Source organism: Thauera sp., from assembly GCF_034003485.1.
Taxonomy (GTDB): Bacteria; Pseudomonadota; Gammaproteobacteria; order Burkholderiales; family Rhodocyclaceae; genus Thauera.
Genome location: NZ_JAVEYL010000018.1, coordinates 1 through 56,743, shown reverse-complemented (window position 1 = coordinate 56,743; position 56,743 = coordinate 1). Strand labels below are relative to the sequence as shown.

The following is a 56,743-nucleotide window of genomic DNA, read 5'->3' as shown; positions in this document are numbered from 1 at the left end:
TCATGCACGTTGCCGGTGTAGACATGCTTGAGGCCGGCATCGAGCGCGATGCGGCGGGCGCGCGCGAGGGTGGCGGGCGGCGTGGGCGGGATGTCGGCCATTTTGAAGTCGGGGTGGAAGGCGCTGAAGTGGAGCGGAACGTCCGCTCCCAACTCCTTGCACACCCAGTTCGACAGCGCGGTGATTTCCGCATCCGAGTCGTTCTGGCCGGGGATGAGCAGCGTGGTGAGCTCCACCCACACATCGGTTTCGTGCTTGAGCCACACCAGGGTGTCGAGCACCGGCTGGAGGTGGGCGCCGCACAGCTTGACGTAGAAGTCGTCGGTAAAACCCTTGAGGTCGACGTTGGCCGCGTCCATGCGCGAGAAGAAGTCTTCGCGCGCGCACTCGCTGATGTAGCCGGCGGTGACGGCAACGGTCTTGAGCCCCTGCGCGTGGCAGGCATCGGCCACGTCCATCGCGTACTCGGCGAAGATCACCGGGTCGTTGTAGGTGAAGGCGACGCTGTGGCAGCCCCCGTGCAGCGCGGTGGCGACGATCTCCTGCGCCGAGGCCTGGTCCATCAGCGTGTCCATGTCGCGCGACTTGGAGATGTCCCAGTTCTGGCAGAACTTGCACGCCAGGTTGCAGCCCGCGGTGCCGAAGGAGAACACCTTGCTCCCCGGGTAGAAGTGGTTGAGCGGCTTCTTCTCGATCGGGTCGATGCAGAAGCCGGAGCTGCGGCCGTAGGTGGTGAGCAGCATCTCGTCGCCGGCACGCATGCGCACGAAGCAGGCGCCGCGCTGGCCCTCGTGCAGCTTGCACAGGCGCGGACACAGGTCGCACTGGAAGCGGCCGTCGTCCAGGCGGTGCCAGTAGCGAGCGGGAAAATGACTACCAACGTCGGGGCTGCCAACGTCGGGGCCACCAGGGTCTGGGCCGCCGATATCGCTGGCGGACTCGGGCGCGGTGTTCATGAGGCCTCCTGTGCGGTCTCCTTCCATTTCTGCACGTGGTAGCGCGCGGCCATCAGTCCGGCCACCTCGCGGTGGGTCGGCAGGCCGGCCTTGTGCTTGAGCGCCGCAAGGAATTGATGCGGCTCGGGCAGTTGCTCCCACACCTGCGGCAGGAACGTGGCGCTGCGACAACCGGAGAAGATGATCAGGCCGTCTTCACCCGGGCGCAGCTGGGCGAGGAGAGCCTCTTCGTCAGCGAACTCGAGGAACTCTGGTTCGGACAGCAGCGAAACCTCGACCGTGATCGCATCGAGCTCGTCGGCCTCGAGCGGTGCAAAGCGCGGGTCGTCCATTGCCGCCGCGATGGCATTCGCGAGCACGTCTTCGCCGAGTTTGCGCGAGCGCCGCAGGCTGCCGATGCAGCCGCGCAGGTCGCCGTCCTTGGTCAGGGTGACGAAGGTCGCGCCTTTCTCGTGCAGGCGCGGATCGGCGGGCACGACCGGCGCGGGGGCGCAGCCGAGGCGGTGCGCAATGGCCTGGCGGGCGAGAGCGAGCAGGGTGGGGCCGAGATCAGTGTCGGGCATGGCTTGGGGTTTCCGCTTCACAGAAGGCGATGCTGGTGTAGCCGACGACCTGCGAGCGGTCGCCCGCCGTGTCTCCGGAGTTGCGCAGGTCGAGCAGGTGCGCGCGCAGGTGGTGCTTGCGCGCGGCGATCAGCAGGCCGTTGATCGGCGTGGCGCCGCAGGCCTGCTCGTGGTCTAGGCCGGCTTGCAGTTCGAGCACCTGCTCCACCGCCGCACGATCGGACCACTGCGCCTCGCGGTAGCTGAGGTAGTGCGACAGGTCCGAGCTGATCAGGATCAAGGTCTCGGGGCCGCCCCAGAGCTGCTCGATGACGCTGGCGACGTCCTGGGCCGGCGCGTCGCCGACGAGCAGGGGCACGATCTCGAAGCGCTCGAGGATCATCTGCAGGAAGGGGAGCTGGACCTCGAGGCAGTGCTCGAGGGCATGCGGACGGTCGTCCACGATGACGTCGCCGCGCGCCTGCAGGGCCATCCAGTCGGCGCGCGAGACCGGTACGTCGCCCAGCGGCGTGGCGAACACCTGCGCTGCGGGCAAGGCGAGACCGCGAATCGCGACGCGGTGAGTCGGGCCGAGCATGACGACGCGCCGAATCGTCTGGCGCAGCGGCGCAAGCAGCGCATAGGCGCTGGCGGCCACCGGGCCGGAATACATGTAGCCGGCGTGCGGCACGATGATCGCCTTGGGCGTCGGTGCGGCCTCGAGTGCGACCGCGGTGCTCAACATCTCAGCGAGCTGCGTGCGCAGGACGCGCTCGTCGCCTGGATAGAACTGACCGGCCACGGCCGGCGGACGGATCGAAGCAAGAGCCATTTACGTGTCCCGGGAAGTGGGTCGTCTGACGCGGGAAGACACCCCATTATAGGCTCCCGATCCGACCATGCAGGCGTGAGCCGGCGCGCCGGTTCGGGTGCGTGGGATCGGGCGCGTGGGCGGGCTTGCTCGCGAAAACGGTGCGCGCGGATAGAATGCCGCCCATGCAGAACTTACAGCCCCGCCATTTTGCGATCGTGCCCGCTGCCGGCAGCGGCTCGCGCATGGGCGCCGCGCGCCCCAAGCAGTATCTGCCGCTGCTCGGGCGGCCGCTGATCCACCATGCTCTGGCGGTGCTGTGCGCCGCACCCGAGATCGACCAGGTCTTCGTCGTGCTGTCGGTGGACGATGCGCAGTGGTCGCGTCACGACTGGTCGATGCTCGGCCCCAAGCTGCGTCCGCTGTTCTGCGGTGGCGCGACGCGGGCGGACAGCGTGCTCGGCGGCCTGCGCGCGATCGCCGGCGAGGCTGTGCAGAGCGACTGGGTGCTGGTGCACGATGCCGCGCGCCCGTGCCTTGCGCCCTGGCATGTCGAGAAGCTGGTGCGCGAACTTGCCCATGAGGAGGTCGGCGGCCTGCTCGCGGTGCCGGTGGCCGACACGCTAAAGCGCGCGGACGAACGCCATCACGTGCTCGAGACCGTGCCGCGCGACAGCCTGTGGCAGGCGCAGACCCCGCAGATGTTCCGTTACGTGATGCTGCGGCGCGCGCTCGAGCACGCCAAGGACGTCACCGACGAAGCCAGCGCAATCGAGGCGGCCGGCCTGCGTCCGCGCCTGGTGCAGGGCGACGCGACCAACCTCAAGGTCACCTATCCGCTCGATCTGCATCTGGCGGAGTGGATTCTTCAACATCGGCAGGGACAAAACAGATGAACTTCCCGTTCCGTATCGGCCAGGGCTTCGACGTGCATGCGCTGGTTCCGGGGCGTGCGCTGATCGTGGGCGGCGTGTGCATTCCCTTCGAGCAGGGACTCCTCGGTCATTCCGACGCCGATGTCCTGCTTCATGCCCTCACTGATGCATTGCTTGGTGCGGCAGGGCTGGGCGACATCGGGCGCCTGTTTCCGGATACCGATCCGGCCCATGCCGGCGCCGACAGCCGTGTGCTTCTGCGCGAGGCCTTCGCCCGCGTGCGCGCGGCGGGCTGGCAGGTGGTGAACATCGACGCCACGGTGATCTGCAAGGCGCCGCGCGTGTTGCCCCATGCGCCGGCGATGGTGCGGAACATTGCCGCCGATCTGGCGATGGATCCGGGCGCGATCAACATCAAGGGCAAGACCACCGAGAAGCTCGGCTTTACCGGGCGTGGCGAGGGCATCGCCGCGCAGGTGGTGGCATTGCTTGCCCGCGAGGCATGAGCGAGCACTCGCCGGCGGCGGTGATGCCGGCGCGGGTGCGCGTCTTCTTCGCCCTGTGGCCAGGTGCTGCCACGGCGGCTGCGCTACATGCACGGGCGCGCGCCCTGCATGCGCAGTGCGGCGGACGGGTGATGCGGCGCGACACGATTCATCTGACGCTGGCCTTTCTCGGCGACGTGGCGATGCCGAGGCTGGCTGCGCTCGAGACCGTGGCGCAGTCGGTGCGGGGCGAACGCTTCATCCTCGAGCTCGACCGGGTGGGGAGCTGGCGCGGCAATCGGATCCTGTGGGCCGGGAGCGCGAACGTTCCCGCCGCGCTTCCAGCCCTGGCGGAGAAACTTGGCGCGAGCTTGCATGCAGCAGGCTTCGAGCTGGAGGCGCGTGCATTCAATCCGCACGTGACGCTCGTCCGCAATGCCGTGCGTTCGCCCCCGCGCGGCGAGATGCCGGGCTTGCGCTGGCCGGTGGCGAGCTTCGTGCTGGTGGCGTCGGAGCGCGATGAGGGCGGAGCGCACTACCGTGTGCTCGGGCGCTGGCCGCTGGATGATGGCGGGGATTGAGGGGGGTTGGGGCGGTGGGTGCGCCTGCCCCTTTGATGGGCCATCCTGAAAAGGGTACGGGGCGCACAGCGCCCCGTTTTTTTGGGGCTGCCTTCCGGCGCCCCGGTCTCGCGAGTGGAGACAATATGGTCAGTCTGGTGTTGCCTTCAGCAGGTAGGGTGAATCCTGTACGCCAAGCTCAAACACGTCCTCCTTTGCGTCTGGCTCATTAGCCGTCGGCGAGTGACAGAACAGTCTCGAAGCATCTGCGGAAGGTCCTCCTTCATCAGAGAAAGATCGTCGAACCCAGCCTTTCGCCGAGTTCGTCTTCGGATGTCTTGGTGTAGTCCTTTTCGAAACGATCGGTGATCAATTGTGCCGTCGGGCCGTCGATGACTGCATTGAGCAGGCCCATGAAGGCGGGCGGTGCGACCAGGATGGCGCGCTTGAACGCATTGGTAGTGCGACCCTGGTAGAGCGCCTGGGCGATTTCCTGTGCAAAGACTTTGGCTTCGTGCTGCTTGGGCAGGGTCTGCGGCTGCATCGACCCGCCACCCGATCCGGCCGCCCCCATGGCGCCCGAACGGTCGGAGACGAGCTCGCCGTTTTTCTGTCTGCTTTCGGGGTGGATCAGTTCCTTCACCAGCGTCAGCCCCTTGTTGGGGCCGAGGTTTGCGTAAAGCTTGGCGAGGCTGGCGTTGGCAACCAGAATCCAGGTAATGGCCATATGGCACCCTCCGTTGCGAGTTGAATCGTGGGGCCCGCCGGGGCAGACCCGATGCGTTCGAGCGACAGAAGCACTTGCAGCTTAGGCTACGCCGGTATGGTCTGCCAATCACGTTTGTTTCCATTGTGTGAAATCAAGTTGCGCAAAATGGAAGCGCTGCGCGCAAAGCCAGCCGGGGCAAGGGGTGTCACCGTGGCCGCCCGCGGGACAGTTTTTTCAGAACACCCCCATCGCCAGCCCGGCCGCGAGGGCCTCCCCAAGTTCTTCGGCGCGGATGAGATCCTCCGGGGTGATTTCCTTACGCACGATGAGCGCCTCGGACACGACCTTCCAGCCATAGCCGTTGGCGATGCGCCCGATCTCGCGCACCGCGCCGGTGCCGTCGTTGCCCGCGCTCACGAATACCGCGTAGGGCAGGCCGGTGAGCTTGCCCTCGCAAGGGTAGTAGGTACGGTCGAAGAAGTCCTTGAGCGCACCCGACATGTAGCCGAAGTTCTCGGGTGTACCCAGCAGCAGGCCGTGGCAGGCGAGCAGATCCTCGGTGCCGGCGTCGAAGGCGCGCTTCATCACCGTATCGACCTCGCAGACGCGGCGCGCACCGGTAAGCACCGCGTCTGCGAGCCGTCCGGTGTTGCCGCTCTGGGTGTGGAAGACGATCAGCAGGCGCTTGCGCTCGCTCATGAGGGCGCTCCAGCAGGTGGGTTCAGGGGCGGCCAGCAGTGGGGGCGATTGGTAACCGGGTGGCCGGATCCAGGCCGTAGAACAAACATAGCTGCGCATAGACCGCCGGGAAGCGCCGCTTGAGCACGTGGGGCGTTTCGAAGAAGGCCTCGGAGACCACGGCGAAGAACTCCCCCGGATGCTCGGCGCCGTAGGGATCGATCTCGGTGTCCGCGCCGCGATCGACTTCGGCGCAAAAGTCTTCGTAGGCCTGCGCGAAGGCCTCGGCCCAGGCTTGGCGGGACATCCCCGGGCGCAGGCGCGGCAAGCCGTCGACGCCGCCGTTCTCCATGTCGAGCTTGTGCGCGAACTCGTGGATCACCACATTCACCCCCGGCGGGCCGTCCTCGTGGCCGAACCAGGCGATCAGAACCGGCCCGCCTTCCCAGGCCTCGCCGAGCACCTCGTCGTCGTATTCGTGCAGCACCCCGGCCTCATCCACCGTGCGTCGCGGAACGACGAAATCGCCCGGGTACACGACGACCCCGACCCAGCCGTCGTAGGCCTGCAATCCGATGTGGAGAACCGGCAGGCAGGCCTGCAAGGCGATGGCCAGCAGCATGTCGTCGTCAAGCTGCAGGCCCTGCGCACCGTGGAACTCCTTGCGACGCAGGAACTCCAGCGCCATCTCGCGCAGCCGCACGCGCTCGGCGGCCGGCAGGTAGTCGAGGAAGGGCAGGCCGCGCTCGACCCGCTGCCACTGTGCCGCAGGCACGTCGGCGTGGGGTGGGGCAATGCCCAGGAGTCGGCGCACGAGACCAAGCATGAGGTGGGGGTTGTTGAGTCGAGGAAAGGTGCCGGCGGGCTGCAGCGTACCCGGGGGCTGACGCAACGGATGATCGCACAGGACGCGGTGAGCAGACGACGCCGAGCGCCAACGTCTCCATGGCGGGCGTGACGCAAGGCTACGTCGTCGCGTTGCGTGATGTGGGATAATCGCGACCATGGTTTCCGTCACTCATGCCATCTCCCAGGGCGACACCGCGCCCCCCATCGACATGCTCGCGGCCGGGCTCGAGCCGCAGGAGCGTGCGCGCATCGAGCAGGCGCTCGACTGGATCGCCGACCTCTACGAAGGCAAGGTCCTCGGCACCGGCGAGCCGATGTGGACGCATGCGCTCGGTGCCGCGCTGATCGCCGCCTCCTTGCGTCTCGATGCCGAAACCCGGCTTGCTGCGCTGCTGTTCGCCGCCTGGGAAGAACTCGACGACCCCGGCGAAGAGATCGGCGCCCGCTTCGGCTCGGCGGTCGCGGGGTTGGTGCGCGGCCTGCACAAGCTCAACGGCCTGCGTGTGCTCACCCGCCTCGCCACGACGACCTCTGCACCCGAGATTCGGGCGCAGACCGAAGTGCTGCGCAAGATGCTGCTGGCGATGGTCGAGGACATCCGTGTCGTGCTGGTGCGGCTCGCCTCGCGCACCCAGACCTTGCGCTATTACACCGACCTCCCGGGCGATGCGCGGGTCGACGTTGCGCGCGAGAGCCTGGACATCTACGCGCCGCTCGCCAACCGGCTCGGCGTGTGGCAGATCAAGTGGGAACTCGAGGACCTGTCGTTCCGCTTCATCGAGCCGGAGACGTACAAGCGCATCGCGAAGATGCTGGATGAGCGCCGGGTGGAGCGCGAGCAGTTCATCCACGATTCCATCGAGCGCCTGAAGAACGAGCTCGCCGCAATGGGTATCCAGGCCGAGATCACGGGGCGGGCCAAGCACATCTACAGCATCTACAACAAGATGCGCAAGAAGCGGCTCGACTTCTCGCAGGTGTACGACATCCGCGCGCTGCGCGTGCTCGTGCCCGAGATCAAGGACTGCTACACGGTGCTCGGCATGGTGCACCAGATGTGGCAGCCGATCGCGCAGGAGTTCGACGATTACATCACCAAGCCCAAGGGCAACAACTACCAGTCGCTGCATACCGCCGTGCTGGCGGGCGATGGTCGGGCGCTCGAGGTGCAGATCCGCACCTTCGACATGCACAAGCACGCCGAGCTCGGCGTGGCGGCGCACTGGCGCTACAAGGAAGGCGCTCAGCAGGGTGGCGACTACGACGAGAAGATCGCCCTGCTGCGCAACCTGCTGTCGTGGCGCGACGAAGTCACCGACTCGGCGCACTGGATGGAGCAGTTCAAGCGCGCCTCGCTCGACGACACGCTCTATGTGCTGACGCCGCAGGGCAAGGTCGTGGATCTGCCGCGCGGCGCCACACCGGTGGATTTTGCATATCGCCTGCACACCGACGTCGGCCACCATTGCCGCGGCGCGAAGGTTGACGGCCATCTGGTGCCGCTCAACACGCAGCTCGAAAGCGGGCAGACCGTCGAGATCGTCGCTGCCAAGGAGGGTGGCCCGTCGCGCGACTGGCTGGACGCGCGCCAGGGCTATGTGGCCACCTCGCGCGCGCGCACGAAGATCAAGCAATATTTCGCGCAGCTCGACGAAGAGGAGCTGCTCAACCGTGGACGCAGTTTCGTCACCAAGGAAATGCAGCGCGATGGCCACGGGCAGGCCAACATCGACGGCCTGGCCGAGCGCCTGGGCTTCAAGAACGCTGAAGCGCTCTACCTTGCTGCCGGCCGTGGCGAGGTCGGCCCGCGTGCCATGCAGACCGCCTTGCGCGAAGGCAGTGCGCCCGAGCCGGCGGCCGAGGCAGAGCCGGAGTTCGTGGTCAGTCGCAGCCGTTCGGGCGACAATCAGGACAAGATCCTGATCGTCGGGGTGGGCAAGCTCATGACCTCGCTGTCGCGCTGTTGCAAGCCGGCACCGCCCGATGCGATCGAGGGCTTCGTCACCCGGGGGCGCGGGATCTCGATCCACCGTGTCGATTGCGCCGACTTCCAGGACCTTGTGCGCAAGTTCCCCGAGCGCGTGATCCCTGCGGAGTGGGGCGAGAAGGCGCACGACAAGCGCAGCGCGCTCTACCAGGTGGACATCAGCGTGCAGGCAGCCGACCGTCAGGGGCTGCTGCGGGACATCTCCGAGGTGCTGTCGCGGGAGAAGCTCAACGTGATCGCGGTGAACACCCTGACCAAGAAGGGTACCGCCTACATGCGCTTCACGATGGAGGTCAATGGTATCAAGCAGGTGCAGCGCGCGATCACGCTGATCCGCGAGGTCTCGGGGGTCATCGACGCCCAGCGCAAGTAGGACGGCTCCCAGGCCATCACAGGTCCTCGTGGGAGCGGGCTTGCCCGCGAATGGGCGCCACCACAGTCTCATTCGCGGGCGAGCCCGCTCCCACGGGCGGGTCCCTCAACTGCTCGCCGCGAGCTCCTTGAGCAGTATCAGTTGCGCCGCGCGCCGGATGCTGCGCGCGTGCTTGCGCCGGTATTTGCCGTCGGGCTGCATGTCCCAGGCCTGGCAGTTGTCGCCGAGGTAGGGACGCAGGCCTTCCTTCATCACCCGGCGCTTGAGGCGCGGGTCGAGCACCGGAAAGGCGATCTCGATGCGGCGGAAGAAGTTGCGGTCCATCCAGTCCGCGCTCGACAGGTACATCTGGTCTTCGCCGTCGGCGTGAAAGTGGAAGATGCGCGTATGTTCCAGGAAGCGGCCGACCACCGAGCGCACGCGGATGTTTTCGGACAGGCCGGGCACGCCCGGACGCAGCGCGCACGGGCCGCGCACGATGAGGTCGATCTCGACCCCCGCCTGCGAGGCTTCGTAAAGCGCCTCGATGGTTTCCGGTTCGAGCAGCGCGTTCATCTTCGCGATTACGCGTGCGCGCCGACCCTCGCGTGCGATCTCCGCCTCGCGGCGAATTGCCGCCACCACGTTCGGCTGCAGGGTGAACGGTGCCTGCCACAGGTGGCGCAACTCGGTCGCCGTGCCCAGCCCGGTGAGCTGCTTGAACACCGCGGCGACGTCCTCGCCGATCTCCTTGTTGCAGGTCAGCAATCCGAAGTCGGTGTAGAAGCGCGTGGTTCGCGGGTGGTAGTTGCCGGTGCCCATATGCAGATAGCGGCGCAGGCCGTCGTCCTCGCGGCGCACGATCATCAACAGCTTGGCGTGGGTCTTGTAGCCGAACACGCCATACACCACATGCGCGCCGACCTCCTCGAGCCGGTTGGCGAGCGTGATGTTGGCTTCTTCGTCGAAGCGCGCCATCAGCTCGAGCACCACGGTGACCTCCTTGCCCTTCTGCGCGGCGCGGGCGAGGTGTTCCATCAGCACCGAGTCGGTGCCGGTGCGATACACCGTCATCTTGATCGCCAGCACCTGCGGGTCGTCCGCTGCGGCGCGCAACATCTCGATCACCGGGCCGAAGCTCTGGAACGGGTGATGGAGCAGGATGTCGCCGGCGCGGATCGCGGTGAATATCTGGCGCCGCTTGTCGAGCGCCTTGGGCAGGCCCGGGACGAAGGGCGGGTACTTGAGGTGGGGGCGTTCCACCCAGTCCGGCACCTGCATCAGCCGCACCAGGTTGACGATGCCCGGCGTGCGGTACAGGTCGTCGGGCGTAAGGTGGAAGTGCTGCAGCAGGAAGCTCGCCATCTCGTCGGAGCAGTTGTCCGCCACTTCCAGGCGCACCGCATCGCCGAAGTGGCGCTGCTGCAGTTCCCCCTTGAGCGAGGCGCGCAGGTCCTTGACCTCCTCCTCATCGACGAACAGGTCGGAGTTGCGGGTGACACGGAACTGGTAGCAACCGAGCACGTTCATGCCGGTGAACAGCTCGCCGACGTGGGCGTGCAGGACCGAGGACAGGAAAACGAAGGCGTACTCCTGTTCGCACAGCTCGCGCGGCAGCCGGATGACGCGCGGCAACGCGCGCGGCGCCTGCACGATTGCGGCGCCGGAATCGCGGCCGAAGGCGTCGCGCCCCTCGAGCTCGACGGCAAAGTTCAGGCTCTTGTTGAGCACGCGCGGGAAAGGGTGAGCAGGGTCGAGGCCGATCGGCGTCAACACCGGCATGACCTCACGCATGAAGTAATTGTGGATCCAGGCGCGCTGGGCCTCTGTCCACAGGCTGCGGCGCGGAAAGACCACGCCCTCCTGCTCCAGCGCGGGCAGGATGTCGTCGTTGAGCAGTGCGTACTGCTCCGAGATGATTTCATGCACTTCGTCGCTGACGCGCTCGAGCAGATCGGCGGGCGCGATGCCGTCCTCGCCCGACTTGCGGCTGCCGATGCGGATCTGCTCCTTGATGCCGGAAACACGGATCTCGAAGAACTCGTCGAGGTTGCTCGACACGATGCACAGGAAGCGCAGGCGTTCGAGCAGTGGAACGGTGGGGTCTGCGGCCTGGGCCAGCACGCGGCGCTGGAACTGCAGCAGGGTCAGTTCGCGGTTGAGGAAATGTTCGGGCGGGTAGGGCAGAAGTGGGCGAGTGGTATACATGGGCAGTCCTGGGCGCGATGCGGCATGCGTGATTATGTGACACTTCCGTTGCGAGTTCATGACAACGGAGGTATTGATCGGCATGGCTCTGGCCCGCGCCGGCGTGCGCTGTCGCCTGCGACGGCCGGCTGGGTGCCGATGATAGAATCCGGGGCTTCGGCGCTCCACGCGTCAGTTTCCGAAGCCATGATGCGAGATCTGATTGCAGCGATTGATTTGGGTTCGAACAGTTTCCGACTGCAAGTCGGGCGCATCGTCAATGACCAGATCTATCCTCTGGATGGATTGAAGGAGGCTGTGCGGCTCGCCGCGGGCCTGTCGCCCGACAAGAAGCTCGACCTGGCCTCGCAACAGCGCGGGGTCGCGGCCTTGCAGCGCTTTCAGGAACGCCTGCGCGACTTCCCCGCCGGGCGTGTGCGGGCGGTGGCGACCAACACCCTGCGCGTGGCCAAGAACGCGCAGGAATTCCTGATCCGCGCCGAAGCCGCGCTCGGCATCCCGATCGAGGTCATCGCCGGACGCGAGGAGGCGCGCCTGATCTACGTCGGGGTCGCACACACGCTGCCCGATCCGCACAAGCAGCAACTCGTGGTCGATATCGGCGGCGGCTCCACCGAGTTCATCGTCGGCAAGAGCTTCGAGCCCCTGTTGCTGGAATCGCGCTACATGGGCTGCGTCGGCTTCAGCATGCGCTTCTTCCCCGACGGCCGGATCGACAAGCGCGGCATGAAGGACGCCGAACTCGCCGCCCGTCGCGAGTTGCAGACGATTTCCGCGAGCTATCGCGAGGCGGGGTGGGAAGAGGCGGTCGGCTCGAGCGGTACAGCCAAGGCGCTGCTCGAAATCCTCGAGCAGAACGGCTTTTCGCGGGGCGGGATCACCCGTGACGGTCTGGAGCAATTCAAGGCGGCGCTCCTGCGCGCCGGCAGCGTGGACGCCGTCGATCTGGCCGGGCTGAAGGGCGATCGCCTGCCGGTGATCCTGGGCGGCTTCGCGATCATGAATGCGGTGTTCAAGGAGTTCAACCTCGAGCACATGGTGTTCTCGGAGGGCGCGCTGCGGCTCGGCGTGCTCTACGACCTGCTCGGCCGCTACCACCATCACGACCTGCGCGACGCGACGGTCAGTGCCTTCATGCGGCGCTACAACGTCGACCTGCGCCAGGCGCAGCAGGTGGCCGACACCGCCTGTGCGCTGCTCGCCCAACTCGAGCCCGAGATGGCCGACCCCGAACACATCGACCATCGCTTCCTGCGCTGGGCGGCGATGCTGCACGAGATCGGCATCTCGGTGGCGCATTCGAGCTATCACAAGCACAGCGCCTACATCGTGGGCAATGCCGACATGCCGGGCTTTTCGCGCATGGATCAGGCACGACTCGCGCGGCTGGTGCTGGCGCACCGTGGCAAGCTCGAGCGCGTGGCTTCGATCGACCCCGGAAGTGTCGATTGGCTGCTCATCGCCTGCATGCGTCTGGCGGTCGTGATCCATCGCGCGCGCGATGCGCGCGGCCTGCCGCCGGTGACCATGCAGCGCGAGGGCCGCGGCTTCACCGTGACCGCGGCGCCGGGCTGGTTGCAGAAGTTGCCACTCACCGCTGCCGCGCTCGAGGAGGAGCGGCGCCAATGGCTGGGGCTGGGGCGGGCGCTCTACATCCGCGCACTGAGCTTGCGCGTGCCGACGACCTGATTCCCGATGAAACGGGGCAGCCAGGTCGGCGCGACGCTGCAGATGCTCGTGGTCGGGCACGAGGGTGTCCGCCTGCAGGGGGAGTGGACCCTGCGCGGCCTGCGTCGCAACCTGCCCGCGCTCCGTCACCAGCTTGCCGCGGCGCCGAGCGGCGCAGCATGGAGCCTGCAGGCGGTTACCCGTCTGGACAGCTTCGGGGCGACGCTGCTGTGGCGCGCCTGGGGGCGGCAGTGGCCTGATCGGCTCGAGCTGAACCCTGCGCAACGCGAGATCATCGCGCGCGTGGCGCGCAGCAGCGAGCATCCGCTGCCGGACGCGTCAGCCTTCACGCTTGCCGATGCGGTGATGGTGCTCGGTCGCGCCGCAGTTGCCTTCGCGCAGCACTTGCAGGCCTTCATCGCTCTGCTCGGCCAGTTGTTGCTGGACCTGCTGCACCTGATGCGCCATCCACGCCAGTGGCCCCTGCTCGAGATCTCGGCCAACGTCTTCAAGGTCGGTGTGAAAGCCATGCCGGTGTCGGCACTGGTGGGCTTCCTGATCGGGGTGGTGTTGTCCTATCTGTCCGCGCTGCAACTGAAGACCTTTGGAGCCGACGTCTTCATCGTCAACATCCTCGGCCTGGGCATCATCCGCGAACTCGGCCCCGTGCTGGTGTCGGTGCTTGTGGCGGGGCGCTCCGGCTCGGCGATGACCGCACAGCTCGGGGTCATGCGCGTGACCGAGGAAATCGATGCGCTGGCGGCGATGGGGGTGTCCCGATCTCTGCGTCTGGTGTTGCCCAAGGTGGTGGCGCTAACCTTGGCCATGCCGCTGCTCGTGTTGTGGACCTCTGCGATTGCGCTGCTCGGGGGGTGGGTGTCGGCCTGGGTCGAGCTCGACCTGAGCTTCGCGTTCTTCGTGCAGGCGCTTCCCGACGCCGTGCCGATCGCCAACCTTTACATCGGCCTGGCCAAGGGGGCGGTGTTCGGGCTGCTGATCGCGCTGATCGCATGCCATTTCGGGCTGCGGATCAAACCGAACACCGAGAGCCTGTCGACCAACACCACCGCGTCGGTGGTGTCTTCGATCACGGTCGTGATCCTCGTCGATGCGGTGTTCGCGATCGCGACCCGCTCCATCGGCATTCCGGGTTGAGGTGACGCGATGCAGGAGCCCGTCGTGTCCCTCGCAGGTATCTCCACCCGGTTCGGGCGCAACGTGGTGCACGAAGGGCTTGAGCTCGATATCGCTGCGGGCGAGATCGTCGCTCTGGTCGGAGGCTCGGGCAGCGGCAAGACCACGTTGCTGCGCCACATCATCGGCCTCACCCGGCCTGTCGCGGGGACGGTAAAACTGTTCGGCGAGGCGCTCGACGCTGGCAGCGTCCGCGAACGCATCGCCCGCCAGCGTCGCCTCGGCGTGCTGTTCCAGCAGGGAGCGCTGTTTTCTGCCTTCAACGTTGGTGAGAACATCGCGTTTCCGCTCAGGGAACTCGGCGTGGCGACGGATGAGGAGATCCGCGATCTGGTGGCGCTCAAACTGGCGATGGTGGAGATGGCACCCGAGCATGCGTTGCTGATGCCCGCCGAGCTTTCCGGCGGCATGGTCAAGCGCGCTGCGCTGGCGCGGGCCCTGGCACTGGAGCCGGAGTTGCTGCTGCTCGACGAGCCGACCGCCGGGCTGGATCCGGATCGCAGCGCGGCCTTCGTGCGCCTGATCCGGTCCCTGCACCACGAGCTGGGGTTGACGGTCGTGCTCGTCACCCACGATCTCGACACCCTGGCGGCGATGGCGAGCAAGGTTGCGGTGCTCGCCGATCGGCGCATCATCAGTTACGCATCGCTGGAGGACTCGCTGGAGGTCGATCATCCCTTCATTGCGCGCTTCTTCCACGGCGAACACGGACGCCGGGCGCTCGCCCGATCACAAGGAGTACGCTGACATGGAAGACCGCGCACACGCTTTCGCCGCCGGGCTGTTCGCCCTGGCGCTGGGCGCCGGCATCGTGTTTGCGCTGTGGTGGTTCTCGCAGGACCGGCAGCCGATGCGCGAAGTGGTACTCGTCGCTCGCGGCGACATCAACGGACTGGGTGAACAGTCGCGGGTGCGCTATCGGGGTCTCTCGGTCGGTACGGTGAAATCGATCCGTATCGACATGGCCAACCTGCGCAACATCCTCGTTCGTGTCCAGGTGCTGGCAGACCTGCCGCTCACCCGCGGCACGACGGCCACGCTGGGCACGCTCGGTGTCACCGGGCTCGCCTACGTCCAGCTCGACGATCGCGGAGCCGATCCCACGCCGCTCGTGGGGGAGCAAGGCGAACCGCCACGCATTGCACTCGGCCCCGGGCTGCTCGATGAGATCACCGATCGCACACTGGTCGCGCTCGAGCGCTTTGGCACTGTGGCCGAGCGGCTTGCCGCATTGTTCGACGAAGACGGCGCTGCGCGTTTCCGCAACCTGGTCACCCACCTCGAGGCGGCCGCAGCGGGCATGGATCGGAGCTTTGCCGAGGTGCCCGAAACGCTTGCGGCGGTGCGCAAGGTGTTGAGCCCGGAGAACGTTTCGCGGCTCTCGGGCCTGCTCGCCAATCTCGAGCGAACCTCGGTGGAGGCCGGACCAGCGGTCGCGGATCTGCGCCGGCTCATGCAGCGGGTGGATCAGATGGCAGTCCGTTTCGACCAGGCGGCTACGTCGACCAGTGACAGCCTGGTTGACGGCACCCTGCCGCAACTGAATGCCCTCCTGGGGGACCTCACCGCCACGTCCCGCCGCCTCGGGCGCCTGATCGACGAAGTCGAGTCGACGCCGCAGATGTTGCTGACGGGACGTGGGGCGCGCGAGCCGGGCCCGGGCGAACGCGGCTTCGCGCCTCGGCAGTGAGGCCGTAATGTCGATGGAAGACGCCACATGAAACCACCTTCGAGTCTTCTCTACCGGTCGGCTCGCCGCAGCCTGCCGATGACCCTTGCCGCGCTGGTGCTCGTGGGGTGCGGCGGCTTGCAGATCCAGCCGCCGCCGATGGCGGCCTACGACCTCGGCCTGGGCGAGCGCAGTACCCTGGCGCCTGCCCTTGCCCCCGCGCAGATCGTCGTCGTGACGCCGCCCTGGCTGGCATCGAGCGCGATGCACTACCGGCTCGCATGGAGCGACCCGGCGCGCAGGCGTGCGTTTGCCGAGAGCCGATGGGTGTCCGAGCCAGCGGCGATGCTCGGCCTGGTCCTGGATCGCGCGCTGCGTCCGGAGGCGGCGAGCGGGCGCTGCCGCCTGCGCATCGAACTGGACGAGTTCGTCCAGGTGTTCGGCGCCGCCGACCGGAGCGAAATCCAGATCGTGCTTCGCGCCGGACTGTTGCCGCCGCGTTCCGACCTTGCCCTCGCGACCCGCGAATTTCGCGTCGTTGAGCCGGCACCGAGCGCAGATGCCAGTGGTGGCGCACAGGCGTTCCGCGCCGGCGCACAAGGCCTCGGCGCAGCCCTTTCGGGCTGGATATCGGAGCTTGACCGCGAGCTTGGCGGCGGGTTGAATGCAAACGGACGCTGCGGCGCCTGAACAACAACAATCAACAATACGGACAATCCGTCCCAATGGACGGCAATCGGGAAGAGGAGGGAAGTCGAACATGAGCGAAAGCGGACAGTCGCCCTACGCAGTGGGGCTGGAGAAGAACGCGGCGAACTATGTGGCGCTGACGCCGCTCACGTTCATCGAGCGCAGCGCCTACATCTATCCCGACCGCGTTGCCGTCATCCACGGTGCGCGTCGGTACACGTGGCACGAAAGTTACACGCGGGCGCGCCGGCTCGCGTCTGCGCTCAAGCAGCTTGGCGTACGCAAGGGTGAAACCGTCGCCACGATCCTCAACAACACGCCCGAGATGTTCGAGGCGCACTTCGGTGTGCCGGCATGCGGTGCGGTACTCAACACGATCAATACACGGCTGGATGCGGAGGCGGTCGCCTTCATCCTCAACCACGGCGAGGCCAAGGTGCTGCTCACCGATCGCGAGTACGCGCGCATGGTGAAAAAGGCGATCGAGCTCGCCGGCCGCACAGACATGATCGTGATCGACGTCGACGATCCCGAGTACACCGGTCCCGGTGAGTTTGTCGGCACACAGGACTACGAGGCGCTGCTTGCCACCGGCAGCCCGGACTTCGTCTTCGAGCAGCCGGCAGACGAATGGGAGGCGATCTCGCTCAACTACACTTCGGGTACCACGGGCAACCCCAAGGGCGTGGTGTATCACCACCGTGGTGCCTACCTGAACGCGATGTCCAACATCGTGTCCTGGGGGATGCCGCCGCATTCGGTGTACCTGTGGACGCTGCCGATGTTCCACTGCAATGGCTGGTGCTTCGCATGGACCATGGCAGCCAACGCCGGCATCAACGTCTGCCTGCGGCGCGTCGATCCGCGCCTGGTTTTCGATGCGATCCGCGACCACGGTGTCACCCACTACTGCGGTGCGCCAATCGTCCATTCGATGCTGTCAAACGCGCCGGAGGAGTGGCGCAAGGGCATCAACCACAAGGTGTTCGGTCTCGTCGCCGCCGCGCCGCCGCCGGCAGCGGTAATCGAGGGCATGGCGAAGATCGGCGTCGACCTCACCCATGTGTACGGCCTGACCGAGACCTATGGCCCCGCGGCCGTGTGCGCCAAGCATGACGAGTGGCGCGACCTGCCGCTTGCCGAGCAGGTCGCGCTCAATGGCCGCCAGGGGGTGCGTTACCACGCCCAGGAAGGGATCACGGTGATGGATCCCAACACCATGGAGCCGGTACCGTGGGACGGGGAGACCATGGGCGAGATCATGTTCCGCGGTAACCTGGTGATGAAGGGCTACCTGAAGAACCCGGGGGCCACCGCCGAATCCTTCCGCGGCGGCTGGTACCACACCGGCGACCTCGCGGTCATGCAGCCGGACGGCTACGTCAAGATCAAGGATCGCTCCAAGGACATCATCATCTCCGGCGGCGAGAACATCTCGTCGATCGAGGTCGAGGACGCGCTCTACAAGCATCCGGCGGTGATGGCGGCCGCGGTCGTCGCGCTGCCGGACGAGAAGTGGGGCGAGGTGCCGTGCGCCTTCGTTGAACTGCGCGATGGCACGGAGACGACGAGCGAGGCGATCGTGGCGCATTGTCGCGAGCATCTTGCGGGCTTCAAGGTACCGAAAAGGATCATCTTCGGCGAACTGCCCAAGACCTCGACTGGCAAGATCCAGAAGTTCGTGTTGCGCGAGAAGGCGAAGTCAACCGCTTCCTTTGACTGAGTGTGCCGACGCGCTGGAGGTGTCTCCAGCGCGTCGTGAAGGGCTGGCGTTGATCGCGTATTGACGTTAACGTTAACTGCACAGGCCGGGCCAATCCCGAAAGCCCGCCAGACACCGCGAGGAGACCGCCGCATGAGTACCACCACCACCACCGCCGTTACCCCTGAATCCATCCTGCTTCGTCGCGACGATGACGGCGTGACCACGCTGACGCTGAATCGTCCGCAGCAGTTCAACTCGCTCTCTTTCGAGATGCTCGAGGCGCTGATCGCCGCAGTCGATGAGATCGCTCGCGACGAAAGCGTGCGTGTGATCGTGCTCGCGGGTGAGGGCAAGGCGTTCTGCGCCGGCCACGATCTCAAGGAGATGCGCGGCAATCACACGCTCGAATTTCAGCAGCGCCTGTTCCGCCTGTGCGGAAAGTTCATGATGAAGCTGACCGAACTCCCGCAGCCGGTGATCGCACGCGTGCACAGCATCGCGACCGCGGCAGGCTGCCAGCTCGTGTCGATGTGCGATCTTGCAGTTGCGGCGGACACGGCGCGCTTCGCCGTCTCGGGCATCAACGTCGGCCTGTTCTGCGCCACGCCGGGTGTCGGCCTGTCGCGCAACATGGGGCGCAAGGAAGCCTTCGAGATGCTGGTGACGGGCGAGTTCATCGATGCCGCTGAAGCCCAGCGCCGCGGGCTCGTCAATCGCGTCGTGCCACTCGAGCAACTCGATGCCGAGGTGGCGCGCCTGGCCGCGTCCATCGTGGCCAAGTCGCCGCTGGCGATCCGCATGGGCAAGCAGATGTTCTACAAGCAGCTCGAGATGGGTCTGGATGGCGCCTACCAGCTCGCCTCCGAGACCATGGCCTGCAATGCGATGTGCGAAGACGCCGCCGAAGGCATCGACGCCTTCATCGCCAAGCGCAAGCCGGAGTTCAAGGGGCGCTGACGATGTCGGCCCCCTGCCGCGGCGGGTTGGGATGCTGATCGACTCGCATGTTCATCTCGACGCGGCCGAGTTTGCCGCGGACCGCGACGAGGTGATCGACAATGCGCGCGCCGAAGGGGTGAAGGGCTTCGTCGTTCCGGCCGTCGAGCGGCAGGGGTTCGACGCGGTTCTTGGCCTCGCGGCCGCACGACAGGATGTCTGTCCAGCCCTCGGTGTTCACCCGATGTACGTCATGGGAGCCCACGACGACGATCTCGATGTCCTCGAGGCGCACCTCGCACGCGGTGCCGCACGTGCGGTCGGGGAAATCGGCCTCGATCATTTCGTCACAGACGTCGATCCGGCCCGGCAACTCGAACTTTTCGTCGCGCAACTCAAGCTGGCGCGGCGTTACGACCTGCCGGTGATCCTGCACCTGCGCCGTGCGGTCGATCCGATCCTGAAGCAGTTGCGCCGCATCGGGGTTCGCGGCGGCATCGCGCACGCTTTCAACGGCAGCCGGCAGCAGGCCCAGGTGTTCATCGACCTGGGCTTTCGCCTCGGCTTCGGCGGTGCGATGAGCTTCGAGGGCTCGACCCGGATTCGCGAGCTGGCACGCACGCTGCCCTTGTCTTCGGTCGTTCTCGAAACCGACGCCCCCGACATCCCGCCTGCCTGGGCGCAAGGCCGGCGCAACGTCCCGGCCAACCTCGCGCGCTATGCTGCGCTGCTGGCCCGGTTACGCGGAATCAGCGTCGATGAAGTCGTGGATACGACCGGGCGCAACGTGTGCGAGGTGCTCGGCGGCTGGCGGCCCGGCTGACCCTCAGGCCGCGTTTGCGCCTGGCGTCATCGACAGCGATCGCGCGATCAGGTCGGCGATGTCGCGCTTGAGACGAGCGACATCGGTGTCGAATTTCTCGTAGATCATCAGGGAGACGCCGAAGACGTAGGCGTAAAGCAGCATGCAGCGGCTCGACGCTTCCTCCATCGGCACACCGCAGGCCAGGAAGAGTTCGCGCGCGCAGCGCAAGCGCACGTCATCCACTTCAGCAACGATCGCGCCTGCTTCCGCGTCGCGGCGGGCCCAGTCGCGTACTGCCAGCTCGATCAGCATCCCGCGTCGGTTGCGGCTCGCGCTGTACACGTCGATGACGTGGTAGATCTGTTCGAGCTCGCGGCCGGGCTGGGCGCGGGTCTGCTTGATGATGTCTCGTATCCGCCCGTCCCGCCAGTGGATCAAGACCGCCATCAGGAGATCGCGACGGTCGGCGAAATGCCAATAGAAGCTGCCCTTGGTCACCTTCAGGCGCTTGGCGAGCACTTCGACACGTAATCCGGCAATGCCTTCCTCAGCCAGCACCTCTGTGGCGCCGGCGATCCAGGCATCGCGGTCGAGTTGGGTGCGAGGTTTTTTTGCAGGATTTTCCATACGGCGTAGTATTGACGATTCTGCTTCCATACGCTACCGTATGCCGCATACCTCTCCGTATGGAATTGCTGCTGTGCAGCAGTGCCTTCAGGGGAGGGCAGTGACATAATCATCGTGTCCGGCGCAACGGACCGTTCAGTCAATCAGCACTAACAAGGAGCGCGGCAGAGTGAAAGTTCTCGTACCCGTCAAACGCGTTGTGGATTACAACGTCAAGGTTCGCGTCAAGGCCGACGGCAGCGGCGTGGATCTGGCCAACGTCAAGATGAGCATGAACCCCTTCGACGAGATCGCGGTGGAAGAAGCCGTGCGTCTGAAGGAGGCCGGCGTAGTGACCGAAGTGGTGGCGGTGAGCTGCGGCTTGGGAGCCTGCCAGGAGACCCTGCGGGCGGCGATGGCGATCGGTGCCGACCGCGGCATTCTCGTCGAGACCGATGTCGAACTGCAGCCGCTGGCCGTGGCCAAGCTGCTCAAGGCCGTGTGCGACAAGGAACAGCCGAATCTGGTGATCTGCGGCAAGCAGGCGATCGACGACGACGCCAACCAGACGGGTCAGATGCTGGCTGCGCTGGCGGGCTGGCCGCAGGCGACCTTCGCCTCCAAGGTGACCCTCGCTGACGGCAAGGCCGCGGTGACGCGCGAAATCGACGGCGGCCTCGAGACCGTGTCGATCAAGCTGCCGGCGGTGGTCACCACCGACCTGCGCCTGAACGAGCCGCGCTACGCCACGCTGCCCAACATCATGAAGGCGAAGAAGAAGCCGCTCGACACGGTCAAGCCGGCCGACCTCGGCGTCGATGTCACGCCTCGGCTCACCACGCTGAAAGTGTCCGAGCCGCCCAAGCGCAGCGCCGGCGAGCGCGTGGCCGATGTGGCCCAACTGGTCGACAAACTCAAGAACGTTGCGAAGGTGATCTGAACATGGCCATTCTCGTTATCGCAGAACACGACAACCAATCGCTCAAGGCCTCGACGCTCAACACGGTGGCCGCTGCCACCAGGCTCGGTGGCGACGTCCATGTGCTGGTAGCCGGTGCCGGCTGCGCCGCCGTGGCCGAAGCCGCCGCCAAGGTGGCCGGTGTTGCCAAGGTGCGGGTGTGCGACGCCGCGCACTACGAAGCTCAGACCGCAGAGAACGTTGCCGACCTGGTGAAGGGTCTGGCCGCTGATTACAGCCACGTGCTCGCCCCGGCGACCCCGGCGGGCAAGAACATGCTGCCGCGCGTAGCCGCGCTGCTGGACGTGGCGCAGATCAGCGAAATCGTCGCCATCGAGGCGCCGGACACCTTCGTGCGCCCGATCTACGCCGGCAACGCGCTGGCCACGGTCAAGAGCGCCGATGCGATCAAGGTCATCACCGTGCGCACCACGGCGTTCGACGCGGCCGCCGCCGAAGGTAACGCCGCGCCGATCGAGGCCGTCGCTGCGGGCACCGACCTCGGTGTGACCGCGCTGGTCGGCCGTGAGATCGTCAAGAGTGCACGCCCCGAGCTCGGCGCCGCCAAGGTCATCGTCTCCGGCGGTCGTGGTCTGGGCAGCGGCGACAGCTTCAAGCAACTGCTGGAGCCCCTGGCCGACAAGCTGGGCGCCGCGCTCGGCGCCAGCCGCGCCGCGGTCGATGCCGGTTATGTACCCAACGACTATCAGGTGGGTCAGACCGGCAAGATCGTCGCCCCGCAGCTCTACATCGCGGTCGGCATTTCGGGCGCGATCCAGCATCTGGCGGGCATGAAGGACTCCAAGGTGATCGTCGCGATCAACAAGGATCCGGAGGCGCCGATCTTCCAGGTGGCCGACTACGGCCTCGTGGGCGATCTGTTCCAGGTCATTCCGGAACTGACCGGCGCGCTCTGAAAGAGCCCGCCAAGGCCCTGGTTTACGACCAATCCCACGCGCATGGACCTTCCCGCGACGCTGTTTCCTGGAGCAGGGCAGGGCGTCATGCTGGCCCTCGCGGTGCTCGGTCTTTACCTGACCCTTCGTCATGCGCCGTGGGGGCGATTGCGGCAACCCGCGCAGTTGAACTTGTTGCTCGGGTTTGCGGTGGGACTGATGTTGATCTGGAGCATGAAGGCCGGGGTCAAGCCCGGCCTCAGTCTGCACATGCTCGGCGCAATGGCGGCAACTCTCGCGCTAGGCCCCTGGTTCGCCGTGCTGGCCCTGGGGCTTGCCTTGAGCGGCATCATGGTCAATGGGGTGGTCGAGTGGACCGATTGGCCGGTCAATTTCGTGCTGATGGTCATGGTGCCGATCGCCTTCGCCCATGTGTTCCAACGCGCGGTAGAGCGCTGGCTGCCGGCGCATTTCTTCATCTTCGTGTTCGTGATCGGATTCGCGGGTGCAGCGTTGACGGTAGTGGTGCAGGGCTTGGTGGCGTCCGCTGCCATGGTGTCTGCTGGCGCGTATTCCGCCGGTTTTCTGCTGAACGAATACCTCCCATTTTTCCTGCTGCTCGGCTTTTCCGAGGCCTGGATCAGTGGCGCAGTGATCACCCTGATGGTGGTGTATCGGCCCGAATGGGTTGCCGCATTCGACGATCGCCGCTATCTGCTCGATAAGTAAGTTCGTTTCACCTATTTCTGGAGCGCAAAGACAAATGAGTAACTACAACGCCCCCATCCGCGACATGCAGTTCGTGATGCGCGAACTCGCCGGTCTGGATGAAGTCACGCAGTTGCCCGGAAACGAGGAGGTTTCGGCCGATCTTGTAGACGCCATCCTCGAGGAAGCCGACAAATTCGCCAGCGGCGTACTCGCACCCCTGAATTGGGTCGGCGACCAGGAAGGTGCCAAGTGGAGCGCCGGTGAAGTCGCCACCGCACCGGGCTGGAAGGACGCTTACAAGCAGTTTGCCGAATCGGGCTGGACCGCACTGCCGTGTGACCCGGAATACGGTGGCCAGGGACTGCCCAAGCTGCTCGCGACGGCCGTGATGGAGATGTGGAAATCGGCCAACATGGCTTTCTCGCTGTGCCCGATGCTGACCAGCGGCGCTATCGAAGCGCTGATGCTGCGCGGCACGGACGAGCAGAAGAACATGTACTTGCCCAAGATGGTGTCGGGCGAGTGGACTGGCACGATGAACCTGACCGAGCCGCAAGCGGGTTCGGACCTCGCGGCCGTGCGCACCAAGGCTGAACCGCAGGGTGATGGCACTTACAAGATCTTCGGCCAGAAGATCTTCATCACCTACGGCGAACACGACATGACCGACAACATCATCCACCTCGTGCTCGCCCGCCTGCCGGACGCGCCCGAGGGCGTGAAGGGCATCTCGCTGTTCGTCGTGCCGAAGTTCCTGGTCGGTGCGGACGGCAGCCTGGGCGCGCGCAACGACGTACATTGCGTCTCGATCGAGCACAAGCTCGGCATCCACGCGAGCCCGACCGCCGTACTTGCCTTCGGCGACAATGGCGGCGCAATCGGCACGCTGGTGGGCGAACCCAACCGTGGCCTCGAGTACATGTTCATCATGATGAACGAAGCTCGCTTTGCGGTCGGCATGGAAGGCCTGGCGCTGTCCGAGCGCGCTTACCAACACGCGCTGCAGTACGCCAAGGATCGCGTCCAGGGCACCGATGCCGGCGTGCGTGGTGGTCCGAAGGTCAACATCCTTCACCATGCCGACGTGCGTCGCTTGCTGATGAACATGAAGAGCAAGACCGAGGCGATGCGCTCGCTCGCCTACGTGGTCGGCGCTGCCTTCGACAAGGCACACAACCATGCGGACGAGGCTGTCCGCGCCCAGAGTCAGGCCTTCGTCGACCTGATGATCCCGGTCGTCAAGGGCTGGTTCACCGAAAACTCGATCGATGTGACCTCGGACGGCGTGCAGGTCCATGGCGGCATGGGCTTCATCGAGGAGACCGGCGCGGCACAGCACTTCCGCGACGCGCGCATCACCACGATCTACGAAGGTACGACCGCAATCCAGGCCAATGACCTGATCGGGCGCAAGATCGCACGTGAGAACGGCGCGACCGTCGGCGCCGTGGTGAAGATGATGCGCGCGGTCGAGGCCGAGGTGGCTGCAGTGGAGGGCGAGTCCTTCGCTGCAATTGCCCGCTCGCTCAAGACTGGTATTTCTGCAGTTGAAGAAGCGGTCGCTTACATCCTTGCCACGTACGCGAAGGACGTGAAGGGCGCGTCCGTGGGCTCGGTGCCCTTCCTCAAGCTCCTCGGTATTGTTGCCGGCGGCTGGCAGATGGCACGTTCGGCGCTGGTCGCCAAGCGCCTGCTCGATGCAGGCGAGGGTGACGCGAGCTTCAACCAGACCAAGATCGTCACCGCACGCTTCTATGCCGATCACGTGTTGTCGCAGGCCTCGGGGCTTGCCTACACGGTTGTCAATGGTGCTGCAGGCGCCCTTGAGCTGAGCGAAGAGCAATTCTGATCGGCCACTGCCGGTTCCGCTTTCCGCTGGTGATGGCAGAATCGGCAGGCTGAAAGCCACAAGACAACGCCCGCTTCGGCATCCGAAGCGGGCGTTGTCCGTGGTGCCTCGATCGGCCCGGCTCGCTGTAGCGCCTGCCGGGACCTCACCGGGGGATTACTCCACCTTGGCCTTCTCACGCAGTTCGAGCACGTGACGCTCGACCTTCTGCTGTTGCAGGCGTTGCTGCAGCTGCGGCTTGACCTCGTCGAAGGGCGGAGCCTGGACGTCCCGAATGTCGTCGAGTTGAATCACGTGGTAACCGAAGTCGCTCTTGACCGGCGTGGCGGTGTACTTGCCTTTCTGCAACTTCACCATCGCGTCCGAGAACGGCTTCACGTACATGCCCGGGTTGCTCCAGCCGAGTTCGCCACCGCGCTCCTTCGATCCCGGGTCGCGCGACTCCTTGGCCACCTCTTCGAACGGCGTGCCGTTCTGCAGGCGGGCGATGATCGCCTTGGCTTCAGTCTCGGTCTCGACCAGCACGTGGCGCGGCTTGTATTCCTTGTCGCCCATGCGGCCCTTGATCCCTTCGTATTCCTTCTTCAGGTCGGCGTCGCTGATCGGGTTCGCACGCACGTACTCCTGCAGGTAGGCACGGATCAGAATGGCCTGGCGCGCCATGTCCATCTGCGCCTGCACGTCCGCTTTCTTGTCGAGGCCCTTCTTGCCTGCTTCCTGGCTCAGGACCTCGCGCCGAATCAACTCTTCGCGCACGGCGTTCTTCAGTTGGTCGTTTTCAGTCGCGCCCTGCGCGCGTTGCTCGGCAAGCATCGCCTCGGCCATGGCCGAAGGAATCGCGACGCCGTTGACCTGGGCGATGGACTCTGCAGCGAAAGCGGGGAGGGCGAGAAAGCCGGCCAGAAGTGCCACGGCGAGGTGGCTCGGGAAATGTTTCATGGAGATTCCTTCAGTTTGCTTGTTTGGTGGCCTCGTCGGCCGAAAGCGCGCGGATGGCGAGGGCATGGATGTCGTTCTTCATCATGCCGCCAAGCGCGTCGTAGATCATACGCTGTCGTAGCACTCTGCTGCAGCCCTCGAAACTCGGGGAGACGATAAATACCCGATAGTGTCCGCCACCTTCGCGCGCACCGGCATGGCCGGCGTGCAGCGCACTGTCATCGTGGATCTCGAGGGCATGAATTTCGAACTGTGCGGCCAGAATTTCCCGGATCCGCGTAAGCGTCTCGGCGCTCACGGCAGGGTTTTCCGGAAGGGTCGGACCGTAGTCCGGACAAAGACGCCGTGACGCACGTAGGGGTCGTCCTGCGCCCAGGCTTCGGCGCTGGCGAGCGAGTCGAATTCGGCAACGATCAGGCTGCCGGTGAATCCCGCGGGCCCCGGGTCCGGTGAGTCGATCGCAGGCATCGGTCCGGCCAGCAGCAGGCGGCCTTCATCGCGCAGGGCTTCGAGTCGGGCGACGTGCTCGGGGCGCACCGCGAGCCGCGTCTGCAGCGTGCCGGGGGCGTCTTCGCCGATCAGTGCGTAGTACATCAGTTGGTTTCCTCTTCCATGTGACGGGACAGATAAAAGCCCTGCGCGAGCACGAAGGCCAGCATCAAGCCCATGCCGCCGAACATCTTGAAATTCACCCAGGTTTCTTCGCTGAAGTTATAGGCAACGTAAAGGTTGAGCAGGCCCATCGCGATGAAAAACCCGGCCCAGGCCAGGTTCAGGCGGTTCCAGATCGGGTCGGGCAGCTTGATCTGCGCCTCGAGCATCTTGCGGATCAGGTTGCGTCGCAGCAGCCACGCAGAGCCGAGCAGCACGACACCGAACATCCAGTACAGCGCCGTCGGCTTCCACTTGATGAAGGTCGGGTTATGGAAGAAAAGGGTCGCGCCGCCGAAGACCACGATGATCGCGAGGCTGACCCAAAGCATGGTGTCCACCTTCCGGTGCTTCACCCACACCAGTGCAATCTGGAGCATGGTCCCGATGATGGCGACGAAGGTTGCGATCAGGATCGGTGCCTGCGATTCGGCAGTTCCGTCGCCGAGCCAGCCCGCAGCGAGCGCATGGGCGGCTTCCGGGTTGGCGCCACCGACCTTGTAGGCGGCAAAAAAGAGGATGACAGGCAGGAGGTCGAAGAGAAATTTCATGATCTACGCGGGGTACCTGAGGCGGGACGCCGCATTCTATCGCTTCCGCCCGCGGCGCTGCCGACTGGAAGGCAAAGCGCCGCACGAAGTCCACCGCCCTCCCGCGCGAGTAGCTCGAGCCGGCCATGGTGCATGCGCATCACCCGATCCACGATCGCCAGCCCGAGCCCGGCGCCCTTGGTGTTCGTGCGTGCATTTTCGAGTCGAGTGAACGGACGGCGCATGCGCTCGACTTCGGCCTCGGGAATGCCGGGACCGCGGTCGGCAACCTCGATGCGGGCGAATTCGGCGCCGGCATCGACCGTGATGTCGAGCGCCTTGTCTGAGCCCGCATAACGCAGCGCGTTGTCGATCAGGTTGGTGACTGCGCGCCGGATCGATAGCGCGCGCGCCGGCACGATGAGCGCATCGGGCAGGTCGAGGCGGATCTGCACGCCGCGCAGGCGGTAAGGTTCGGTGACCTCGCGAACCAGCGCCGCAAGGTCGGTCGGTCCCACCGCCTCCTGAGAGTCGCCGCGCCCGAAGTCCAGGAACTGCCCGATGATGCGATCCATCTCCTCGATGTCCGTGACCATCGCCGTGACCTCGCTATCGGGCGCGCCCGACATCTCGATGCCCAGTCGGAGCCGCGCAAGTGGCGTGCGCAAGTCATGCGATACACCAGCAAGGATCAAGGCCCGGTCTTCGTCCATGCGTGCAAGGTTGCCAGTCATCTGGTTGAAGGCGCGGGCGACAACGGCGATCTCCTGGGGTCCGCTTTCGGCCTGGGGCGGCGGTGTTTCGCCACTGCCGACCATGCGCGCCGCACGGGCGAGCTGGCGCAGCGGGGCGTTGATTCGCGCCACGATCAGGTATGCGCCGAGCAGCGCCGCAATCAGCGCGCCGCTTCCCCAGGCCAGCCAGTCGAAACTGTCCGCGTTCTCGATGCGATCGGGCGGCAGCATGACCCAGTATTCGTCGTGCGCGTCGTCCGGGTCGAGGCGAAAACTCACCCAGAATCCGTCCAGCGACTTCCAGCGCGAGGCGAAACGGGTGTGGTCGCCCAGCTGTCGGCGGACGTCGGTCATCAGCAAGCGCAGCGGTCGGGTATCGGCCAGCGGCACGAGCTCGTCGGTGGCCTCGGCCGGATAGATCCGGATGCCCTCGAGCGCGGCCAGATCGATCAGGAGGTCGATTCTGCGATCGAAGTCGGCGTTGATCAGTGCGGTCCGGGTGAGGTTGACCACCGACACCACCATCTGCGCCACATCGCGCGAGCGGGCTGGCTCCTGGAAATACCTGAAGATCTGCGACCACGCCCCCAGCGCGAGAATCAGCAGCACGGCGACGAGCAGAAAGGTTTGCCACAGCAGTGTGCTCGGCAGCCAGGTTCGGCGCGCTGACGCCCGGGGCGCAGGCCCGGGAGAGGCCTTGAGGGCTTGCGTCATCCTGCGTTCTTCAGCTGCCCTCTGCGTCGCCGCCACTGGCAGCACTATCGCTGGCCTCGGTCGCACCCTTCTGGTCATCCGGCACGAATACGTAGCCGAACCCCCATACGGTCTGGATGTAGCGCGGCTTGGCGGGGTCGTCCTCGACAAGCTTGCGCAGCCGCGAGACCTGCACGTCGATCGCACGGTCGAACACCCCGTACTCGCGACCACGTGCAAGCTCCATCAGCTTGTCGCGCGAAAGCGGTTGGCGAGGATGAGTGAGCAGGACCTTGAGCAGGGAGAATTCGCCCGTGGTGAGCTGGATCTCCTCGCCGTCTCTAACCAGGGAGCGCGTGCCGAGATTGACCCTGACGCGGCCGAAGACGACGATTTCGTCATCTGCAGTGGGTGCCCCGGGCAGGGTCTGCGGCTGACGACGCATCACCGCCTGAATCCGCGCAACGAGTTCGCGCGGATTGAACGGCTTGGCGAGGTAGTCGTCAGCCCCCATTTCGAGACCAACGATGCGATCGACGTCGTCGCCCTTGGCGGTGAGCATGATGATGGGAATCTGGTTTTCCGTTGCTCGCATGCGGCGGCAGATTGCCAGCCCATCCTCGCCAGGCAGCATGAGGTCGAGCACGATGAGGTCGTAGTGCTCGCGATGCAGCGCGCGATCCATCATTGGCGCGTCGCCTACGGCCTTTACCGCGAAGCCCTGCTCCTGCAGGTAACGCGACAACAGCTCGCGCAAGCGGGCGTCATCGTCCACGACGAGAATGCGATAGCGTGTTTTCTGGTTCATGGTCGAGATGCTAGCCTGAGTCGTGCGCCCGTGCCAGCGTCTCGATGGGCTACTCCGGGGCGGGCGGGGTAACCCTTCGTAAGTACGGGATGAACGTGCAATGTCACCTTACAAATCAGCCTGCACCGTGCGATTTGCAACTATCGGCATGAGGCCGATTGCCGTATGTTCGGGGTGCCTGCTCGCCCTGTTGGGCCGATGTGCATGCTTTTCTTTTTGCTTACTCGGTGATTGTTGTTGATGACGCACCTTTTCCATCCCGCAGCCGGACTCTTCACGCCCCTGACGCAACGCCTCGGCACCATGCGCGGCAGGGCGTGTTCTGCGACGGGCGCCGCGCTGCTCTGCCTCGGCGTCGTGGCGACATCCCCCGCGCATGCACAGTCCGTTCAGGACCTTTTTGCCAGCGAGGCGCAGGAGCGCGGCGGACGGGCAGCCGAGGTTACCCAGCGCAAGGATTGGCGCAACACGCTCGATCGTCAGGAGCGCGAGGGCGAGCGGAGTCAGCAACGGCGCAAGATGAGCGAGGAGGAACGCAGCAACCTGCGTCAGCACCTGCGCGACGCGTCCCGCGGTGCGTACCGCGACGACTCCCCTCCGCGCAAGGGGCGACGCTGACAGCCCGTTTGCCGGACACAGCGAGCTTGCGTCAGCGCCTTGGCGGGGGCCACAGCCGGTTTGGCCTGCAGCCGGTAGAATACTGGCCCCATGAACATCCTCTCCATCGAAACCGCCACCGAGCACGGCAGCGTCGCCCTGCTGCACGGCGGTGAATTGCTTGTCCGTCGCATCCAGGGCGCTGCCAATCACTCCGAGGCCGTGCTGCGCGATCTGCGTGAACTGCTGATCGAGGCCGGGATCGGGGTCACCCAACTTGATGCCATCGCCTTCGGTGCCGGGCCCGGTGCATTCACCGGTTTACGACTGGCCTGCGGCGTGGCGCAGGGTATTGCGCTCGGTGCCGACCTGGGCGTTGCGGTAGTCGGCAGCCTGCAGGCAGTTGCTCTACAGGCTGGCGTGAGGCGTGTTTTCGTGGCGACCGATGCGCGCATGGGCGAGGTCTACCACGCGGCCTTCGAACAGGACGCGGAGGATGTGCCGATGGCCGTCGGCCAGGCGGGGTGCCGCCATCCACTCGAGCTGGAACTGCCCGCGGGCGACTGGTTTGCAGCGGGCTCGGCGTTCAAGGTGTGGCCTCAGGAACTGGAGGCACGATTCCTCGGGCGTCTGACCGGCTGCCGACCGGACATGGTGCCCCGTGCCGAGGAAGTGGCGCGCCTGGGTGCGGTGGCGGTCGCGCGCGCAGCGCTGACGCCGCCCGAACTTGCGGCACCGTTCTATGTGCGCGACAAGGTCGCGCTGACCACGGCTGAACGGCTGGCGCGCGGGGGGCGTGCCTGATGCGGGAGCTGTCGTTCGCTGTGATGACTACAGGCGACCTCGACTGGGTCGCCGCGTGCGAAGCCGAGTTGCATACCCATCCATGGTCACGGGCGAGTTTCGCCGATGCGCTCGCCTCGGGGTACGAGGCCTGGATCATGCAAGATGCGGGCGAGAGGATCGGCTACTCGATCGTGCTCAACGTGCTGGACGAATCGCATCTGCTGGATCTTGGTGTGGTGTCTGCCGCGCAGGGAACCGGGCTTGGACGACATTTCCTGGACTGGCTGTGTGCGCGCGCGAAACAGCGCGGCTCAGAAAGTTTCTTCCTCGAAGTGCGTCCCTCCAACGTCGCTGCGCTGCGGCTCTACGAGCGCTTCGGTTTTGCCGAGATCGGCCGGCGTCGCGGGTACTATCCGGCCGCCGAAGGTCGTGAAGACGCGATCGTGATGAGGCTTGCGCTCTGATGGCGGCACGCATATCGACGTGGCGCGCTGCCGCGCTCCGCGAGATGGGCCTGGGGCCGATCTGGCTCAAGCGCGGCAGCCACGAGCAGGAGCCGTTCGTTCCCGAAGCGACCGCGCCGACACAGCCTGCGGCGGAGCCACCGCCCGCGAAGGCAAGAAACCAGGCACGAAGCCTTATCCCGTCGGCGCCGGGGCCTGCACCGGCTGCGATGGCGGTTTCCCCTGCTGCGGCTTCAGTCGTAGCGCATTCGGTTGCCGTCCCTGAGCGCAAGCACGCCCGCCAGCCGAGTCCGCCGCAACAATTCCTCCAGCCCGACGATGGCGAACGGCTGGCGCGCATCGAAACGCTCGACTGGGCGGCCCTGGAGGATGACATCCGCGCCTGCCGTGCGTGCTCACTGTGCGAGCGCCGCAAGCAGGCCGTGCCCGGCGTGGGCGATCGTCAGGCGCGCTGGATGTTCGTAGGGGAGGGGCCGGGCGCCGAGGAAGATCAGCGCGGCGAGCCTTTCGTCGGCCAGGCCGGGCGCCTGCTCGACAACATGCTCGCTGCCCTCGGGCTCGATCGCACGCAGGACGTCTACATCGCCAATGCGGTCAAATGCCGCCCACCGCACAATCGCACGCCCGAGCGTGTCGAGCTGGCGGCCTGCCTGCCTTATCTCGACCGCCAGATCGCACTCGTGAAGCCGCGCCTGCTGGTCGCCCTCGGTCGTCCCGCGGCGCAGGCCTTGCTCGACCGCGAACTCGCCATTTCGGCTGCGCGCGGAAAACGCTTCGAACGCCAGGGCATACCGGTCGTGGTCACCTATCACCCTGCTTATCTGCTGCGCAATCCGCAGGACAAGGCCAAGGCCTGGGAAGATCTCTGTTTTGCACGGCGGATGATGGCCGGCGAGGCCTAGCAGGAACGCGACCGACGCTTGCCGCGGCGGGCCCGGAGCAGGCGGACACGACGCGCGGTTCGAGGTCAGTGCATCCGGTCTTCGAGCAGCGCGACGTTGTCGAATTCGCGCTGGTTCTGTTCGTGGCGGCACTTCACCAGCCACATGGTGCCGGCGACGAAGAGGCCGAACATGACGATCACGATATTGATCGACAGCCCGAACATGATCAGCAGCGCATAGGTGCCGGTCATCATCAGGATCGACAGGTTCTCGTTGAAGTTCTGCACCGCGATCGAGTGGCCTGCGCCCATCAGGATGTGGCCGCGGTGCTGCAGCAGCGCGTTCATCGGCACGACGAAGAAGCCCGCAAGACCACCGACGATCACCATCAACACCATGGCGATCCAGGCTTGGGTCACGCCCACCATCGTCATCACCCCCAGCCCCATCGCGATCCCGAGCGGAATCACCCTGACGGCCTTGCGCAGCGAGATGTAGCGTGCGGCGAGAACCGAACCGGTCGCCACGCCGAGCGCCACCACGCCTTGCAGCATCGAGGCCTGCGATAGGTTCATGCCGAGATTGTGTTCCGCCCACTTGATCACGATGAACTGCAGTGTCGCTCCCGCGCCCCAGAACAGCGTGGTCACGGCGAGCGAGATCTGGCCGAGCTTGTCGCGCCACAGCAGGCGCAGGCAGTGGTTGAAGTCGTGGATCAGGTAGATCGGATTGTTCTTCAACGGCTTGTGGTCGACGCCAGTGTCGGGAACGTAGAAGTTGAACCCGGCCGCAATCAGGTACAGCACACCGACCACCATGACCGCCGCCTCGAAGGGCGTGCTCACGAGGGGCAAGCCCAGGCCCATCAGGCCGCTGGAGATGTCGTCGCGGATCATCACCCCGCCCATCACCGTGCCGACGATGATCGCACCCACGGTCAGCCCCTCGATCCAGCCGTTGGCCACGACCAGCAGGCGGTGGGGGAGGTACTCGGTGAGGATGCCGTACTTGGCCGGCGAATACGATGCGGCGCCAAGACCGATCACCGCGTAGGCGAGCAGCGGATGGGTGCCGAGAAAGAGCATCAGGCAGCCGCCGATCTTGATCGTGTTGCTGATCAACATCACGCGCCACTTCGGCATCGAGTCGGCGAAAGCGCCGACGAAGGCCGCCAGCGCCACGTACGACACCGTGAAGAACAGCTTGAGCAGGGGCTCGAATTCAGACGGGGCTGCCATGTCCCGCAGCATGGCGATGGCGATGATCAACAGCGCGTTGTCGGCCAACGCAGAAAAGAACTGCGCCGCCATGATGATGTAGAAGCCGAGCGGCATCGCGGGGTCGGATCACGGGTGTGGAGCGCGGTTTATATCATGAAGCGGTTTGCGTCGTGATGATCTTGCGCAAGTCCCATGAAAAGCTGCCGCAAGCACGTGCTGGCGCCGTTTCTGGCGCTTCGGCGTGGTGCATTTGCGCATTCGTCGAGCCGCCGGATCACTGCGGTTTTTCGAGGGCGCGCAAAAACGCTCAGACTGTGCTTTAATTCGCAAAATAAATCTTACTTATTCTTATCATGGCAGATCGCAGACTTCAAGTATTCCACGCGGTGGCGAAGCACGGGTCGTTCACCCGCGCGGCAGAGCACCTCCACATGACCCAGCCGGCCGTCACCTTCCAGATCAAGCAACTGGAAGAGCACTTCGACACCCGCCTGCTCGACCGCGGCCACGGCAAGATCACGCTGACGCCCGCTGGCGAGCTGGTACTGGCCTACGCCGAAAAGATTCTCGGCCTGTCGGCAGAGCTGGATTCGCGCGTTTCGGAACTCACCGACGATCTCGCCGGCCAGATCAAGATCGGCACCAGCACCACGATCGCCGCCTATTGGCTGCCGCAGGTCCTCGAGGGTTTCAAGCGGCGTTATCCGGGCGTGCTGCCGCGGGTCGTCGTCGGCACCTCCAAGCTCACCGAAGACCGTGTCGCCGCGCGTGACCTCGACATCGGCCTGATCGAGATCGCCACCGAGCAGCAATCGATCGAGCGCCGCCCGGCGACGCGCGACGAACTGCTGGTGATCTGCAGCCCCGACCACCCGCTCGCGAAGTTAGAGCAGCTCACCGCGCGCGACCTCGTCGGCCATCCTTTCATTGACCGCGACCCGGGCAACGGCATCCGCCAGATCGCCGACGAATTCTTCGAAGCGGCAGGTGTCGCCGGCAGCGAGATCACGCTGTGCGCCGAACTCGGCAGCCTGGCGGCGATCAAGCAGCTTGCTGCGGCCGGACTGGGGTTCGCGATTGCTTCCAAACGCGCCATCCATCGCGACGTCGAGGAAGGCCGGCTGGTCGCCATTCCGCTGCAGCCCCGCACCTACACGCCGCTCGAAGTCATCGTGCCGCGCGACAAGTTCCGCTCCCGCCTCATCACCGCCTTTGCCGACTACGCCTGCGAAGAATTCGCACGCATGGCCCGAGAGGCAGAAGAGGCCTGAATCCTTGCTGTGCCCGATCGTTGATGCATCTGGCGGGTCGCGCTGATGGCCCGCAGCAAGACCGCTTTCGTGTGCACCGAGTGCGGCGCGCAGGCGCTGCGCTGGCAAGGCCAGTGCCCGCAGTGCCAGGCCTGGAACACCATGGTCGAGTCCGTGCTCGAGCCGGCGGCGCCCGCAGCGGGCAGCCGCTTTGCAGCGCTCGCCGGCGAGACCAGCCGCCTGCAGCCACTCTCCGCGCTCGAACCCCGTGAGGAACCCCGCCAGCCCACCGGCCTGGACGAATTCGACCGCGTGCTCGGCGGCGGCCTCGTCGCCGGCGGTGTTGTGCTGATCGGCGGCGACCCGGGGATCGGCAAATCCACCCTGCTGCTGCAGGCGCTGTCCAATCTGGCGGAACTGTCTGCACAGGGGAGCAAGGCGCGCGCCGGCAGCGGCGTGATCTACGTCAGCGGTGAGGAATCCGGCGAACAGGTCGCGCTGCGTGCCCAACGCCTGCAACTGCCGCCGTCACCGCTGCAGATGCTGGCCGAGATCAACCTCGAGCGCATCCTCCACACCCTGCGCGAGGCGCGCCCGCGCGTGGCGGTGATCGACTCGATCCAGACCGTCTATTCCGAAACCCTGCAGTCCGCGCCCGGCTCGGTCGCCCAGGTGCGCGAATGCGCGGCGCAGCTCACCCGCTTCGCCAAGCAGAGCGGCACCAGCCTGATCCTGGTCGGCCACGTCACCAAGGACGGCACGCTCGCCGGCCCGCGGGTGCTCGAGCACATCGTCGACACCGTGCTGTACTTCGAGGGCGACACCCACTCCAGCTTTCGGCTGGTGCGCGCGTTCAAGAACCGCTTCGGTGCGGTGAACGAGCTCGGCGTGTTCGCGATGACCGAGCGCGGCCTGCGCGGCGTATCCAACCCGTCGGCGATCTTCCTGTCGCAGCATTCGCAGCAGGTCGCGGGAAGCTGCGTGCTGATCACTCAGGAGGGTACGCGCCCGCTACTGGTCGAGATCCAGGCCCTGGTCGACGCCTCGCAGAGCCCCAACCCCCGCCGGCTCTCGGTGGGCCTCGAGCAGACCCGGCTGGCGATGCTGCTGGCGGTGATGCACCGCCACGCCGGCGTCGTGTGCTTCGATCAGGACGTGTTCGTCAACGCCGTCGGCGGAGTCAAGATCACCGAGCCCGCGGCCGACCTCGCGATCCTGTTCGCCATCGTGTCCTCGCTGCGCGACCGCCCGTTGAAGCGCGGCCTTGCGGTGTTCGGCGAAGTCGGCCTCGCCGGCGAGATCCGCCCTGCGCCGCGCGGGCAGGAGCGCCTGAAGGAAGCCGCCAAGCTCGGCTTCGACACCGCCATCGTGCCGCGCGCGAACGCGCCCAAGCACGCGATCGAGGGGATGCGAGTGATTGCGGTGGAGCGGGTGGAAGAGGCGCTGGAGATGCTGCGCGAGCTTGAGTAGGCATGTCGCGCGTAACGCGAATCCACTTCGTGAGAAGTCTACCGAACGGTGTTCGCTGCTCTTATGTGGTGGCACAGCATTCGATCAAATGATATTGTCACGGGCTAAATATTTCGTGGTTATTGTCGTTAAGAGCTTCTACGACAGTAGCTCGACCCCCTTCTGAAGGCAGCGCTGCATGACAGGGGTTATGCAGTGCTGCTTTCATCAAGAGACTGATTGATGGATCTGCCCAGCAATGTAGATCAGTGCCAATTCGATTTAACGTGTAGTGAGACCGAAAAGGTCCCAAATTGGGCAGCAGATACGACTTCCCAAGTAACTCCTATCGCGATCGTTGGCCTGGCTTTCCGCTTCCCCGGCGACCTGAGTGACGAACAGAGTTTCTGGCAGGCGCTTACTGACAAGCGCGACCTAATCACCGAGGTTCCCTCCGACCGTTGGGCGGTCGACGAACTGCAGCACGCCCGCCGCGCCGAACCCGGCCGCAGCATCACTTTTTCGGCCGGCGTGCTGTCGCGGATCGATGAGTTCGATGCCGGCTTCTTCGGGATCTCGCCGCGCGAGGCGGCCTGGCTCGACCCGCAGCAGCGCCTGCTGCTCGAAATGGCCTGGGAGGCGATGGAGAACGCACAGATTCCGGCCTCTTCCCTGGCAGGAACTCAGTGTGCGGTCTATGTCGGTATCTCCGGCCTCGACTACGGCATCCGAAGTCTTGATGATCTGGCGTCGATGACTGCGCACTCGATGACTGGCAACACGCTCAGTCTTGCGGCGAACCGGCTGTCCTACGTTTTCGATCTCCACGGTCCGTCGCTTGCCGTGGATACCGCCTGTTCGTCGTCGCTGGTTGCGCTGCATCACGCCTGCATGGCCCTTCAGGCCGGCGAGGCGATGACCGCGCTCGTCGGCGGTGTAAATCTGCTGCTGCATCCTTATCCCTTTGTGGGCTTCACGAAGGCGTCGATGCTGTCTGCCGATGGCCGCTGTAAAGCCTTCGACGGCTCTGGCAACGGCTATGTGCGTGCAGAAGGCGGTGCAGTGTTGCTGCTCAAGCCGCTAGACCAAGCCCTGGCCGACGGTGACGACATCCAGGCGGTGATCCGTGCCACTGGCGTAAACGCCGATGGTGCCCGCAAAACGGGCATCACCATCCCCAGCCGCGACGGTCAGGCCGAACTCATGCGCACCGTCTTGGGCAAGAGCGGCCTGGCGGCAACCGACATAGACTTTGTCGAAGCCCACGGCACTGGCACGGCGGTCGGTGATCCCATCGAAGCAGCCGCGATCGGTTCGGTGTACGGCCAGGGTCGCGATGCGCCTTTGCCGATCGGCTCGGTCAAGGCCAATCTCGGCCACCTGGAGCCTGCCTCCGGAATGGCGGGGCTGGTCAAGGCCGTGCTCGGGCTCAAGAACCGCGCCTTGCCGCCACAGATCCACCTCGAAACACTCAACCCGAACATCGATTTCGAGCGGCTTAACCTCGAACCCGTCACCAAGTACCACCTGTTTGCGCCGCACACGTACAAGCCCCTGATCGCGGGGGTCAACTCCTTCGGGTTTGGTGGTGCCAATGCGCACGTCCTGCTGCAGGAGTATCGCCAGCCCGATGCCCCTGACCAAGCGCACGCCCCCGTGGCGTTACCGCCGCTCTTGCTCTCGGCCCGCTCCTACGCGGCCCTGCGAGAGCTCGCCGCGCGCTACGCCGATCGCCTGCGGGGCCAAGATCCTCAGGGTTTCTACGACATCGCCCATGCCGTGGCCCACCGACGCGAGCGCCTGGAAACGCGCCTCGCGCTGGCGCCGACTACGATCGACCAGGCGCTCGCATCGCTGTCGGCTTTTGCCCGGGGCACAGCCGCCGAGGGCTGCATGCTGGAAGACGCCTTGCCGCATGGCAGCGGCATCGCTTTCATCTACTCCGGCAACGGCGCTCAGTGGGTCGGCATGGGCGTAAGCCTGCTCGCCGAGTCACCCCGTTTCACCGAAATCATTGCTGAGCTCGACGCAAAGATGCAGCCAGTGGCCGGCTTCTCGCTGCTCGCCGAACTGCAAGCCGACGCCTCGGCCGCACGCCTCGACGACACGGTCATCGCCCAGCCGCTGCTGTTCGCCATTCAGGTTGCCGTCACCAGCCTGCTTCGCGAGCAGGGTGTCGTGCCCCACGCCGTGGCTGGCCACAGCGTGGGCGAGGTGGCTGCCGCCTGGGCTGCGGGTGCATTCAATCTTGATGAGGCCATCTGTATCATCGTCGCGCGCAGCAAGGCGCAGGGGCAGACCCGTGGTGCGGGCCGCATGGCCGCGGTCGGCATGTCGGCGAGCGCAATTGAGGCGGTGATCGCGGAGTGCTCCAGTGCCGACTCCAGCCGTGGACTCGGCGGCACGTTCGACATTGCCGTCGCCGGTATCAATAGCCCGGACAACGTCACACTCTCCGGGAGCCTCGCTGACCTCGAGCGCCTGCAAGCCTATCTCAAGCCTCGCGGTACGTTTTTCCGCCTGCTCGATCTCGACTACGCCTTCCACAGCCGGCACATGGACCCGATCGCGGCGAGTTTGCTCGACCGCCTCGCTGGTCTCAGTCCCCGCCCGACGGTGGATATCGCCTACGTCTCCACCGTAACCGGCGACGTGCTCGACGGCTCCCTGCTTGGTGCCAGCTATTGGTGGCGCAATGTGCGCGAGCCGGTGCGCTTTGCCGACGCGGTCGCACGGCTTGCCGCGTTGGATTGTCGCGCCTTCGTCGAGATCGGCCCCAATGCCATCCTGCAGCGCTACATCCGGGAATGCGTTTCCGCGGTCGAAGGCAAGGTCCGAGTCCTGTCGACCCTGCGCAAGGGTGCGGACGGCTGGGGGCGTATCGTCGATACCGCGCTGCGTGCGCACCTGCTCGCAGCCAAGCCGCAGCTTCAGGCGTATTTCCCCGTTCCCGGCCGGCACGTACGGCTGCCCAACTACCCCTGGCAGCGCGAACGCCACTGGCATCCGCGCACCAGCGAGGGACTCGGCTCGTTCGAGCGCCGGCGCGTCCATCCGCTGCTGGGCTGGCGCATCCCCGACGCCGAATGGACGTGGGAGAACACCCTCGACCCTGTCGTCGTGCCCTGGATTGGTGACCACAAGGTCGGCGCTGCGGTCGTGTTTCCTGGCTCGGCCTACGCCGAAATGGCGCTCGCCGCCGCGCGCGAATGGCTGGGGGGCGATCGCTTCGCTTTCGAGGAGTTGGACATCGTCTCGCCGCTGGTCTTTGCCGAAGAGCACGCCCGCAGCCTGCGCCTCACCCTGAGTCCGCGCGACGGCAGCTTCCAGATAAAGAGCCGGCAGCGACTGTCCAACGACGAGTGGACGCTCCACGCCGCCGGCCGATTGCTCCAGGCCGGCACGCACCGTGCCGTTGCGCGCATCGCGCCGCCGCCTGCGTCAGCAACCTGCATCAGCGGCGCAACCCACTATCACCTCGCCCGAACCCTTGGCCTCGACTACGGCCCGGCGTTCCAGAGGCTGACCCAGGCGCGCGTTGCCGACACCGTACTCGAAGCCAGCGTCCAAGATCCGGCCGACGACACCTATCTCATCCATCCCGCGCTGCTCGACACTTGCTACCAATCGCTCGTCGACTTCTTCTGTGCCGACATTGAGTCGGGGCAGGGCGTCGCGCTGCTGCCGGTAAAGGCCAGCGCGCTCACGCTACACCGCCGCGGCATCGTCACTAAATTCCGTGCCAAGCTGCGTCGCCGCAGTGCGCGTTCGGTGCTGGCAGACTTCGAACTGCTCGATGCCGACGATCAACTCGTGGCGACCGTGTCTGGCTGCCGCTTCCGTGCCGCGCCCCTGGGGCACAGGGACGAAGGCAAGGTGGCGCACTGGCGCATCGTTCCCTGGCTGCAGCCGCATCCGATGGATGCTCGCGCTAGCGAACTCCCTGTTGTGGCGCAGCTTGCCGAGCACATCCACGAGGCAATGGCCACGCTGGAGTCCCAGCGCAAGCTGTGGTTCAAGGAAGCATTGCCACTCTTCGAGGCGCTGGTGCTCTCCTTCGCCCACGAAGCCTTCCGGGTGCTTGCGCAGCGTGAAAACGGTCTGCAGGCTCTTGCGACTTCGGCTTCGCCCTATGCCCGCTGGCTCGCCGACTTGTTGCGCCAGGAAGCGCTGCTCGTCCAGGAAGAAGGCGCCTGGACGCTCGTCGCCGATAGCGGCCTGCCGGCATCCGAAGAGATTTGGAAGGCGCTGCGGCACGAGCACCCGGCTTGTCTCCCTCAGCTCGTGCTGATGGGGCGTGTCGGTCTTCATCTGTCGCAACTACTCGCCGGCGAGCTCGACGCCAACGGTTTTGCGCACGACCTGGCGCACGCGCCGGCGGCCGAAACCCTGTACGAAGACGACCCGGCATATTTCGGTGTTCGCCAAGCAGTCCATCACGCATTGCTACGGATTGCTCACTCCGTGCCGGGCCACCGTCGCCTGCGCGTCCTCGAGATCGCCGCCGGCCCCAGCGAACTTCCGCGCACCCTGCTCGACGCCCTGCCCGAAGACCGGCTCGACTATGTGCTCGCACTGCCGCATGAGGCTACGGCAGCGCGTCAGCAAACCGAATACACCGACTTCGCCAACCTCACGGTCGCAACCCTGAGCAGCACCAACTGGAAGCTCAGCGCCGACAAGCCACTACCTGACGTCTTCGACGTCGTTATCGTCCGCCACGCGCTGCACAAGGCGCTTAGCCCCGAGGCCGCTGTTTCCCAGGTACGCGACTGGCTAGCCACTGGAGGCCTTTTGCTGCTCGCCGAGCGCCGTCCCGACTGGAGCGCTGACTTCATCAACGGTCTTGCCCCCGATTGGTGGCACGACACCGCACTCCCGGATCTGAAGTTTGGCGCGCCCAACTCCTGCCTGCTACCGCCCCAGGCCTGGGAAGAAGCGCTCAGGCAGCAGGGTTTCGATGATGTGCAAAGCTTCGAAGAGCTGGCCGCGGCGGGCCTGGCTGAGGGCGCATACCTCGTACTTGCCCGTCGCCCGCAGACTGCCGAAATCGCCTTGCAGTCGACCGCGTCAGAATCGTGGCTGCTGATTGCTGACGACGCCTCCGCAGAGTTGGCCCAACGGCTCCAGACCCGGCTCGAAACCGCTGGCCAGCGCGTCGAGATTGCGCCGAGCCTGAAGGGCTGCGAGCTCGCCGAGGTCCAACACGTCGTGCGACTCCAGGGATGGGCCGCGACGCGCGACAACGCCTCGTCGCTGCTTTCCGAGGCCTTGCTCGACGTCCAGGCCCTCGCCATGTGCGGCGGCAAACCTCCTCGCCTGTGGCTCATGACCCGAGGTGGGGCGCTCGCCTCCGAGCTCCCGGCGTCGGTACGGCACAATCCCGAGCAGGCAGCGCTCTGGGGCTTCGGGCGTGTCGTCATGAACGAACACCCCGCACTCGAAACCACCTTGATAGACCTGCATTGCGCGCTTGATGCACCTGAAACGCTGGCCCGGCTCGAGAACGAGCTCCTGCGCCCGGACAATGCCAGCGAAATCGTGCTCGCCAACCCCGGTCGTTACACCTTGGTCATGCGTGAGGAGCCGCCCACAACTGCCCCGACCGACCAGGGCGCCGATCGCTTCCGGCTCGACTTCCGCATCCCCGGTCAGCTTCGCAACCTGCTGTGGCTGGCGCAGGCCGAACAGCCGCTGGGGGCGAGTGAGGTCGAAGTGCGCACCCAGGCCACCGGCCTCAACTTCCGCGACGTCATGTACCTCATGGGGCTGCTCCCCGATGAAGCGGTGGAAAGCGGCTTCGCGGGCGCAAGCCTCGGGCTTGAATTCTCCGGCGTCGTCGCCCGCATCGGCGCCGATGTGCACGACATCGAGGTTGGCGACAAGGTCATGGGCTTCGGGGCCGCCTGCTTCGCCAGCCACGTCGTCACCCGCCGCGACGCCGTCTCGCGCATGCCCGAGCAGTGGTCGTTCGAGGCCGCCGCCACGGTGCCAACGGTCTTCCTCACGGTCTACTACGCGCTCCAGCACCTTGCCGCGTTGCAACCGGGCGAACGCGTGCTCATCCATGGTGCCGCGGGCGGGGTCGGCATTGCCGCCATCCAGTTGGCCAAACATCTTGGAGCAGAAGTCTTTGCCACCGCCGGTAGCGACGACAAACGCGACTTTGTCCGCCTGCTCGGTGCCGACCATGTCTTCGATTCGCGCACGCTCGATTTTGCCGACGACATCCTCGCTGCCACCAACGACGAGGGCGTCGACGTCATCCTGAATTCGCTGGCGGGCGAAGCCATCCGCCGCAACCTGCGTGTGCTCAAGCCCTTCGGGCGCTTCCTAGAGCTCGGCAAGCGCGACTTCTTCGAGAACACTCCGATCGGCCTTCGCCCCTTCAAGGACAACATCAGCTACTTCGGCATCGATGCCGACCAGTTGCTCACGGCTCGCCCCACGCTCGCCGCCCGCATGTTCGGCGAGATGATGGAGCTGTTCCGTGAGGGCGTGCTGTCGCCACTGCCGTACCGCGTCTTCCATGCCGATCGCGTCGTGGATGCCTTCCGCGTCATGCAGCAGGCACGCCACATCGGCAAGGTCGTCGTCTCTCTCAACAACGCGCGGCCGCAGATCAGGCAATCCTCCACGGCTCACCGCGCCTTCCAGCCCGCCAAGGACAGCACCTGGCTCATCACCGGTGGCCTGTCCGGCTTCGGGCTGGAGTCCGCGCGCTGGCTCGCCGCGCACGGGGTTGGCAATCTGGTGCTTGTCAGCCGTCGCGGCGTTGAGGTATCGGGTGCTGCGCAGGCCATCGAAGAACTTGGCGCCCTCGGCGTCAAGGTCCAGGCCCATGCCTGCGATATCACCGATGCACACGCCGTGGCGCAGCTCGTCGACCAACTCCGCGATAGTGCAGCGCCGCTCACCGGCGTGCTGCACGCCGCGATGGTTATCGACGACAAGCTCATCGCCAACCTCGACCCCGCCAGCATGGACGCCGTGCTGCGGCCCAAACTCGTCGGCGCCTGGAACCTGCACCAGGCCACCCTCGGGCTGGCGCTCGAACACTTCGTGCTCTACTCGTCGATCACCACGTCGATCGGCAACCCTGGCCAGGCCAATTACGTAGCCGCCAACGCCGCGCTCGAAGGCTTTGCCGAGATGCGCCGGCAGATGGGCCTGCCCGCAGCCGCCATCGGCTGGGGGCCGATTGGCGATGTCGGCTATCTCACCCGCAACACTGCGGTGCGCGACAGCCTCGCCCAGCGGCTTGGCAGGCCGCCGCTGTCGGCTCAGCAGGCGTTGAGCCAACTCGAACATGTCCTGATTGAGGGCAGTAGCCGCGCCGTCGCCAATTTCGACTGGAACGCGCTTGCCCGCCTCCTGCCGTCCGCCGGTTGCGACCGCTTCGCAATCCTCAACCGTAGCCGCAAGCACAGCAGCCTCTCCGACGATGACGCCGACTTCCGCGCCCTCATCGCCGGCAAGACGCCCGACGAGGTTGCGGCCATCGTTCAACAACTCGTCACCCAGGAAGTCGCCCAAATCCTTGCCATCAGCCCCGATCGCATCGACCGTTCGCGCTCGCTGCACGACCTCGGCCTAGACTCGCTGATGGCGGTCGAGCTGGCCCTGGGCCTCGAGCAGCGTCTGGGCATCCCGCTGCCGGTGATGATGCTCAACGAATCGCCCACCGCCGAGAAGGTCACGCAGCGCATTGTCCACAAGCTCCTGGGCGGCGCCGAAGCGGACGACGCTGCCGCAAGCGGGGCAGAGGCCGTGGTTCAGGATCTGGTTCGCCAGCACGGCGAATCGATGGCCGCCGAAGACGTGCACGCGCTCGTCGAAGACGCACGTGCGCTCACCGAACAAGGCAGGGGGCTCACCCAATGAGCCAGGAATCGCTCGGCACCAAGGCCAAGGCGCAGCTCATCGAGCGCTTTCTGCGCAAGAAAAGCGGGGCAGGGGACACAGCGACGTCACTACCCGCCAGCCGCGGCCTGCGCCGTTCGAACGTGCCCGAGGCCTTCACCCGCTTCGACCGCCACCCCGACTACGAACGCATGCTCGTGTCCAAGGCAGCAGCCGACCGGCTGCGCCTGCGCAACCCTTTCTTCATCTCACACGACGGTGTAGCCGGTGCCGTGACCCGCATTGACGGCCGCGATTTCATCAACTTCTCGAGCTACAACTATCTCGGGCTGGCGGGCGATCCGCGCGTCAACCAGGCCGCCAGGGACGCCATAGAACGTTACGGCACGTCGGCCTCTGCCAGTCGGCTGGTGGCAGGCGAGCGCCCCATCCAGCGCGAGCTCGAGCGCGCGCTGGCCGACGTCTATGCGGTGGACGACTGCGTCGTCTTCGTCAGCGGCCACGCCACCAACGTATCGACCCTTGCCACGCTCTTCGGCCCCAAGGACCTCATCGTCCACGACAGCCTCATCCACAACAGCGTGATGGAAGGGGTCAAGCTCTCCGGCGCCGCGCGGCGCAGCTTTGCGCACAACGACCCGCAGGCGCTCGACAGTCTGCTCGGCGACATCCGTGGCCAGTTCGAGCGCGTGCTCATCGTCGTCGAAGGCCACTACAGCATGGACGGCGACATCCCCGACCTGCCCGCGCTTATTGACATCAAGCGTAGGCACCAGTGCTTCCTGATGGTGGACGAGGCGCATTCGCTTGGCGTGCTTGGCGCCTCGGGCAAGGGCTTGCACGAGTACTACGGCGTCGCCGGCCGGGACGTCGACATCTGGATGGGCACGCTCAGCAAGACGCTTGCCGCGTGCGGGGGCTACATCGCCGGGGCACGTGCATTGGTCGAGCACCTCAAGTACGCCGCGCCTGGCTTTGTTTACAGCGTTGGCATCTCGCCGCCGCTCGCTGCTGCCGCACTCGAAGCCCTGCGCATCATGCAGCGCGAACCCGAACGCGTCGAACAGCTACACCAGCGCGCCCAGCTCGTACTGCTAAAAGCCCGCGCGGCAGGCATCGACACCGGCTATTCGCAGGGCCATGCGATCATCCCCGCAATCACCGGCAGCTCGCTCAAGGCCGCAAGATTGTCCGGCCAACTGTTCGAACACGGCATCAACGCCCAGCCCATCATCCACCCCGCCGTGGAAGAAAAGGCAGCGCGGCTGCGCTTTTTCATCAGCGCAGACCACACCGTGTCGCACATCGAACAGCTCGTCGCCACGCTGGCCGAGCACTGAACAGAACATTGCTTACCTGGTCACCGTATGCCAGACAACAAGGATCTCCCGATGCACCCCGATGTTAGCTTCTCGGCCGCAGCAGCAGGCCGGCGCCTGCTGCTTGCGCTGACCCTGGGCGCAACCCTTGGCGGCTGCGCCGCCTTGCAACCCATGTTCCCCGCCACTGCGGCGCCCGGCGTCATCTCCGGTAGCCAGTCCGGCACGCCACTCGATGCCGCACTCGGCACATTTTTGGCTCAGGCGCCGGAAGGTTCGGTGCTGGCGGTTGCCGCAAGCCCCTGGGGCAGTCACGTAGAAGTGACCGCGCAAGAAGCCTACCTGTCCGCCAGCGGACGCGAGTGCCGAAAGCTACGCGTTGCGCGTGCTGGCGCTGGCCACACCAGCGCCGAGCTCGCCTGTAACACCGCCCAAGGCTGGCAAACACATCGCCTGGTCACCGAAGTCATCGCCGTCGGAGCACAACGCTGATGAGCACCGTTAAAAATGTCGCCGCCGGTCTCCTGCTCGCCCTCGGCTGCGCTTGCCTGCCCGCGGTTGCCTGGGCGCAAAGCCTCGCATTGCCAAACGAAGTCCTGCCCAAGGCGCAACAGGCCCAGCCCGAAATAGACGATACCCCGCGCGCCAACTGGAACAACCCCAACTACGCGCCGCTAGCGCAGGAGCAGGTCAACGAGACCTCCAGGACGCTGCCGCCCTTCGGCGGCAACCTCTTCGAAGGCGGGTTCCGCGCAGCGATGGCCGATGGCCTCAACCCCGGCTACAAGATCAAACCCGGCGATCAGGTCACCCTGCGTGTGTGGGGTGCGGTGGAAATCGACCGCGTGCTCACCGTAGACGCCCAAGGCAACGTCTTCATCCCCGGCATCGGCCCCCTCACCGTGCAAGGCCAAAACAGCCAGCAGCTCGACAGCACCGTGCGCAGCGCCATCCGTGCCGTCTATCCGGAAGAGGTGCAGGTCTACACCAACCTGCAGGGCGTGCAGCCGGTCGGTATCTACGTCACCGGCTACGTCAAGAACCCGGGGCGCTACGCCGGCACCCCCAGCGACTCGCTGCTCTACTTCCTCGACCAGGCTGGCGGCATCGACAAGGATCTCGGCAGCTACCGCCAGATCCGCGTGGTGCGCGATGGCCGCACCGTATCCACGGTCGACCTCTATAACTTCCTGCTCCACGGTGAAATCGCCCGCCCGCAGTTCCGCGACGGCGACACCATCGTCGTCCGCGAGCGCGGCCCAGCCATTGCCGTGGTGGGCGACGTCCAGCGCGAGTATCGCTACGAACTCATCGGCGACCGCCTCACCGGCGCCGAAGTCACTGAGCTGGCCCGCCTCAACAGCGGCGTGTCGCACGTGCTGCTGCGCGGCGCGCGCAAGGACGGCCCCTTCGCCAGCTACTTCACGCTGGGCAATTTCGCCACCCAGCAAGTGCATAGCGGCGACGAGGTCCTGTTCAGCGCGGACCAGCGCGGCGAAACCATCGTCATCCAGCTCGAAGGCAGCTACTACGGCCCCTCGCGCTACGCGCTGCCGCGCGACGCTCGCCTTGGCGAGTTGCTCGACGCCATCGCCGTGCCCAAGGGCATGACCGCGGTGGAGAGCATCTCCATCCGCCGCGAAAGTGTCGCCACCCAGCAGGCCGCAGCGCTGCAGGAGAGCCTGCGCAGGCTGGAGACCGCCTACCTGGGCGCCCAGTCGTCAACCAACGACGAAGCCCAGATCCGGGTGCGCGAAGCCGAAATGATCCAGAAGTTCGTCGAGCGCGCCCGTCAGCTCAAGCCCAGCGGCCGTCTCGTCGTCGCCCACGACGACCGCATCAGCGACATCCGCCTGCAGGACGGCGACGTCATCACCATCCCCGAGGTCAGCGATTCCATCCTCATCAGCGGCGAGGTCGTGGTGCCGCAGGCCGTGGTCTTCAAGCCCGGGATGAGTGCCAAGGACTACATCGAAGGTGCCGGCGGCTTCACCCAGCGTGCAGACAAGGGCCACATCCTGGTGGTCCGCCAGAGCGGCGCCGTCGTCAATGCCAAGGATGTCGCGCTGCGTACGGGTGACGAGATCCTGGTGATGCCCGAGGTGCCCACCAAGAACCTGCCGCTGGCCACCGCCATCAGCCAGATCCTGTTCCAGATCGCCGTGGCCACCAAGGTCGCGCTCGATCTTTAAGCCGGGCCGCTGGAGAAACGCCTCGTGAGCCAAGCATCCAATGCGCCCCTGTCGAACGGTGTGCGCACCTCGTGGCAGGTCACCCGCAGCGTGTGGTACGCCCTGTTCATGCGGGAGGCAATCTCGCGCACCATGGCCGACCGTATGGGCTGGTTCTGGATGATTGCCGAGCCCATGGCGTTCACGCTGATCATGCTGCTGCCACGCTCGTTTGCAGGTGGTGATGCATTGGTAGCCAATGCCGAGTTCATCCCCTGGATGATTACCGGGATGATGGGCTACTTCCTCGTCCGTGACGGCATGCTTCGCAGCATGGGTGCGGTAGACGCCAATAGTGCGTTGTTTGCCTATCGTCAGGTGCAGCCCGTGGATCCCGTCCTGGTTCGAAACGCAGTGGAAGGCGTCCTGCACACGTTCATCTTCTTGTTGTTCATTCTCGGGGCGCTGTTCTTCCATATCGATCTGGTTCCCGATAACGCGATAGCAGCCATTGGCTGGTGGATTGTGCTTTGGTGCGTTGGAGTGGCCTTGGGGCTGATCGCCTCCGTGGCCGGTACGCTGGTGCCCGAGCTCGCCACGGTGTTCCGTATGAGCACAATGCCGCTGATGATCCTCTCCGGGGTCATTCTCCCCCTCAATCATCTGCCCCACAGAGTGCTCGAGTACCTCATGTACAACCCGCTTGTTCATGGCGTCGAGTTGCTGCGAGCAGGCTTTTTCGATGGCTACAAGGTCGTACATGGAACCAGCGCGATTTACTTCGGACTGTTCACGCTCGCCACGCTCGCCCTCGGCCTGGTGATGCACGTGCGCTTCAAAGAAAAGCTGAAGACGCAATGATCGAGATCCAGGGCCTATACAAGCGCTATCACTACCAGCACAGCGCATCGGGCTGGGTGCTGCAGGACATCAACTTGCGCATCCCCAATGGGGTAAGCGTAGGGCTGCTGGGGCGTAACGGCGCGGGCAAGTCCACGCTGCTGCGGCTCATCGCAGGCATGGACAACCCCGACCGTGGCGAGGTCCGTCGCCTATGCCGCGTCTCGTGGCCGATCGGACTCAGTGGCGGCTTCCAGGGCAGCATGACTGGGCGGCAGAACGTCAAGTTCGTCGCTCGTGTCCATGGCGGGCGCTACAAGGTCGACGAGATCATCCGGAAGGTGCAGGACTTCGCCGAGTTGGGTGATGCCTTCGATGAGCCGATCAAGACCTACTCCAGCGGCATGCGGGCACGACTTAATTTTGGGCTGTCGCTGGCCTTCGACTTTGACGTCTACCTATCGGACGAGGCCACCTCCGTCGGCGATCGCGCCTTCAAAGACAAGGCCACCAAGGCCTTCAAGGACAAGGTCGGCCAGGCCAGCCTAATCATGGTCAGCCATGGCGAAGGCATCCTCAAGGAGCTTTGCCAGGCCGGGATCCACCTCAAGGACGGGCGTGCGACCTGGTACGACGACATTTCCGACGCCATCGCCGCCTACCACGCCGAAACGGACGCTGTGAGAAAGCCTGACGTTGTGGCGGCGCACAAGGTTTCGGCCACCGTGGAGCAGGATGCCGGGGTAGAAAGTCATATCCCGGAAGTTAACAACCTCGCTGAAGCGCGTCAGCAGCTGGCCAAGTACAAGGCCGAATTCGATCTTGCCCACATTGCATTCGATCGAGCCAAGGCAGACAACCTGCCACCCCGCGAGCGCAAGCCCATTGGCGATGCCCTGACGGCTGCTCGCGAACGCCTGCATGCCGCCCGCCGCCGTGTGCAGGCCCTCCAACCCCCGCAAGATGACGATTAAACAGACCGCTTCATGAAACAGTTCATCAAATCCCAACCCCAATGGGCGCTGGCCTTTGTCGCCATATGCATCGTCAGCCTCTACTGGTCCGTATGGGCGCAGGACCGCTACCTGTCCCGCGCCACCGTGGTGCTGGAAAGCCCGCAGATCGCAGCCCCGCAGATTAGCTTCGCCTCCATCCTCACTGGGGCACCGAACGATAGGGATCTGCTGCTGCTGCGTGAGCATCTCTTGTCGGTCGACATGCTCCGGCAAGTGCAGGACAAGCTCGATTTTCGCCGTCACTACAGCGACAACGGTGACATTTTTGCCCGCCTGCTCGATGCGGATGCCCCCATCGAAGATCTCCACGCGTACTACCTGCGCCGCGTCGAGGTCGAGATGGATGAGTACGCTGGCGTGCTCAACATCGAAGTCCAGGCCTATTCCCCGGAATTCGCCCACGCCATGGTGTCGCTGCTGCTCGAAGCCGGCGAAGCGCACATGAACGAGATGGGACGGCGGCTGGCCGAAGAGCAGGTGCGCTTCCTCGAAGGCCAGCTCCTGCGGCTGGAGCAGCGCATGGACGCCTCCCGCGCCGAGGTACTCGCCTTCCAGAACAAGGAAGGGCTTGTCTCGCCCACCAGCACCGTCGAGAGTCTCAACCAGGTCATCGCCAACCTCGAGGGTGAGCTCGCGCGCTTACAGGCCCAGCGCAAGGCGCTCGCCAGCTACCAGAGCGTGCAATCGGCCGACATGCGCCGCGTGCAATCCGAGATCGACGCCTTGCGCGACCAGATCACCCGCCAGCGCGATCGCCTCGCCCAGGCCGCCGGCCAATCGCTCAACCGCGTCTCGTCCGAATACGAAACCCTGCTACTCAAGGCGCGATTCGCCCAGGAAACCTATTCCAGCGCGCTCGCTGCCCTCGAAAACACGCGTCTCGAGGCGGCCCGTAAACTCAAGCAGGTCAGCGTGCTGCAGAGCCCGCTGCTGCCCGAGTACGCGACCCGCCCCGAGCGCCTCTACAACGCGGCCGTCTTCGCCATCGTCACCCTGTTCCTCGCGCTCATCCTCAGCATGCTCATACTCATCGTGCGCGACCACCGAGACTGACCAACATGCCTAGAACCTTCCTCATCACCGGCGGCGCCGGCTTCATCGGTTCGGCCGTCGTGCGCGAGCTCATCGCCAACACCGACCACACCGTGGTCAACATCGACAAGCTCACCTACGCCGGCAACCTCGAGTCCCTCGCGAGCGTGGCCGACAGCCCGCGTTACACCTTCATTCACGCCGACATCTGTGACGCCCAGGCCATGCGCCAGGCTTTCGCCATCCACCAGCCCGACGTCGTCATGCACTTGGCGGCCGAGAGCCATGTCGACCGCTCCATCGACGGCCCGCTCGAATTCATCCATACCAACATGGTCGGCACGGCCGTGCTGCTCGAAGCCGCGCGCAGTTACTGGAAAGCGCTGCCGCAGACCTCATCGGAGAAGGCGGCAGGTTTTCGTTTCCACCACATCAGCACCGATGAGGTCTATGGCGACCTCGAAGGCACCGACGACCTCTTCACCGAGACCACTCCCTACGCGCCCAGCTCGCCGTACTCCGCCAGCAAGGCCAGCTCCGACCACCTGGTGCGCGCCTGGCAGCGCACCTATGGTCTGCCCACTCTGGTCACCAACTGTTCCAACAACTACGGCCCCTACCATTTCCCCGAAAAGCTAATCCCACTGGTCATCCTCAACGCCCTGGCCGGCAAGCCGCTGCCTGTGTATGGCGATGGCCAGCAGATTCGCGACTGGCTGTATGTCGAAGATCACGCCCGGGCGCTGATCCAGGTCGCCACCGAGGGCAGGGTGGGCGAGACTTACAACATCGGCGGCCATAACGAACAGACCAACCTGCACGTCGTGCAGACGATCTGCGACCTGCTGGACGAACTGGTACCGCCGGCTGACAAGCGCTCGCGCCGCGAGCTGATCACCTTCGTCAAGGACCGCCCCGGCCACGACCAGCGCTACGCCATCGACGCCAGTAAGATCCAGCGCGAGCTCGGCTGGACCCCGCAGGAGACCTTTGAGACCGGCCTGCGCAAGACCGTGCAGTGGTACCTGGCAAACGAGATCTGGTGGCGACGCGTGCAGGACGGCAGCTATCAGGGTGAACGCCTTGGCCTGTCCTGAGCCTGCGCCGAAATCGCAATGGCCCCCACCATTTTCCTATTCAGAAACCAACGCCATGCCACTCACCCGCCCTACCTCCACCCGCCGCAAAGGCATCGTACTTGCCGGCGGCTCCGGCACCCGGCTGCACCCCATAACCCGCGGTGTCTCCAAGCAACTCCTGCCCATCTACGACAAGCCGATGATCTACTATCCGCTCTCGGTGCTGATGCTGGCCGGGATCCGCGACATCCTCATCATCTCCACTCCGGACGACCTCCCGATGTTCCGCCGCCTGCTTGGCGGCGGCGAGCAGTTTGGCGTGCGCTTCGAATACGCCGAACAACCCAGCCCAGACGGTCTCGCCCAAGCCTTCATCATCGGTGAAGACTTTATTGGCTCCAACCCCGTTTGCTTGGTGCTGGGTGACAACATCTTCTACGGCCAGAACTTCACCGATCAGCTCCGCCGCGCGTCCGCGCCCACAAGCGGGGCCACCGTGTTCGGCTATCTGGTCAAGGACCCCGAGCGCTTCGGTGTGGTGGAGTTCGACGACGAAGACCGTGCCGTCTCCATCGAAGAAAAGCCGCTCCACCCCAAATCCAGCTACGCCGTCACCGGCCTCTACTTCTACGACAACGACGTCGTCGACATCGCCAAGACCATCCGCCCCAGCGAACGTGGCGAGCTCGAGATCACCAGCGTCAACAACGCCTACCTGCAACGTGGCGACCTGCGTGTCGAGCGCCTGGGCCGCGGCTTCGCCTGGCTCGACACCGGCACCCACGACAGCCTGCTCGAGGCCGCCCAATACGTGCAGACCATCGAGCATCGCCAGGGCCTCAAGATCGCCTGCCTCGAAGAGATCGCGTGGCAGCAGGGCTGGATCGACGACGCCTGCCTGCTCGAGCAAGGCCAAGCCCTCGCCAAGACCGAATACGGCCAGTACCTCAAGCGCCTCGTCGAACACAAAACCAAGGCAAGCGCGCGCCCGCCCAAGCCTGACCCCACTGCACGGTAAACGCCTCATGGACTACACCCCACTCGCCATCCCCGACGTCGTCCTCCTCACGCCCAAGGTCTTCGGCGACGAGCGCGGCTTTTTCATGGAAACCTTCCGCCAGACCGAGTTCGAGCAACACTGCGGCCCCTACACCTTCGTGCAGGACAACCACAGCCAGTCGGCGCGCGGCATCCTGCGTGGCCTGCACTATCAGCTGCAAAAGCCCCAGGGCAAGCTGGTGAGGGTGACACGGGGCGAGGTGTTCGACGTGGCCGTCGACCTGCGTCAGCGCAGCCCCACCTTTGGCCGCTGGGTGGGCGTCACCCTGAGCGCGCACAACAAGCAACTGCTGTGGGTGCCGCCCGGCTTTGCGCACGCCTTCTACGTCACCAGCGACGAGGCCGAGTTCCAATACAAGTGCACCGACTACTACAACCCTGGTGATGAATACTCGCTGCATTGGGATGACCCGACGCTTGGTATCGACTGGCCGTTGGTGAGCGGCGAAGCGCCAAGGCTGTCCGATAAGGACCTGCACGGGATGTTGTGGGCCGATGCACCGAAGTTCTTGTAAAGATCGTCAAGAGTCCAACAGTACGAAAACAGGTATTTCATGAAACGCAAAACCATTTGCTTCATCTCGGAGACGGGACGAGGTGATCGGCCTTTGGACGATCCGTCCGTCCGGTATCGTGCCTATCACCCAGCTGAGGCGCTGTTGAATGCAGGCCATTTCTGCACCGTCTACTCCGCGATGCAGTTTTACAAGAACCCCTGTTTCGACTACGACGTCTACGTTTTCCATCGTCCGAACATGGCCCGGCCGACGTTTCGCGAGGTCGTCGCTGGTCTGCGGCGTCTGGGTCGCATACTGATCGCAGATTATGACGATCTGATCTTCGGCAACGAGGAACTCGCACTGGGCTCCTCAGCGGTCAAGAACGGCACGCTTACTCCGGAGCGTGCGATTGACGCATTTGCCAGTAATCTCGAAGGGCTGCGAGCCTTTGATCGGGTTACTGCGTCTACCGCGCCCTTGGCTGAGCGGGTGCGCGAATACAATCCCGACGCTAAAGTCATGGTACTGCCCAATATCGTCTCCGACTCCGTTCTTTCTTTTCAGGAGTCGCTCGGCACGCCATTGCGGCGGAGATCGGCCAGTGTGATCGGCTACTTTGCCGGTACCAAGAGTCACGACCGTGACTTCCCCGTGGTCGAGGCCGCCCTGCATCGCGTGCTCTCCGAAAACAGTCACTTCAAGCTGCTTGTCGTAGGGCCGGTCGCCGTACCACAAGGCATCGCGTCGCTTCCAAATGTTTCCGTCGCCCCGGTCGTGAACTACCTGCGCCTGCCGGGACTGATGGCCAAGTGCAGCACGGTTATCGCTCCCCTCGAAGACAGTGCGTTCAATGCCTGCAAATCGCGGGTCAAATTCCTGGAGGCCGCGCTTTCGGGTTGTCGGCTGATTGCCAGCCCCATTCCCGACATGCAGACAATTGGCCCTGATCATGTGACGCTCGCCGCCACTACCGACGACTGGTATGAAGCCTTGTCCGAGCCGCTCGGCAGCACCGAGCAGCGGGCGCTAGTCGAGCGTAATTTCGCCTTCCTTAAAGACCATCGTTCCGTTAGTGGGCTCTTCACGCTGGGAGAACTTCAATGAGAGTCCTGTTCTATATAGAGCCTCACCCCTTACGGGACGAGAAGATTCACTTTCATTCGGTAGCCAAGAATTTTCTGCCTCTACTGTCAAACAGCCCGCAGCTAGATGCCAGGATGTTTGCAAACCGTGCCACGTTTGCTCAAATCAAGGATTCGCTCGCGCCTCATGAGAAGCGATTGATCCGGCCGACCGATCAAGAGGAGGCCATCTTTGATCGCTACAATCTGAACTGGCTTTCCGAGGGAATCCCGATCTGGCTTGAGCTGATGGCGGGCACCGGCAAGGTGAGCGAGGATTACCAAGAGGTTCTGGAGCGGATCTGGCAACGTTTCCCCTTCGACGTCATCGTTCATTGGGGGGAAAACGGTGCGGTAACCCGCTTCATCAAGGATCGCGCGATCACCCGGATCGCAATGGAACTCGGCTGCACCCGCCCGCCCTTCCTCGATTCTTTGGTGATGGACCCTTACGGTACCAATGGTGCCGGGTTGGTGCCCAAACTCTCGATTGCAGAACTACGCGACATCGTGGGTGGCGTACCCATGTCTCGGCAGGAGGCGGTGCTTGCTTACTCGCAAAGTATTGAAGCGAAGCCTTATGCACAGCAATTCCAGCCCTTGCCTGGCGATTTCACACACCGCATCTCCAGAGCGGAAAAACTGGCTTTCCTGCCGCTCCAACTCTTCGACGACGCTAATCTGCTGCGTTTCTCTCCTTACGAAACTCTGAGCGATGTCGTGCTCGATGTGGTGCCGAAGCTGGCGGATGCCGGTTACACCACCATCATCACCCCGCATCCAGCCACAAAGCATCGCCCCCAAGGGAGCTATACAACGTCGTTAGCCAAGGCCGCGGTTTCTGAATGGGCAGAGCGAGTGATCTGGCTAGAAGCTGGGACCGAGCGCCCCGAAAATTCGCAGCTTATCGCCATGTCCGACCTGGTGCTGACGGTGAACAGTTCGGTGGGTTTCGAGGCACTCTATTTCGACAAGCCGGTGGTTGTGTTGGGGGAGGCCGTCTACAAGCCCCGCGATCTGTTCCCGACACTGGATGATTTTCTGGCGGGCCGTTTCGATCATGCCACCTACCTCGAGGGCATCGGTTGGCTGCGTCGATTCTTCTTGGGGGGGTATCTGCAATCACCGCGCGTTCGCTCTGATGTGCCGACCTTTGAGCGCTTAGTTGGACTGATCGACCGCCTATATCGCTTGCACAGCGATGATCCGGTTGCGGTGGCCAGGGGTTTTTGGCAAGTCACCTCACCCTCGATTCAGACTTATGCGGAGTCGTTGGCCTTTGCCGGCAAGTCGGAGCCTGGAAATCAGGAGTTCGGCCCCCCTTCAAACGTTTCCAAACCTGGCACACCATCCCAACGTGTAACTGCGCCTGAGAGCGTTCAGTGGATACCTGTGGCTCGATGCCTGCTGAAGCATGGTGGTTTTGACGCCATGGACGCGTTCACCGAATGGCTACGGGGGAACTTGAGTAGCCCGAGCGGTTTGGAAATTGTGGTGACCGCGGGAAACATTCTCAACCCTGAGCATTACCTGGATCTCTACCCTGACGTTAAGGAGGCGGGTATGGAGCCATTGGCTCATTACCTGTTGCATGGTTTTGGTGAAAAACGCAGCCCACAGCGTCGCCTGCCGGGCTTAACGCGAGAGGAGTTGGTGGAACGTCTATCGACAGCAGCCGATTTCCTCCTTTCGATGGACGGCAATCCTTTAGGCGATTACCCGCTCGATGCGGACGAGTCCGCCTTGCGCGGCAAGGATCTCGCCCAGGTACGAAACCAGTTGGCACAGAGCAACCGGCGTATCGCGGTAGTGGCGCATCTGTATTACCGCGACCTGGTCCCCGAGATGCTGGAAAGGTTGCGAGCGATCCCGGATGCGTTCGATCTCATTGTCACCCTGCCTACCTGGGGGACGCGACGTATCGAGGCCATGGTGCGCGAGGTTTATCCGGACGCAGTGTTCTATCACGCCGCCAACCGGGGTAGAGACATCGGCCCCTTCGTCGATCTGCTACCCGCGCTGCTCGACAAGGATTACGACGCAGTGCTGAAGATCCAGACCAAACGCGGCTATTACGTCGCGGGAAAACTGCGGCCGGAACTGGGCGACCTCTGGCGGGAGGAGTCCTTCGATGCGCTGCTGGGCAGTCCGGAGCGGGTCGGGGCCATCCTCGAAGCATTCCGCATGCAGCCGGACCTGACCATGATTGGTCCCGCACCGCATTACCTTGGGCTTGAGGATTATCCCTATCACGACCAAGGCATGCTCGCGCAGATGGCGCTGGGCGAGGCCGAGGCCGATGGCTTTTTTGCGGGCACGATGTTCTGGGTCCGGCCTCGTTGTCTGCGACCGCTGGTCGATACGCTCGAACTGTCGATGACTTCGTTCGCGCCCGAGACGGGTGCGAATGATGGCGCCTTGGCGCATCTGATCGAACGTTTGTTCGGCCACGCCGCAAGCGCGGCCGGGCGGATTATGGCGGCTGCGACCGATCCCGATTTGCCGCTGAGTGAAAGCCCAGAGCCGTTAGCCACCAAGATGCATGAGCGGATGGAACAGGCGCTGAAGGTGAAAGGAGCGCGCGTAGCGAATTCCGTCAAAAAGGGGGCGTTGGTTTGGTGACTGAGCACAATGCCGCCTCCCGTCTACTGTTCGAAACCGAAGATGTGGCGGTCATCATGGTTGCAGTCCCGGGCAGTCGCCAGACGGTGATCACATTCACTCCCCGACTGCCCAGCCCTAGACCCGGTCACATAACCGGTCTTGAAGGGTTTGGCCGCGCCTTCTTCATTAAAGAGAGCATCACCGGAATCCACGTTGTACCAAAATGGAACCATTGGTGGCAAAGCCCAGATATGCCCGCAGCACTGGAATCAATCCAGCGTCATCTGCCACGGGACCAGGAGATCTGGACCGGCTCTATGCCGTTTCCAGTGGAAATTGACTTCTCAACAAACATGATCTGCGGTGGTACAACCGCCCGACACTGACGCCGACCTCGCACCCGATGAACAACCAGATCGAAGCCCTCTTCACCAC

The 56,743-nt window shown here is 64.9% G+C and carries 50 protein-coding genes (1 of these 50 cut by a window edge); 35 read left to right on the top strand and 15 right to left on the bottom strand.

Annotation, left to right across the window (positions count from 1 at the left end; genetic code table 11):
- The 3 genes in view from amrS to amrB are tightly spaced (each overlapping or abutting the next) and all read right to left on the bottom strand, a layout consistent with a single transcriptional unit that may run on beyond the window.
- Window positions 1-956, bottom strand: the 5' portion of a protein-coding gene (amrS, locus tag RBT54_RS11725; protein ID WP_320367245.1) for an AmmeMemoRadiSam system radical SAM enzyme. The gene continues 232 nt to the left of window position 1, outside the view; the window shows 956 of its 1,188 coding nt (coding positions 1-956); it begins with the start codon at window positions 954-956; its stop codon lies beyond the left edge, outside the window.
- Window positions 953-1,519 (bottom strand): AmmeMemoRadiSam system protein A, encoded by a 567-nt coding sequence (gene amrA, locus RBT54_RS11720; protein ID WP_320367244.1) that lies wholly within the window; start codon window positions 1,517-1,519, stop codon window positions 953-955. The genes amrS and amrA overlap by 4 nt, the downstream gene beginning before the upstream one ends.
- Window positions 1,506-2,330, bottom strand: coding sequence for an AmmeMemoRadiSam system protein B (amrB, locus tag RBT54_RS11715; RefSeq protein WP_320367243.1), 825 nt, complete (start codon window positions 2,328-2,330; stop codon window positions 1,506-1,508). The genes amrA and amrB overlap by 14 nt, the downstream gene beginning before the upstream one ends.
- A gap of 164 nt (window positions 2,331-2,494) precedes the next feature.
- On the opposite strand from amrB, the gene ispD reads away from it, so the two are divergent.
- From ispD to thpR, 3 genes are read left to right on the top strand one after another with little or no spacing between them, the layout of a single operon-like run.
- On the top strand, window positions 2,495-3,205 hold the full coding sequence (gene ispD / locus RBT54_RS11710) for a 2-C-methyl-D-erythritol 4-phosphate cytidylyltransferase (RefSeq protein WP_320367242.1): 711 nt from the start codon (window positions 2,495-2,497) through the stop codon (window positions 3,203-3,205).
- Window positions 3,202-3,690: a 2-C-methyl-D-erythritol 2,4-cyclodiphosphate synthase gene (gene ispF / locus RBT54_RS11705; RefSeq protein ID WP_320367241.1), complete on the top strand. Its 489-nt coding sequence runs from the start codon at window positions 3,202-3,204 to the stop codon at window positions 3,688-3,690. The genes ispD and ispF overlap by 4 nt, the downstream gene beginning before the upstream one ends.
- The gene (gene thpR, locus RBT54_RS11700) at window positions 3,687-4,250 is read left to right on the top strand and encodes an RNA 2',3'-cyclic phosphodiesterase (protein WP_320367240.1); all 564 of its coding nucleotides are present in this window, start codon (window positions 3,687-3,689) and stop codon (window positions 4,248-4,250) included. Before ispF ends, thpR begins: the two co-directional genes overlap by 4 nt.
- A gap of 265 nt (window positions 4,251-4,515) precedes the next feature.
- On the opposite strand, the gene RBT54_RS11695 is transcribed toward thpR, so the two are convergent.
- From RBT54_RS11695 to RBT54_RS11685, 3 genes are all read right to left on the bottom strand, one after another.
- On the bottom strand, window positions 4,516-4,956 hold the full coding sequence (locus RBT54_RS11695; protein WP_320367239.1) for a host attachment protein: 441 nt from the start codon (window positions 4,954-4,956) through the stop codon (window positions 4,516-4,518).
- A gap of 216 nt (window positions 4,957-5,172) precedes the next feature.
- A complete protein-coding gene (locus RBT54_RS11690) occupies window positions 5,173-5,637 on the bottom strand; it encodes a flavodoxin family protein (RefSeq protein WP_320367238.1) in 465 nt (154 codons plus the stop codon).
- A gap of 22 nt (window positions 5,638-5,659) precedes the next feature.
- On the bottom strand, window positions 5,660-6,442 hold the full coding sequence (locus RBT54_RS11685) for a M90 family metallopeptidase (protein ID WP_320367277.1): 783 nt from the start codon (window positions 6,440-6,442) through the stop codon (window positions 5,660-5,662).
- Between the two features lie 178 nt (window positions 6,443-6,620).
- On the opposite strand from RBT54_RS11685, the gene RBT54_RS11680 reads away from it, so the two are divergent.
- Window positions 6,621-8,825: a bifunctional (p)ppGpp synthetase/guanosine-3',5'-bis(diphosphate) 3'-pyrophosphohydrolase gene (locus RBT54_RS11680; protein WP_320367237.1), complete on the top strand. Its 2,205-nt coding sequence runs from the start codon at window positions 6,621-6,623 to the stop codon at window positions 8,823-8,825.
- Between the two features lie 105 nt (window positions 8,826-8,930).
- Here the strand turns inward: RBT54_RS11680 and ppk1 are convergent, their stop codons facing one another.
- Window positions 8,931-11,012 (bottom strand): polyphosphate kinase 1, encoded by a 2,082-nt coding sequence (gene ppk1 / locus RBT54_RS11675; protein ID WP_320367236.1) that lies wholly within the window; start codon window positions 11,010-11,012, stop codon window positions 8,931-8,933.
- 186 nt (window positions 11,013-11,198) lie between these two features.
- Here ppk1 and ppx point away from each other — a divergent pair, with 186 nt between their 5' ends.
- The 8 genes from ppx to RBT54_RS11635 all read left to right on the top strand — a co-directional run bounded on the left by ppx (window position 11,199) and on the right by RBT54_RS11635 (window position 19,697).
- On the top strand, window positions 11,199-12,701 hold the full coding sequence (gene ppx / locus RBT54_RS11670; RefSeq protein WP_320367235.1) for an exopolyphosphatase: 1,503 nt from the start codon (window positions 11,199-11,201) through the stop codon (window positions 12,699-12,701).
- Window positions 12,702-12,743: 42 nt separating this feature from the next.
- A complete protein-coding gene (locus RBT54_RS11665; protein ID WP_320367276.1) occupies window positions 12,744-13,835 on the top strand; it encodes an ABC transporter permease in 1,092 nt (363 codons plus the stop codon).
- 9 nt (window positions 13,836-13,844) lie between these two features.
- Window positions 13,845-14,621 carry an ABC transporter ATP-binding protein gene (locus RBT54_RS11660; RefSeq protein WP_320367234.1) on the top strand — a complete coding sequence of 259 codons (777 nt, stop codon included), beginning with the start codon at window positions 13,845-13,847 and terminating at the stop codon, window positions 14,619-14,621.
- 1 nt (window position 14,622) lies between these two features.
- Window positions 14,623-15,564, top strand: coding sequence for an MlaD family protein (locus RBT54_RS11655; protein WP_320367233.1), 942 nt, complete (start codon window positions 14,623-14,625; stop codon window positions 15,562-15,564).
- Window positions 15,565-15,642: 78 nt separating this feature from the next.
- Window positions 15,643-16,233 (top strand): hypothetical protein, encoded by a 591-nt coding sequence (locus RBT54_RS11650; RefSeq protein ID WP_320367232.1) that lies wholly within the window; start codon window positions 15,643-15,645, stop codon window positions 16,231-16,233.
- Between the two features lie 70 nt (window positions 16,234-16,303).
- Window positions 16,304-17,956, top strand: coding sequence for an acyl-CoA synthetase (locus RBT54_RS11645; protein WP_320367231.1), 1,653 nt, complete (start codon window positions 16,304-16,306; stop codon window positions 17,954-17,956).
- A gap of 132 nt (window positions 17,957-18,088) precedes the next feature.
- On the top strand, window positions 18,089-18,895 hold the full coding sequence (locus tag RBT54_RS11640) for an enoyl-CoA hydratase (RefSeq protein ID WP_320367230.1): 807 nt from the start codon (window positions 18,089-18,091) through the stop codon (window positions 18,893-18,895).
- Window positions 18,896-18,926: 31 nt separating this feature from the next.
- Window positions 18,927-19,697 (top strand): TatD family hydrolase, encoded by a 771-nt coding sequence (locus RBT54_RS11635; RefSeq protein ID WP_320367229.1) that lies wholly within the window; start codon window positions 18,927-18,929, stop codon window positions 19,695-19,697.
- A 3-nt stretch (window positions 19,698-19,700) separates the two neighbouring features.
- Here the strand turns inward: RBT54_RS11635 and RBT54_RS11630 are convergent, their stop codons facing one another.
- The gene (locus RBT54_RS11630; protein WP_320367275.1) at window positions 19,701-20,306 is read right to left on the bottom strand and encodes a TetR/AcrR family transcriptional regulator; all 606 of its coding nucleotides are present in this window, start codon (window positions 20,304-20,306) and stop codon (window positions 19,701-19,703) included.
- Between the two features lie 169 nt (window positions 20,307-20,475).
- Here RBT54_RS11630 and RBT54_RS11625 point away from each other — a divergent pair, with 169 nt between their 5' ends.
- From RBT54_RS11625 to RBT54_RS11610, 4 genes are read left to right on the top strand one after another with little or no spacing between them, the layout of a single operon-like run.
- A complete protein-coding gene (locus tag RBT54_RS11625) occupies window positions 20,476-21,225 on the top strand; it encodes an electron transfer flavoprotein subunit beta/FixA family protein (protein WP_320367228.1) in 750 nt (249 codons plus the stop codon).
- A gap of 2 nt (window positions 21,226-21,227) precedes the next feature.
- Entirely contained in the window at window positions 21,228-22,160 is a 933-nt protein-coding gene (locus RBT54_RS11620) for an electron transfer flavoprotein subunit alpha/FixB family protein (protein WP_320367227.1), read from the top strand.
- 42 nt (window positions 22,161-22,202) lie between these two features.
- A complete protein-coding gene (locus tag RBT54_RS11615; protein ID WP_320367226.1) occupies window positions 22,203-22,868 on the top strand; it encodes an energy-coupling factor ABC transporter permease in 666 nt (221 codons plus the stop codon).
- Between the two features lie 34 nt (window positions 22,869-22,902).
- Window positions 22,903-24,699: an acyl-CoA dehydrogenase gene (locus RBT54_RS11610; RefSeq protein ID WP_320367225.1), complete on the top strand. Its 1,797-nt coding sequence runs from the start codon at window positions 22,903-22,905 to the stop codon at window positions 24,697-24,699.
- A 156-nt stretch (window positions 24,700-24,855) separates the two neighbouring features.
- On the opposite strand, the gene RBT54_RS11605 is transcribed toward RBT54_RS11610, so the two are convergent.
- The 6 genes from RBT54_RS11605 to ompR are packed head-to-tail and all read right to left on the bottom strand — an operon-like array spanning window position 24,856 to window position 29,054.
- A complete protein-coding gene (locus tag RBT54_RS11605; protein WP_320367224.1) occupies window positions 24,856-25,638 on the bottom strand; it encodes a peptidylprolyl isomerase in 783 nt (260 codons plus the stop codon).
- 10 nt (window positions 25,639-25,648) lie between these two features.
- On the bottom strand, window positions 25,649-25,936 hold the full coding sequence (locus tag RBT54_RS11600; protein WP_320367223.1) for a BolA family protein: 288 nt from the start codon (window positions 25,934-25,936) through the stop codon (window positions 25,649-25,651).
- Window positions 25,933-26,232, bottom strand: coding sequence for a YciI family protein (locus RBT54_RS11595; protein WP_320367222.1), 300 nt, complete (start codon window positions 26,230-26,232; stop codon window positions 25,933-25,935). The genes RBT54_RS11600 and RBT54_RS11595 overlap by 4 nt, the downstream gene beginning before the upstream one ends.
- Window positions 26,232-26,840, bottom strand: coding sequence for a septation protein A (locus RBT54_RS11590; RefSeq protein WP_320367221.1), 609 nt, complete (start codon window positions 26,838-26,840; stop codon window positions 26,232-26,234). The genes RBT54_RS11595 and RBT54_RS11590 overlap by 1 nt, the downstream gene beginning before the upstream one ends.
- Window positions 26,837-28,267: an ATP-binding protein gene (locus RBT54_RS11585; RefSeq protein ID WP_320367220.1), complete on the bottom strand. Its 1,431-nt coding sequence runs from the start codon at window positions 28,265-28,267 to the stop codon at window positions 26,837-26,839. Before RBT54_RS11585 ends, RBT54_RS11590 begins: the two co-directional genes overlap by 4 nt.
- A gap of 10 nt (window positions 28,268-28,277) precedes the next feature.
- Window positions 28,278-29,054 (bottom strand): two-component system response regulator OmpR, encoded by a 777-nt coding sequence (gene ompR / locus RBT54_RS11580; RefSeq protein ID WP_320367219.1) that lies wholly within the window; start codon window positions 29,052-29,054, stop codon window positions 28,278-28,280.
- 240 nt (window positions 29,055-29,294) lie between these two features.
- Between ompR and RBT54_RS11575 the strand changes: the two genes are divergently transcribed.
- From RBT54_RS11575 to RBT54_RS11560, 4 genes are all read left to right on the top strand, one after another.
- Window positions 29,295-29,672, top strand: coding sequence for a hypothetical protein (locus tag RBT54_RS11575; protein ID WP_320367218.1), 378 nt, complete (start codon window positions 29,295-29,297; stop codon window positions 29,670-29,672).
- Window positions 29,673-29,762: 90 nt separating this feature from the next.
- Window positions 29,763-30,455, top strand: a complete 693-nt coding sequence (tsaB, locus tag RBT54_RS11570) for a tRNA (adenosine(37)-N6)-threonylcarbamoyltransferase complex dimerization subunit type 1 TsaB (RefSeq protein WP_320367217.1) — start codon at window positions 29,763-29,765, stop codon at window positions 30,453-30,455.
- Window positions 30,455-30,901, top strand: a complete 447-nt coding sequence (gene rimI / locus RBT54_RS11565) for a ribosomal protein S18-alanine N-acetyltransferase (protein ID WP_320367216.1) — start codon at window positions 30,455-30,457, stop codon at window positions 30,899-30,901. Before tsaB ends, rimI begins: the two co-directional genes overlap by 1 nt.
- A complete protein-coding gene (locus tag RBT54_RS11560; RefSeq protein WP_320367215.1) occupies window positions 30,901-31,803 on the top strand; it encodes a uracil-DNA glycosylase in 903 nt (300 codons plus the stop codon). The genes rimI and RBT54_RS11560 overlap by 1 nt, the downstream gene beginning before the upstream one ends.
- Before the next feature lie 65 nt (window positions 31,804-31,868).
- On the opposite strand, the gene lplT is transcribed toward RBT54_RS11560, so the two are convergent.
- Complete coding sequence (gene lplT / locus RBT54_RS11555; protein WP_320367214.1) at window positions 31,869-33,119, bottom strand: lysophospholipid transporter LplT; 1,251 nt, start codon at window positions 33,117-33,119, stop codon at window positions 31,869-31,871.
- Window positions 33,120-33,358: 239 nt separating this feature from the next.
- On the opposite strand from lplT, the gene RBT54_RS11550 reads away from it, so the two are divergent.
- The 15 genes from RBT54_RS11550 (at window position 33,359) to RBT54_RS11480 (ending at window position 56,694) form a co-directional block, all read left to right on the top strand.
- The gene (locus RBT54_RS11550) at window positions 33,359-34,276 is read left to right on the top strand and encodes a LysR family transcriptional regulator (protein WP_320367213.1); all 918 of its coding nucleotides are present in this window, start codon (window positions 33,359-33,361) and stop codon (window positions 34,274-34,276) included.
- A gap of 45 nt (window positions 34,277-34,321) precedes the next feature.
- Window positions 34,322-35,725 carry a DNA repair protein RadA gene (gene radA / locus RBT54_RS11545; RefSeq protein WP_320367212.1) on the top strand — a complete coding sequence of 468 codons (1,404 nt, stop codon included), beginning with the start codon at window positions 34,322-34,324 and terminating at the stop codon, window positions 35,723-35,725.
- Between the two features lie 222 nt (window positions 35,726-35,947).
- A complete protein-coding gene (locus RBT54_RS11540; RefSeq protein ID WP_320367211.1) occupies window positions 35,948-43,588 on the top strand; it encodes an SDR family NAD(P)-dependent oxidoreductase in 7,641 nt (2,546 codons plus the stop codon).
- Window positions 43,585-44,907 carry an aminotransferase class I/II-fold pyridoxal phosphate-dependent enzyme gene (locus RBT54_RS11535; protein ID WP_320367210.1) on the top strand — a complete coding sequence of 441 codons (1,323 nt, stop codon included), beginning with the start codon at window positions 43,585-43,587 and terminating at the stop codon, window positions 44,905-44,907. The genes RBT54_RS11540 and RBT54_RS11535 overlap by 4 nt, the downstream gene beginning before the upstream one ends.
- A gap of 51 nt (window positions 44,908-44,958) precedes the next feature.
- Window positions 44,959-45,378: a DVU3141 family protein gene (locus tag RBT54_RS11530; protein WP_320367209.1), complete on the top strand. Its 420-nt coding sequence runs from the start codon at window positions 44,959-44,961 to the stop codon at window positions 45,376-45,378.
- Window positions 45,378-47,078, top strand: a complete 1,701-nt coding sequence (locus RBT54_RS11525) for a polysaccharide biosynthesis/export family protein (protein WP_320367208.1) — start codon at window positions 45,378-45,380, stop codon at window positions 47,076-47,078. Before RBT54_RS11530 ends, RBT54_RS11525 begins: the two co-directional genes overlap by 1 nt.
- Before the next feature lie 24 nt (window positions 47,079-47,102).
- Complete coding sequence (locus RBT54_RS11520) at window positions 47,103-47,918, top strand: ABC transporter permease (protein ID WP_320367207.1); 816 nt, start codon at window positions 47,103-47,105, stop codon at window positions 47,916-47,918.
- Window positions 47,915-48,871, top strand: a complete 957-nt coding sequence (locus tag RBT54_RS11515; RefSeq protein ID WP_320367206.1) for an ABC transporter ATP-binding protein — start codon at window positions 47,915-47,917, stop codon at window positions 48,869-48,871. The genes RBT54_RS11520 and RBT54_RS11515 overlap by 4 nt, the downstream gene beginning before the upstream one ends.
- A gap of 12 nt (window positions 48,872-48,883) precedes the next feature.
- The gene (locus RBT54_RS11510) at window positions 48,884-49,966 is read left to right on the top strand and encodes a hypothetical protein (protein ID WP_320367205.1); all 1,083 of its coding nucleotides are present in this window, start codon (window positions 48,884-48,886) and stop codon (window positions 49,964-49,966) included.
- A gap of 5 nt (window positions 49,967-49,971) precedes the next feature.
- Window positions 49,972-51,042: a dTDP-glucose 4,6-dehydratase gene (rfbB, locus tag RBT54_RS11505; protein ID WP_320367204.1), complete on the top strand. Its 1,071-nt coding sequence runs from the start codon at window positions 49,972-49,974 to the stop codon at window positions 51,040-51,042.
- Between the two features lie 55 nt (window positions 51,043-51,097).
- Window positions 51,098-52,042, top strand: a complete 945-nt coding sequence (gene rfbA / locus RBT54_RS11500; protein ID WP_320367203.1) for a glucose-1-phosphate thymidylyltransferase RfbA — start codon at window positions 51,098-51,100, stop codon at window positions 52,040-52,042.
- Between the two features lie 7 nt (window positions 52,043-52,049).
- Window positions 52,050-52,598, top strand: a complete 549-nt coding sequence (rfbC, locus tag RBT54_RS11495; RefSeq protein ID WP_320367202.1) for a dTDP-4-dehydrorhamnose 3,5-epimerase — start codon at window positions 52,050-52,052, stop codon at window positions 52,596-52,598.
- 39 nt (window positions 52,599-52,637) lie between these two features.
- Window positions 52,638-53,687 (top strand): glycosyltransferase, encoded by a 1,050-nt coding sequence (locus tag RBT54_RS11490; RefSeq protein ID WP_320367201.1) that lies wholly within the window; start codon window positions 52,638-52,640, stop codon window positions 53,685-53,687.
- Window positions 53,684-56,326 carry a rhamnan synthesis F family protein gene (locus RBT54_RS11485; RefSeq protein WP_320367200.1) on the top strand — a complete coding sequence of 881 codons (2,643 nt, stop codon included), beginning with the start codon at window positions 53,684-53,686 and terminating at the stop codon, window positions 56,324-56,326. The genes RBT54_RS11490 and RBT54_RS11485 overlap by 4 nt, the downstream gene beginning before the upstream one ends.
- Window positions 56,323-56,694 carry a hypothetical protein gene (locus RBT54_RS11480; RefSeq protein WP_320367199.1) on the top strand — a complete coding sequence of 124 codons (372 nt, stop codon included), beginning with the start codon at window positions 56,323-56,325 and terminating at the stop codon, window positions 56,692-56,694. Before RBT54_RS11485 ends, RBT54_RS11480 begins: the two co-directional genes overlap by 4 nt.
- Window positions 56,695-56,743 lie beyond the last annotated feature (49 nt).

Excerpts from the sequence above, each read along its gene's own strand:
- amrA (WP_320367244.1), bottom strand. The coding sequence starts at position 1,519 with ATGCCCGACACTGATCTCGGCCCCACCCTGCTCGCTCTCGCCCGCCAG.
- amrB (WP_320367243.1), bottom strand. The coding sequence starts at position 2,330 with ATGGCTCTTGCTTCGATCCGTCCGCCGGCCGTGGCCGGTCAGTTCTAT.
- ispD (WP_320367242.1), top strand. The coding sequence starts at position 2,495 with ATGCAGAACTTACAGCCCCGCCATTTTGCGATCGTGCCCGCTGCCGGC.
- ispF (WP_320367241.1), top strand. The coding sequence starts at position 3,202 with ATGAACTTCCCGTTCCGTATCGGCCAGGGCTTCGACGTGCATGCGCTG.
- thpR (WP_320367240.1), top strand. The coding sequence starts at position 3,687 with ATGAGCGAGCACTCGCCGGCGGCGGTGATGCCGGCGCGGGTGCGCGTC.
- RBT54_RS11695 (WP_320367239.1), bottom strand. The coding sequence starts at position 4,956 with ATGGCCATTACCTGGATTCTGGTTGCCAACGCCAGCCTCGCCAAGCTT.
- RBT54_RS11690 (WP_320367238.1), bottom strand. The coding sequence starts at position 5,637 with ATGAGCGAGCGCAAGCGCCTGCTGATCGTCTTCCACACCCAGAGCGGC.
- RBT54_RS11685 (WP_320367277.1), bottom strand. The coding sequence starts at position 6,442 with ATGCTTGGTCTCGTGCGCCGACTCCTGGGCATTGCCCCACCCCACGCC.
- RBT54_RS11680 (WP_320367237.1), top strand. The coding sequence starts at position 6,621 with ATGGTTTCCGTCACTCATGCCATCTCCCAGGGCGACACCGCGCCCCCC.
- ppk1 (WP_320367236.1), bottom strand. The coding sequence starts at position 11,012 with ATGTATACCACTCGCCCACTTCTGCCCTACCCGCCCGAACATTTCCTC.
- ppx (WP_320367235.1), top strand. The coding sequence starts at position 11,199 with ATGATGCGAGATCTGATTGCAGCGATTGATTTGGGTTCGAACAGTTTC.
- RBT54_RS11665 (WP_320367276.1), top strand. The coding sequence starts at position 12,744 with ATGCTCGTGGTCGGGCACGAGGGTGTCCGCCTGCAGGGGGAGTGGACC.
- RBT54_RS11660 (WP_320367234.1), top strand. The coding sequence starts at position 13,845 with ATGCAGGAGCCCGTCGTGTCCCTCGCAGGTATCTCCACCCGGTTCGGG.
- RBT54_RS11655 (WP_320367233.1), top strand. The coding sequence starts at position 14,623 with ATGGAAGACCGCGCACACGCTTTCGCCGCCGGGCTGTTCGCCCTGGCG.
- RBT54_RS11650 (WP_320367232.1), top strand. The coding sequence starts at position 15,643 with ATGACCCTTGCCGCGCTGGTGCTCGTGGGGTGCGGCGGCTTGCAGATC.
- RBT54_RS11645 (WP_320367231.1), top strand. The coding sequence starts at position 16,304 with ATGAGCGAAAGCGGACAGTCGCCCTACGCAGTGGGGCTGGAGAAGAAC.
- RBT54_RS11640 (WP_320367230.1), top strand. The coding sequence starts at position 18,089 with ATGAGTACCACCACCACCACCGCCGTTACCCCTGAATCCATCCTGCTT.
- RBT54_RS11635 (WP_320367229.1), top strand. The coding sequence starts at position 18,927 with ATGCTGATCGACTCGCATGTTCATCTCGACGCGGCCGAGTTTGCCGCG.
- RBT54_RS11630 (WP_320367275.1), bottom strand. The coding sequence starts at position 20,306 with ATGGAAAATCCTGCAAAAAAACCTCGCACCCAACTCGACCGCGATGCC.
- RBT54_RS11620 (WP_320367227.1), top strand. The coding sequence starts at position 21,228 with ATGGCCATTCTCGTTATCGCAGAACACGACAACCAATCGCTCAAGGCC.
- RBT54_RS11615 (WP_320367226.1), top strand. The coding sequence starts at position 22,203 with ATGGACCTTCCCGCGACGCTGTTTCCTGGAGCAGGGCAGGGCGTCATG.
- RBT54_RS11610 (WP_320367225.1), top strand. The coding sequence starts at position 22,903 with ATGAGTAACTACAACGCCCCCATCCGCGACATGCAGTTCGTGATGCGC.
- RBT54_RS11605 (WP_320367224.1), bottom strand. The coding sequence starts at position 25,638 with ATGAAACATTTCCCGAGCCACCTCGCCGTGGCACTTCTGGCCGGCTTT.
- RBT54_RS11595 (WP_320367222.1), bottom strand. The coding sequence starts at position 26,232 with ATGTACTACGCACTGATCGGCGAAGACGCCCCCGGCACGCTGCAGACG.
- RBT54_RS11590 (WP_320367221.1), bottom strand. The coding sequence starts at position 26,840 with ATGAAATTTCTCTTCGACCTCCTGCCTGTCATCCTCTTTTTTGCCGCC.
- RBT54_RS11585 (WP_320367220.1), bottom strand. The coding sequence starts at position 28,267 with ATGACGCAAGCCCTCAAGGCCTCTCCCGGGCCTGCGCCCCGGGCGTCA.
- ompR (WP_320367219.1), bottom strand. The coding sequence starts at position 29,054 with ATGAACCAGAAAACACGCTATCGCATTCTCGTCGTGGACGATGACGCC.
- RBT54_RS11575 (WP_320367218.1), top strand. The coding sequence starts at position 29,295 with ATGACGCACCTTTTCCATCCCGCAGCCGGACTCTTCACGCCCCTGACG.
- tsaB (WP_320367217.1), top strand. The coding sequence starts at position 29,763 with ATGAACATCCTCTCCATCGAAACCGCCACCGAGCACGGCAGCGTCGCC.
- rimI (WP_320367216.1), top strand. The coding sequence starts at position 30,455 with ATGCGGGAGCTGTCGTTCGCTGTGATGACTACAGGCGACCTCGACTGG.
- RBT54_RS11560 (WP_320367215.1), top strand. The coding sequence starts at position 30,901 with ATGGCGGCACGCATATCGACGTGGCGCGCTGCCGCGCTCCGCGAGATG.
- lplT (WP_320367214.1), bottom strand. The coding sequence starts at position 33,119 with ATGCCGCTCGGCTTCTACATCATCATGGCGGCGCAGTTCTTTTCTGCG.
- RBT54_RS11550 (WP_320367213.1), top strand. The coding sequence starts at position 33,359 with ATGGCAGATCGCAGACTTCAAGTATTCCACGCGGTGGCGAAGCACGGG.
- radA (WP_320367212.1), top strand. The coding sequence starts at position 34,322 with ATGGCCCGCAGCAAGACCGCTTTCGTGTGCACCGAGTGCGGCGCGCAG.
- RBT54_RS11540 (WP_320367211.1), top strand. The coding sequence starts at position 35,948 with ATGGATCTGCCCAGCAATGTAGATCAGTGCCAATTCGATTTAACGTGT.
- RBT54_RS11535 (WP_320367210.1), top strand. The coding sequence starts at position 43,585 with ATGAGCCAGGAATCGCTCGGCACCAAGGCCAAGGCGCAGCTCATCGAG.
- RBT54_RS11530 (WP_320367209.1), top strand. The coding sequence starts at position 44,959 with ATGCACCCCGATGTTAGCTTCTCGGCCGCAGCAGCAGGCCGGCGCCTG.
- RBT54_RS11525 (WP_320367208.1), top strand. The coding sequence starts at position 45,378 with ATGAGCACCGTTAAAAATGTCGCCGCCGGTCTCCTGCTCGCCCTCGGC.
- RBT54_RS11515 (WP_320367206.1), top strand. The coding sequence starts at position 47,915 with ATGATCGAGATCCAGGGCCTATACAAGCGCTATCACTACCAGCACAGC.
- RBT54_RS11510 (WP_320367205.1), top strand. The coding sequence starts at position 48,884 with ATGAAACAGTTCATCAAATCCCAACCCCAATGGGCGCTGGCCTTTGTC.
- rfbB (WP_320367204.1), top strand. The coding sequence starts at position 49,972 with ATGCCTAGAACCTTCCTCATCACCGGCGGCGCCGGCTTCATCGGTTCG.
- rfbA (WP_320367203.1), top strand. The coding sequence starts at position 51,098 with ATGCCACTCACCCGCCCTACCTCCACCCGCCGCAAAGGCATCGTACTT.
- rfbC (WP_320367202.1), top strand. The coding sequence starts at position 52,050 with ATGGACTACACCCCACTCGCCATCCCCGACGTCGTCCTCCTCACGCCC.
- RBT54_RS11490 (WP_320367201.1), top strand. The coding sequence starts at position 52,638 with ATGAAACGCAAAACCATTTGCTTCATCTCGGAGACGGGACGAGGTGAT.
- RBT54_RS11485 (WP_320367200.1), top strand. The coding sequence starts at position 53,684 with ATGAGAGTCCTGTTCTATATAGAGCCTCACCCCTTACGGGACGAGAAG.